The sequence below is a fragment of the Streptococcus sp. 79 genome (assembly GCF_013277425.1).
Taxonomy (GTDB): Bacteria; Bacillota; Bacilli; order Lactobacillales; family Streptococcaceae; genus Streptococcus; species Streptococcus pseudopneumoniae.
Map to the genome: position 1 here is coordinate 1 of NZ_VMMW01000057.1, position 44,753 is coordinate 44,753.

43 protein-coding genes and 2 pseudogenes are annotated in these 44,753 nt (G+C 42.0%); 5 read left to right on the top strand and 40 right to left on the bottom strand.

The features are described from left to right. Positions 1–275: 275 nt before the first annotated feature. The 11 genes from HT729_RS08255 to HT729_RS08305 form a co-directional block, all read right to left on the bottom strand. On the bottom strand, positions 276–770 hold the full coding sequence (locus tag HT729_RS08255; protein ID WP_000702440.1) for a GNAT family N-acetyltransferase: 495 nt from the start codon (positions 768–770) through the stop codon (positions 276–278). Continuing rightward, on the bottom strand, positions 767–1,228 hold the full coding sequence (locus HT729_RS08260) for a GNAT family N-acetyltransferase (protein WP_000405299.1): 462 nt from the start codon (positions 1,226–1,228) through the stop codon (positions 767–769). Before HT729_RS08260 ends, HT729_RS08255 begins: the two co-directional genes overlap by 4 nt. Before the next feature lie 9 nt (positions 1,229–1,237). Beyond that, on the bottom strand, positions 1,238–2,572 hold the full coding sequence (gene murC / locus HT729_RS08265) for a UDP-N-acetylmuramate--L-alanine ligase (protein WP_001127123.1): 1,335 nt from the start codon (positions 2,570–2,572) through the stop codon (positions 1,238–1,240). A 10-nt stretch (positions 2,573–2,582) separates the two neighbouring features. Then, positions 2,583–3,200, bottom strand: a complete 618-nt coding sequence (locus tag HT729_RS08270) for a cystathionine gamma-synthase (protein WP_172931894.1) — start codon at positions 3,198–3,200, stop codon at positions 2,583–2,585. Between the two features lie 47 nt (positions 3,201–3,247). After that, entirely contained in the window at positions 3,248–6,346 is a 3,099-nt protein-coding gene (locus HT729_RS08275; protein ID WP_172931895.1) for a DEAD/DEAH box helicase, read from the bottom strand. Between the two features lie 92 nt (positions 6,347–6,438). Continuing rightward, a complete protein-coding gene (locus tag HT729_RS08280) occupies positions 6,439–7,605 on the bottom strand; it encodes a MalY/PatB family protein (RefSeq protein ID WP_000521386.1) in 1,167 nt (388 codons plus the stop codon). A 7-nt stretch (positions 7,606–7,612) separates the two neighbouring features. Further along, complete coding sequence (locus HT729_RS08285; RefSeq protein ID WP_000031969.1) at positions 7,613–8,707, bottom strand: cystathionine gamma-synthase; 1,095 nt, start codon at positions 8,705–8,707, stop codon at positions 7,613–7,615. A 127-nt stretch (positions 8,708–8,834) separates the two neighbouring features. Next, positions 8,835–8,993 carry a hypothetical protein gene (locus tag HT729_RS12125; protein ID WP_050208363.1) on the bottom strand — a complete coding sequence of 53 codons (159 nt, stop codon included), beginning with the start codon at positions 8,991–8,993 and terminating at the stop codon, positions 8,835–8,837. A 74-nt stretch (positions 8,994–9,067) separates the two neighbouring features. Then, positions 9,068–9,523 carry a hypothetical protein gene (locus tag HT729_RS08295; RefSeq protein WP_000500945.1) on the bottom strand — a complete coding sequence of 152 codons (456 nt, stop codon included), beginning with the start codon at positions 9,521–9,523 and terminating at the stop codon, positions 9,068–9,070. Between the two features lie 313 nt (positions 9,524–9,836). Further along, positions 9,837–11,795: a peptide ABC transporter substrate-binding protein gene (locus tag HT729_RS08300; RefSeq protein ID WP_000748868.1), complete on the bottom strand. Its 1,959-nt coding sequence runs from the start codon at positions 11,793–11,795 to the stop codon at positions 9,837–9,839. Positions 11,796–12,000: 205 nt separating this feature from the next. Further along, on the bottom strand, positions 12,001–13,623 hold the full coding sequence (locus HT729_RS08305) for a polysaccharide biosynthesis protein (RefSeq protein WP_000017788.1): 1,623 nt from the start codon (positions 13,621–13,623) through the stop codon (positions 12,001–12,003). A 105-nt stretch (positions 13,624–13,728) separates the two neighbouring features. Between HT729_RS08305 and HT729_RS08310 the strand changes: the two genes are divergently transcribed. Then, positions 13,729–15,174, top strand: coding sequence for a UDP-N-acetylmuramoyl-L-alanyl-D-glutamate--L-lysine ligase (locus HT729_RS08310; RefSeq protein WP_000590270.1), 1,446 nt, complete (start codon positions 13,729–13,731; stop codon positions 15,172–15,174). A 44-nt stretch (positions 15,175–15,218) separates the two neighbouring features. Here the strand turns inward: HT729_RS08310 and HT729_RS08315 are convergent, their stop codons facing one another. The 16 genes and pseudogenes from HT729_RS08315 to HT729_RS08390 form a co-directional block, all read right to left on the bottom strand. Continuing rightward, positions 15,219–15,416, bottom strand: a complete 198-nt coding sequence (locus tag HT729_RS08315) for a CsbD family protein (RefSeq protein WP_000051199.1) — start codon at positions 15,414–15,416, stop codon at positions 15,219–15,221. 99 nt (positions 15,417–15,515) lie between these two features. Continuing rightward, a pseudogene (locus HT729_RS08320) lies at positions 15,516–16,165 on the bottom strand (DUF1803 domain-containing protein). Continuing rightward, a complete protein-coding gene (locus HT729_RS08325) occupies positions 16,149–16,661 on the bottom strand; it encodes a YiiX/YebB-like N1pC/P60 family cysteine hydrolase (RefSeq protein WP_000892241.1) in 513 nt (170 codons plus the stop codon). The pseudogene HT729_RS08320 and the gene HT729_RS08325 overlap by 17 nt, the downstream one beginning before the upstream one ends. 85 nt (positions 16,662–16,746) lie before the next feature. Then, positions 16,747–17,682, bottom strand: coding sequence for a manganese-dependent inorganic pyrophosphatase (locus tag HT729_RS08330; RefSeq protein WP_172924167.1), 936 nt, complete (start codon positions 17,680–17,682; stop codon positions 16,747–16,749). An 82-nt stretch (positions 17,683–17,764) separates the two neighbouring features. Beyond that, a complete protein-coding gene (locus HT729_RS08335) occupies positions 17,765–18,052 on the bottom strand; it encodes a GIY-YIG nuclease family protein (protein ID WP_000384642.1) in 288 nt (95 codons plus the stop codon). Beyond that, entirely contained in the window at positions 18,042–18,791 is a 750-nt protein-coding gene (locus HT729_RS08340) for a tRNA1(Val) (adenine(37)-N6)-methyltransferase (protein WP_000390770.1), read from the bottom strand. Before HT729_RS08340 ends, HT729_RS08335 begins: the two co-directional genes overlap by 11 nt. 53 nt (positions 18,792–18,844) lie before the next feature. Continuing rightward, positions 18,845–19,204, bottom strand: a complete 360-nt coding sequence (locus tag HT729_RS08345; protein ID WP_000689593.1) for a S1 RNA-binding domain-containing protein — start codon at positions 19,202–19,204, stop codon at positions 18,845–18,847. Position 19,205: 1 nt separating this feature from the next. After that, positions 19,206–20,606: a bifunctional Cof-type HAD-IIB family hydrolase/peptidylprolyl isomerase gene (locus HT729_RS08350; RefSeq protein ID WP_172931896.1), complete on the bottom strand. Its 1,401-nt coding sequence runs from the start codon at positions 20,604–20,606 to the stop codon at positions 19,206–19,208. An 81-nt stretch (positions 20,607–20,687) separates the two neighbouring features. Continuing rightward, positions 20,688–21,191, bottom strand: coding sequence for a GNAT family N-acetyltransferase (locus tag HT729_RS08355; protein ID WP_004244450.1), 504 nt, complete (start codon positions 21,189–21,191; stop codon positions 20,688–20,690). A gap of 273 nt (positions 21,192–21,464) precedes the next feature. Next, positions 21,465–21,704: a 30S ribosomal protein S18 gene (gene rpsR / locus HT729_RS08360; RefSeq protein ID WP_000068664.1), complete on the bottom strand. Its 240-nt coding sequence runs from the start codon at positions 21,702–21,704 to the stop codon at positions 21,465–21,467. Between the two features lie 31 nt (positions 21,705–21,735). Next, positions 21,736–22,206: a single-stranded DNA-binding protein SsbA gene (gene ssbA, locus HT729_RS08365; protein ID WP_000609599.1), complete on the bottom strand. Its 471-nt coding sequence runs from the start codon at positions 22,204–22,206 to the stop codon at positions 21,736–21,738. A gap of 11 nt (positions 22,207–22,217) precedes the next feature. Continuing rightward, complete coding sequence (rpsF, locus tag HT729_RS08370; RefSeq protein ID WP_001151777.1) at positions 22,218–22,508, bottom strand: 30S ribosomal protein S6; 291 nt, start codon at positions 22,506–22,508, stop codon at positions 22,218–22,220. Positions 22,509–22,660: 152 nt separating this feature from the next. Then, complete coding sequence (gene asnS / locus HT729_RS08375) at positions 22,661–24,007, bottom strand: asparagine--tRNA ligase (RefSeq protein WP_161802647.1); 1,347 nt, start codon at positions 24,005–24,007, stop codon at positions 22,661–22,663. Positions 24,008–24,023: 16 nt separating this feature from the next. Continuing rightward, complete coding sequence (locus HT729_RS08380) at positions 24,024–24,389, bottom strand: VOC family protein (protein ID WP_000565215.1); 366 nt, start codon at positions 24,387–24,389, stop codon at positions 24,024–24,026. Then, positions 24,382–25,569 carry a pyridoxal phosphate-dependent aminotransferase gene (locus HT729_RS08385; RefSeq protein ID WP_000777796.1) on the bottom strand — a complete coding sequence of 396 codons (1,188 nt, stop codon included), beginning with the start codon at positions 25,567–25,569 and terminating at the stop codon, positions 24,382–24,384. The genes HT729_RS08380 and HT729_RS08385 overlap by 8 nt, the downstream gene beginning before the upstream one ends. Beyond that, positions 25,566–26,054, bottom strand: coding sequence for a DUF5590 domain-containing protein (locus HT729_RS08390; RefSeq protein WP_000747177.1), 489 nt, complete (start codon positions 26,052–26,054; stop codon positions 25,566–25,568). Before HT729_RS08390 ends, HT729_RS08385 begins: the two co-directional genes overlap by 4 nt. A gap of 257 nt (positions 26,055–26,311) precedes the next feature. Between HT729_RS08390 and HT729_RS08395 the strand changes: the two genes are divergently transcribed. Further along, positions 26,312–26,860, top strand: coding sequence for an NADPH-dependent FMN reductase (locus HT729_RS08395; RefSeq protein ID WP_000039623.1), 549 nt, complete (start codon positions 26,312–26,314; stop codon positions 26,858–26,860). 126 nt (positions 26,861–26,986) lie between these two features. On the opposite strand, the gene yaaA is transcribed toward HT729_RS08395, so the two are convergent. The 3 genes and pseudogenes from yaaA to HT729_RS08410 all read right to left on the bottom strand — a co-directional run bounded on the left by yaaA (position 26,987) and on the right by HT729_RS08410 (position 29,897). Further along, positions 26,987–27,715, bottom strand: coding sequence for a peroxide stress protein YaaA (gene yaaA / locus HT729_RS08400; protein WP_023933180.1), 729 nt, complete (start codon positions 27,713–27,715; stop codon positions 26,987–26,989). A gap of 159 nt (positions 27,716–27,874) precedes the next feature. Further along, positions 27,875–29,470: a hypothetical protein gene (locus HT729_RS08405; RefSeq protein ID WP_000822846.1), complete on the bottom strand. Its 1,596-nt coding sequence runs from the start codon at positions 29,468–29,470 to the stop codon at positions 27,875–27,877. Between the two features lie 11 nt (positions 29,471–29,481). After that, positions 29,482–29,897, bottom strand: a pseudogene (locus HT729_RS08410) (peptide deformylase). A 128-nt stretch (positions 29,898–30,025) separates the two neighbouring features. Here HT729_RS08410 and HT729_RS12465 point away from each other — a divergent pair. After that, positions 30,026–30,148, top strand: a complete 123-nt coding sequence (locus HT729_RS12465) for a hypothetical protein (RefSeq protein ID WP_257379711.1) — start codon at positions 30,026–30,028, stop codon at positions 30,146–30,148. A gap of 8 nt (positions 30,149–30,156) precedes the next feature. Here the strand turns inward: HT729_RS12465 and yghU are convergent, their stop codons facing one another. Together yghU and HT729_RS08420 are read right to left on the bottom strand one after the other, a co-directional pair. Beyond that, entirely contained in the window at positions 30,157–30,954 is a 798-nt protein-coding gene (gene yghU, locus HT729_RS08415) for a glutathione-dependent disulfide-bond oxidoreductase (protein WP_001277397.1), read from the bottom strand. Between the two features lie 12 nt (positions 30,955–30,966). Beyond that, a complete protein-coding gene (locus tag HT729_RS08420; protein ID WP_000032388.1) occupies positions 30,967–33,663 on the bottom strand; it encodes a cation-translocating P-type ATPase in 2,697 nt (898 codons plus the stop codon). 307 nt (positions 33,664–33,970) lie between these two features. Between HT729_RS08420 and mntE the strand changes: the two genes are divergently transcribed. Further along, on the top strand, positions 33,971–35,155 hold the full coding sequence (mntE, locus tag HT729_RS08425) for a CDF family manganese efflux transporter MntE (protein ID WP_172931018.1): 1,185 nt from the start codon (positions 33,971–33,973) through the stop codon (positions 35,153–35,155). A gap of 37 nt (positions 35,156–35,192) precedes the next feature. On the opposite strand, the gene HT729_RS08430 is transcribed toward mntE, so the two are convergent. From HT729_RS08430 to cdaA, 8 genes are all read right to left on the bottom strand, one after another. Beyond that, complete coding sequence (locus HT729_RS08430) at positions 35,193–37,064, bottom strand: ABC-F family ATP-binding cassette domain-containing protein (RefSeq protein WP_172926243.1); 1,872 nt, start codon at positions 37,062–37,064, stop codon at positions 35,193–35,195. Beyond that, entirely contained in the window at positions 37,061–38,260 is a 1,200-nt protein-coding gene (locus tag HT729_RS08435) for a CCA tRNA nucleotidyltransferase (RefSeq protein ID WP_078374274.1), read from the bottom strand. Before HT729_RS08435 ends, HT729_RS08430 begins: the two co-directional genes overlap by 4 nt. Further along, on the bottom strand, positions 38,257–39,024 hold the full coding sequence (gene dapB / locus HT729_RS08440; protein WP_000027869.1) for a 4-hydroxy-tetrahydrodipicolinate reductase: 768 nt from the start codon (positions 39,022–39,024) through the stop codon (positions 38,257–38,259). Before dapB ends, HT729_RS08435 begins: the two co-directional genes overlap by 4 nt. A 276-nt stretch (positions 39,025–39,300) precedes the next feature. After that, the gene (locus tag HT729_RS08445) at positions 39,301–40,149 is read right to left on the bottom strand and encodes a DegV family protein (protein ID WP_172931897.1); all 849 of its coding nucleotides are present in this window, start codon (positions 40,147–40,149) and stop codon (positions 39,301–39,303) included. A 1-nt stretch (position 40,150) separates the two neighbouring features. Beyond that, the gene (locus tag HT729_RS08450; protein ID WP_001050094.1) at positions 40,151–40,525 is read right to left on the bottom strand and encodes a DUF1149 family protein; all 375 of its coding nucleotides are present in this window, start codon (positions 40,523–40,525) and stop codon (positions 40,151–40,153) included. A gap of 73 nt (positions 40,526–40,598) precedes the next feature. Beyond that, a complete protein-coding gene (gene glmM, locus HT729_RS08455; RefSeq protein WP_050207911.1) occupies positions 40,599–41,951 on the bottom strand; it encodes a phosphoglucosamine mutase in 1,353 nt (450 codons plus the stop codon). 25 nt (positions 41,952–41,976) lie between these two features. Next, positions 41,977–42,756 carry a CdaR family protein gene (locus tag HT729_RS08460; protein ID WP_000742288.1) on the bottom strand — a complete coding sequence of 260 codons (780 nt, stop codon included), beginning with the start codon at positions 42,754–42,756 and terminating at the stop codon, positions 41,977–41,979. Continuing rightward, on the bottom strand, positions 42,743–43,600 hold the full coding sequence (gene cdaA / locus HT729_RS08465; RefSeq protein WP_050251552.1) for a diadenylate cyclase CdaA: 858 nt from the start codon (positions 43,598–43,600) through the stop codon (positions 42,743–42,745). The genes HT729_RS08460 and cdaA overlap by 14 nt, the downstream gene beginning before the upstream one ends. Positions 43,601–43,735: 135 nt before the next feature. Between cdaA and HT729_RS08470 the strand changes: the two genes are divergently transcribed. After that, positions 43,736–44,704 carry an NAD(P)/FAD-dependent oxidoreductase gene (locus HT729_RS08470; protein ID WP_000080999.1) on the top strand — a complete coding sequence of 323 codons (969 nt, stop codon included), beginning with the start codon at positions 43,736–43,738 and terminating at the stop codon, positions 44,702–44,704. Positions 44,705–44,753: the final 49 nt, after the last annotated feature.

Consider the following 44,753-nt stretch of genomic DNA (forward strand, 5'->3'; position numbering starts at 1 on the left):
ACTAGGTTACAAGATAATTACTATAGACTACAAGAAAGTCCAGATATGCAGCTACTAAATAGATTATTAGGCATGGAATGGAACAAAGGGTTCGTGAAGTTTGAAGAACTCAAAAATTACGCCAAAGCTCCATATACAACACCTAAACGAGATTAAAGAACAGCGAAATCCCTTGTGGCGCAAGGGGTTAGCTGCCCTTTTGTATTTTTTAAGTGATAAAGTCGGGATTATATCTTAAAAGTCCAAGAAAAGCAACCTATGATACTTTTCCTAGCTTATTTTTTCGTTTCCCAAACCATATCATACCAGGTTTCCCCTGCAAAGGTTGACTGGGACAAGCCTTCATTGACAAATCCGTGCTTTTCATAGTAGGCGATGAGATAGTCATGACAGGTTAGGTTAATGCCATCTCTCTTATCTTCAAGAGCAACTTCTTTCAAGGCTATTAGTAATTTTTGTCCAAGTCCGAGGCCCTGTGCTTCTTTGGCAATAGAAAGACAGGTCACAGAGATATAACCACCAGGCTCATGACTATAGTCTTTTATTTCTTCTGTAAAGGACTGGTCTTGCAGATGGCGGTGTGGTCCAACTGGCCCTTCTATGTACCCCATGATTCTACCTACTTTTTCCGCAACCAGAAAAGAGGTCTGAATTTCTCGCAAATGCGATTCAAAAACAGATCGAGGAATAGCTTCTTCTACCGAGAAATTTTCTAGTTCAATCTCAACGATACGTTCTAAATCTTCTAATCTTGCTTGTCTGATCTTCATTGTACCTCCAGATAATAGGGATTAAACCAAATCATACTAAAACCCTGGCTAGTTTCATAAAGGGAAGTTTCTTCATCAATAAAACCGCTCATTTCAAAATAGGAAAGCAGCTCATCAGGACTCTTCAAACGAATCCCTTTGTAATCCAGCTCAACTGCCACCTCTTTCAAAGCCGCAAGAAGAAGTGTTCCCAATCCTTGTCTCTGATGGTCAGACTCAATGACTAAAGAATCTACTTTTAGACATTGCGGATTGTCTGACTGGGGACTTGATAGAATATAGCCTAAAAGTTGGTTTTCATCCCTAGCTAGAAGAAAGGTATCCGCACACTTACGGATACTTTCTTCTAAGATATGGGAAGGTTGCTGCTTTTCAGCCGGAAAAGACGAAGTTTGAAGTGCCTCTATCTCAGCCAAATCAGACTGACTTGCCTGAATGATCTTAATTGGAATTTCCATGAGAATAACCTATTGAACATTGCTTGTCAAGTTAGACAAGAGTCGTTCAAATGAATATTCATAGGTTTGGATATCTCCTGCTCCCATAAAGACATAGACAGCATTGTCATGGTCAAGGAGTGGTGAAACATTTTCAACAGTGATCACTTGGTGTTTCTTGTTGATTTTATTAGCTAGGTCTTCTACCTTGACATCTCCATGGTCTACCTCACGAGCTGACCCATAAATTTGCGCTAGGTAAACAGCATCTGCTTGGTTTAAAGCGTGGGCAAAGTCATCTAACAAGGCAATGGTTCTTGTAAAGGTATGCGGTTGGAAGACTGCTACAATTTCCTTGCTTGGGTATTTTTGACGAGCCGCATCCAAGGTCGCAATAATTTCTGTTGGATGGTGAGCAAAGTCATCGATAATCACTGTATCATTGACAATTTTCTCAGTGAAACGACGCTTAACACCAGCAAATGTTTTCAAGTGCTCACGCACCAAGTTCAAATCAAATCCTGCTGTGTAAAGAAGACCAATAACGGTTGTCGCATTCATGATATTGTGACGACCAAAGGTTGGGATGTGGAATTGCCCCAAGTCTTGTCCACGGAAATGAACGGTGAAGGTTGAACCAGTCGTAGAACGAAGAAGCTCACTAGCTACAAAGTCATTACCTTCTGCTTCAAAACCATAATAATAAATTGGTGCATCAGACGTAATTTTACGCAATTCTGCATCTTCACCATAGACAAAAAGACCCTTGGTAATTTGTTTAGCATAGTCGTTAAAAGCATTGAAAACATCCTCTAGACTTGTGAAATAGTCTGGATGGTCAAAGTCAATGTTGGTGATAATAGAGTATTCTGGGTGGTAAGGCATAAAGTGACGCTCATATTCGTCAGATTCAAAGACAAAATATTTGGCATTGGCCGAACCACGACCTGTCCCATCTCCAATCAAGAAGCTGGTGTCTGTGATGTGAGACAAGACGTGAGACAACATACCTGTCGTTGAAGTTTTTCCATGCGCTCCTGCTACTCCCATGCTAACAAAGTCACGCATAAAGCTACCTAGGAACTCATGGTAACGTTTGTAGCTGATACCATTTTGGTCTGCATAGGCAATTTCGACGTTGTTATCTGGACGAAAGGCATTTCCAGCGATAATTTCCATATCACCGTCTAGATTCTTTTCATCAAAAGGAAGAATAGTAATTCCTGCCTGCTCAAGACCACGTTGAGTAAAGTAGTACTTCTCAACATCTGATCCCTGTACCTTATGCCCCATTTGGTGCAACATCAAGGCCAAGGCACTCATCCCTGATCCCTTAATTCCGATAAAATGATATGTCTTTGGCATGTTTTCTCCCCTATTCTGTAATTCTGGTCAGATTCAACTCTTGGGCAACCCGACGTTCTTGTTCTGTTTGTTTACTTTTTTTATTGTAGATTTGGCTCTTCTTTAGAAAATCATAGTTGTTTTTCTTTGGAGCAGGTGCTGACACTTCTTCATTCTTGGTAGGGATAGAATGAACTTCTTCCGCCAAGATATAATGAGACTGGGTCAATTTTTGGCTATATTTGACAAATTCACCAGGATTTTCCTTTTGGAAAGGCGCTGTCGGTTGACTGCCCTGTCTAACAAGGCCTGATTTAGAATGACGTCTCGCACGGCTGAAATCCTGAGTTAGATAGTTAGCAGAGCGTTTCTTTTTCAAGTCTGCACGCGCTTCTTCACGCGCCACCTCCGCATAGCTCTTTCCTTCTTTTTTTACCCCTAAAGGAGCTTTTTTAGGTTTCTCGACTTGCTTTTCAATCGGTTTTACTGGCGCCTCTTCAGTAATAGGAGACCATTCTAAATAATTTTTATCTCGATACTCACCCTTGATATTACTGATCAGATCAGACTCATCGTACAAGTTCATGACTGGCATCTCAGTCAGCATGACCTCGTCATCTGACACCAATGGAAATCGTTCTTGTTTCATTTTCTATTTCCTTTCAACACTTCATTATAGCGTATTGTCTTGATTTTTCAAGTGCTGGCTTCAGAAATTCCCAAAATTTCTCTAATTTCTGCTAGGCTGAGACTGCCACGTGACTCTGTTCCATCCAATACTTGTGACACCAGATGTTTCTTTTGTTCTTGGAGTTCCTGAATTTTTTCTTCAATGGTTCCCCTGGTCACTAAGCGATAAACCTCAACCGTTTCTTCCTGACCCATCCGATGGGCACGGCCAATAGCTTGCGCTTCCACCGCAGGATTCCACCAAAGGTCAACCAAGATAACCGTATCAGCACCTGTCAGATTCAGACCGACACCACCAGCCTTGAGGGAAATCAGAAAGGCATCTCTTTCCCCTTGGTTAAAGGCCTTGGTCATGTCTTGTCTTTCCTTGGCTGGAGTTGAACCTGTAATTTTAAAGGAAGTCATGCCCAAGTCTGGCAGTTCTTGTTCTATTTTCTCCAACATTCCCTTGAACTGAGAGAAAATCAAGACACGGTGTCCACCGTCTGCCACCTGTACCAGCAGGTCTCGGAGACTATCCAGTTTGCCACTAGCTCCCTGATAATCCTCCATAAAGAGGGCAGGGGTGTCACAGATTTGGCGCAAGCGCATCAGACCAGACAAGATTTCCACACGACTTCGCTGAAATTCCTGATCTGATACTTGAGCCAATCTATCTCTCATCTGTTGCAACTGGGCTAGGTAGATAGCCTTTTGCTGGTCTTCCAGTTCATTCTTATAAACTACTTCTATTAAGTCTGGCAATTCGGTCAGAACTTCTTCTTTCTTGCGCCTCATCACGAAAGGCTTGATAAACTGAGCCACGCGTTCAGCTGGCAATTTCATAAATTCTTTCTTGCTTGGCAAAAGTCCTGGCATGACGATTTGGAAAATAGACCACAGCTCACCTAGATGGTTTTCAATCGGTGTCCCTGACAGAGCAAAAACTGACGGCACCACAAACTGTCTCAAGGTCTGGGCAATCTTGGTCTGGGCGTTCTTCATGACCTGAGCCTCATCTAAGAAAAGGAAGTCAAAGGCCATCCCCTGATAAAGCTCACTGTCCTGACGGAAGGTAGCATAGCTCGTCACATAGATTTGATGGCTTTCAGCAAGAATCTCCTCACGACTAGCTTTCAAACCATGAACAACAGCCACATCCAACTGTGGGGCAAATTTCTGAAACTCATCTGCCCAGTTGTAAATCAAACCTGACGGTGCTAAAATCAAGACTCGACTTTCTTTTGTCACTTGACTGGTCAAAAAAGCAATGGTCTGCAGGGTTTTACCAAGTCCCATATCGTCAGCCAAAATCCCACCAAAACCATAGTGATGGAGCATCTGTAGCCAGCTGATTCCCTTTTCCTGATAATCTCGTAAGTCAGCCTGAACCTGAGTTGCTTGTCTAGGGAAGTCCTCTGGATGCGTCAAATCGTGAGCCAGATTCTGGAATTCTTGTGAAAAAGAAACACGGTCACGTCCTTCAAAGAGATGAGCTAAACTATAAGCCAAGGATTTCCGAGCCTGCAAGGAGCCATCTTTTAATTCAAATTGCCCCAGCTCCTGTAGATTTTGACGAATTTTCTTGGTTTCTTCATCGAAAAAGTAGACTTTATTAGACGAATCAATATAAAAATCTCGATTATCAACCAAGGCCTGCATAGCTTGGTCAATTTCCTCTTGGGCTATATCTTGAAAATCAAATTGAATTTCCAAGAGACCTCCCTTGGAAGTAATCTGCACTTGAGGGCTTGCTAGACTATAAAACTCTTCTAACTTGTCTGATAAATCAACATTTCCAAGTTTTTCAAAGACTGGAATGATTTCATGGAAGAAATGATAGACAGACTCTGCTTTTAAGGCCTGACGCCAAGATTGAAAATCTGCTTCAAAGCCCGCAGCCAAACAGACTTGGAAAATTCTTTCTTCTAAGTCCGTGTCACTTGAAAATGGTAATTCTTCTAGCTCTTGTCGGCTAGATACCTGTCTATTTCCATAATCAAACTGAATTTCTAAACGAATCCGATTATCTTCTTCCCTGTCAAAGTAAAAAGAGGGCGCAAAAGTTTTGATTTGTAGACGTTCTGGAGCTGAAACGGTACCCATCTGGATAAAAAGAGTCAGACAGGAGGCCAATTTGTCTCGATCACTGCTATCAAATTGCAGGTATTTCTTTCCTTGTTGACCCACAGGTAACACTTTAATTTCCTTGAGAAGACGCATCTGCTGGTCTGTTAAAAAATAAACCTGACCTTTATGGAAAAGTACTGCTCCCTGATAAAAGACATTGACCCTAGGACTCTCACTGATTTCCATTTCAAAATAGTCCGAGTATTCTGTTACTGTAAAGGCAAATAGATTGGCATCAGCATGCATATCCTGAAAAAGCAGGGTTTGGTAGCTATCCACTTGATGGTCAAATTGAAAATGGGGCAAGGCCATCAGTAAATTCACACCCTGCTCAAAAAAGGTCAGAGGGAAAAAGAGGTGCCGACCTTGGTTTTGGAAAAAGAGGTCTGGAACCAGCCCTTCCTCCGTTAGTCCGTGCAAGAAAGTCAAAAGTTCTTGGCTGGCCTCATCAAAAGCTTCCCAAGAAAGAGACTCCTCATAAATCTTGCCAATCATATACGACTTTCTCTGCTCGACAATCCTTAAAAAAAGTGGAATATCCCGAATGACATAGTATTTTTGGCTATTGATTTGGCCGATTCTCAGAGTCCACAAGATATGATTGGTTCCTGCTTCCACCTGACCCACAGCTGATAACTCATAGGCGCATTCTGATTTTGGAGATAAAATTCGATCCAAAAACTTGCCACCCAAGGTCACCTTGGTTTCAACGGCCTCTTTTTCTTCATGACCTTCTTCCAGACTCCACAAGATTTCCTGACCACGCTCATCATTTTTCAGAAAATGCTCTAGCGCTGCCAAATGCACACAGTAGCCCCTCTTTTGAAAAAAATCACAGGCACAAAAAACCAAATCATCCTCTAAACTATAGCGCAGTTCTTCTTCTGCAACGCGAGCATAGAGCCGATTGTTCTTTTCCTTGATGATATCAACCTTACCAGTTTCATAAAGGGCAACACCTTCGATACGAACTTTCCCCGGAATCAATTTAGCCATATTTTCACCTTTACCTTATCTGTTTATTATACCATATTTTCGCCTATGAAAATAGCCTTCTAGGAAGACTTTTCTCCTAGAAGGATGGATTTTTAACGTTTGGCAAAAGTAGCCACAATCCGCTGACAGACTTCTTGCAACAGAGATTTGGGCATGGCTATATTGATGCGGGCATGGAGACTTCCTTCCTCTCCAAAATCCAAACCACGGTTAAGGATAACCTTGGCTTCATTTCTCAACAACTCTTGCAATGTTTCATCAGTCAGGTCATAGGCTGAAAAGTCAAGCCAAATCAAGTAGGTACCTTGCGGTTTCATGACCTTGATTTTAGTCTCTTTTCCAAATAGATCCACCACATAATTGATGTGATCTTCAAAGACTTGCTTGAGTTCCTCTAGCCAATCTTTACCGTATCGATAGGCAGCTTCTGTCGCCAAATAACCCAAGCCTGAAATTTCATGCTGATTATTGGCCAACAGGCGTTTCTGGAAAGCCAGTCTCAACTTAGGATTTTCAATGACTGCATAGGAATTTTTTGTCCCAGCAATATTAAATGTTTTAGTGGCACTGCTCAAGACGATAGCAAAATTTTTGAAGGCAGGATTGATGGTATTGAAAGACTGGTGTTTGTGACCAAAGAGGGTCAAATCTTGGTGAATCTCATCTGAAACTAACAAAACACCGTGTTTTTGGCAGAGTTGGCCAATCTTCTCCAACACTTCTTTTTCCCAAACACGTCCACCAGGATTGTGAGGGTTGCAAAGAATATAGAGTTTAACCTCCTCTTCCACCAAATCCTTTTCAAGTTGGTCAAAGTCAATCTCAAACAGACCATCCTTTTCCACCAAAGAATTGGTAATCAATCTGCGGTTGTTCAACTTGACACTGCGAGCAAAAGGTGGATAGACAGGCGTGTTAATCAAAACCGCTTCGCCTTCTTTTGTGAAAGCTTGAATAGCTGTTGAGATGGCAGGTACAACGCCCTCGATAAAGACAAGAGCCTCTTTGTCAAAGTGATAACCGTGTTGTGTGGCTTCCCACTTTTGAACTTCCTTAATTAACTCTTCACTGGCATAGGTATAGCCATAGACCAATTGATCAGCGTAAGTCTGCACAGCTTGGCGGATTTCAGGCAAGACTACAAAGTCCATATCTGCTATCCAAGCTGGTAGAACTTCACTATCCGTTTCTGTTTCTTTCCATTTATAGGTATGATGCCCTAAACGATTGGGCAGGCTTGTAAAATCATATTTTCCCATCTTTATCTTATCCTTCCAAGGCTTGGCGCAAATCTGCAATCAAATCTCTAGCATCCTCAATCCCAATCGACAAGCGCAAGAGGTCATCTGTCAAACCGTAAGAATGGCGCACTTCTGCTGGAATATCAGCGTGGGTTTGTGTCGTTGGATAAGTAATAAGACTTTCTACACCACCCAAACTTTCCGCAAAAGAGAAGACCTTAAGACTGTTCAAAATATGTGGAATGCGCGTTTCATCGGCTACTTTAAAGGAAATCATGCCCCCACGACCAGTGTAGAGAACTTCCTTAACTACTGGAGAATCCTTCAAAAAGGCAACCACTTCTTGGGCATTGGCTGTTGAGCGCTCCATACGAAGAGACAAGGTCTTGAGACCACGAAGCAACTGGTAGCTGTCAAATGGAGACAAGACTGCCCCTGTCGTATTGAGATTGTAAAAGAGCTTCTCGTATAGTTCTAAACTATTGGTTACAACCACTCCAGCCAAGACATCATTGTGGCCTGCTAGATACTTGGTTGCTGAATGGAGAACCATATCTGCTCCATCTTCAATCGGACGTTGGTAGATAGGGCTATAGAAGGTATTGTCCACCACCACTTTGGCACCCTTAGCATGAGCCAATTTTGCTAGTTTTTCGATATCAAATTCCAACATTAAGGGATTGGTTGGGGTTTCGATATAGAGAACATCCACATCCTTTTCTAACTCGGCAATCAACTCTTCTTCTGTATTGGCATAGGTAAAATGGAAACGACCTTCCTGCTCCACTTGGTTAAACCAGCGAAAAGAACCACCGTAAAGATCACGCACTGCCAAGACCTTACTTCCTACTGGAAAGACGCTAAAGGCCAGTACAATAGCTGACATCCCTGAGCTAGTCGCTAGGGCATAGTCTGCTGACTCAATAGCCGCCAAGACTTCCTCAGCCTTACTACGAGTTGGATTTTTAGTGCGCGTATAGTCAAACCCAGTAGATCGACCAAACTCTGGATGCTGATAGGTCGTTGAAAAATGGAGCGGTGTCACCAATGCACCTGTCGCTTCATCTGACTTAATGCCCGCCTGGGCCAAAATTGTGTTAATGTGTAATTCCTTGCTCATACAATACCTCCAAATCTATAGTAACTATTGTACCACTTATTTTCATCAACTCATTTTCTTCTTTTCAAGAGCTAGCTATAGTTTCAAACTATAGACTTATACTCTTCGAAAATCTCTTCAAACCACGTCAGCGTCGCCTTACCGTATATATGTTACTGACTTCGTCAGTTCTATCTGCAACCTCAAAACCGTGTTTTGAGCTGACTTCGTCAGTCTTATCTACAACCTCAAAACACTGTTTTGAGCAACCTGCGGCTAGCTTCCTAGTTTGCTCTTTGATTTTCATTGAGTACTAGCTAGTAAAACTAAAAAGAATCCAGAAAAGCTTCCAGATTCTTTTGTGAAAATCCTTGCTAGGGCTTACTTAGACTGAAAGAAATCCTGTTTGACTAAATAGTCATAATGCTCTTTGTTAAATTGATACTGACCTACATGCTGACTAATCTGACCAACATCCACAGAAAAAATATAGGCTTCATTTTGATAGTTCCAGTTCAGCCTAACTGTATTCAAGACTGGCTTATAAGTAAAATCTTGAACTTGATTCCAAGGCATCTCTACGACTTGATTAGAACGATTTTCAGTTATATCACTGATGTCCATCAAGAAAATCCCCTTAGGTGTGAATGCCAGAATTTTAGGCTTCACACTCGACTGAACATAGTAGGAACCACCTATAATGAAAAAATCAATAAAGGATTTCAACCATGTCTTTTTCTTGAAAGCCATCAGAAAATTCTTTTGCCCTTCAATGCGGCAAGTTGAGAGAAAGGATGCAATCTGTTTTTCTGTCGCAAATTCCATAATCGCGCCCATGATGATACCTTCATAAAAATCACTAAATAGGCAGATAAGAACTCTTCACATAAAAGAAGAACTTATCATTTGTTGCGTTTTATCTTACTTTTTCAGTAGACGGCATCCCTCCTATAACATTACCCTAGCATATGCATACTTCAATCAACATTGGGTAGATTTTCGAAAATAGCGTCTCACATTTATGTTATATTCATTATAACATAAACTCAAGAAACAAAGAAAAAAATGTGAGATTTTTCTTCCAAATTTACTATCATTCTATTAAAAAACGACAGCTTCCTTCGAAACCATCGTTTTTCTTGAAAAATCCTTATTTGACATGTTTTGCCAATTCTTCTTGGGCTTTTTTATTAGATTCTTCTTTTTCTTTCAACCATTTTTCTCTGGCTTTTGCATATTCGTCTGTTGTGACAATCTTATCTTGTACTTTGAGGTACTTAAATGATTCGACCCCTTTATTACCAGCCAATGAATAAGGTGCTGAGAAAGGAACTGTTTTTCTCAAGCCAGGTGTTCCACCCAATGAAACATTTGGAATCGCTAGAGAACTATCTATCAACCATGCTTGAATATCAGCATATTTTTCATAACGTTTGGCTGGGTCTTGCTCCTTATTAGCCTCTTCCAACATTTGAGTATAAGTGTCAAGTCCAACTGCCTTAGCCTTGTCGTTGGCTTCACCAGGCTCGAGTCCAAGATTTTGTAGAACCCCACCATTCTTGACACTAAAGATATCAAGATAGGTTGATGGATCTAAGTAGTCAGGACCCCAACCACCATTGTAAAGGTCATAATCTTTTTGAGCTGCTGTTTGAGCAAAGTAACTTGAGTTATGATAGTCCTCTGTTGATAACTGTTGGATATCAATAACGACGTTCTCCGTACCTAAAGCTGCTTCAATAGATTGCTTCATAGAGCTTACTTCTTGAATCCCCTTCTTAGAAGCTTGGTCAACTGTCGCATCCAAATGAATAGGGAATTGAACTCCCTTAGCTTCTAGCTCTTTCTTGGCCTCAGCAAATTTAGTCTTGGCTTTCTCAGGATTGTAATAAGGGTCTTGACCATCCGCAAAGTTGATACCTTGCCATTCCTTACCATAATTGACCATCTTAGAGGCTACTACTTCACCAAAGTCTTTTCCCTTGATACTTACAAAGGTTGGAGGAACAACCAAGTTACGCAAAATCTTAGTCGCTCCGTCTTCTCCCTGAGTTTGAGCCCCATAGGCTGTACGATCATAGGCAAAGTTAATAGCTTGACGGAAGTTTTTATTAAGAACTGCTTCCTGAGTTGATTTCTTTTCAATGTCGGTCGTCTTAGAAGTAAATTTATAAGCTTGTCTATCTAGGTTAAAATTCCAGTAATAAGACGTAGCAGTCTGCATACTGTAGATGATATCATCTTTGTATTTTTCTTTAATCCCTTCAAAACTTGAACTATTTGGATAGAGACGAGCGTAGCTATAGGCTCCGTCTGTAAAGTTACGAACAAGAGCATCTTGGTCACTACCATCATAGTAGGTCAATTTAACATCATCTACAAAGACATTCTTAGCATCCCAGTAGTTAGGATTTTTCTTGTATTCGATGACAGATTTTGAAACAAAAGCTTTCATCAAGAAAGGTCCACTGTACAAAATATTAGCAGGGTCTACCTTGCCAAAATCATCCCCTTTTGATTTTAGGAAATCCGCATTGACTGGGAAAAGAATGGTTGATGTCGTTTTTGAGTTCCAGTAAGGTTCTGGTCGAGCCAAGGTGTATTGAACCGTTTGGTCATCAAGAGCCTTGACACCGACAGTTGAAAAGTCGCTTGTTTTACCAGTGATATAGTCATCCAAACCTGCAACAGAGTCCTGCACTAGATACAAGGCTTCTGATTTTTTATCAGCCGCATATTGCAAACCTGTCACAAAATCTTGGGCAGTTACAGGAGCATATTCTTCTCCCTCAGAAGTAAACCACTTGGCATCCTTACGAAGTTTGTAGGTATAGGTCAAACCGTCCTTAGAAACACTCCAATCCTCTGCCAAGGATGGCACATAGTTCCCATATTGGTCATTTTCCATGAGACCATCTACCAGGTTGGTCACAATATCATTTGTTGTTGCGCGGTTTTCTGCTAGATAGTTCAAACTAGATGGATCACTTGAATAAACATAGTTATAGGTTTTTGATCCTGTGCTAGAATTTCCACACGCGCTCAATAAAATTCCTGTACCCAGGACAAGACCTGCCAAGGTTAGATATTTGCTCTTAGACTTTTTCATTTCCAGAACCTCCTGCTTTAAAGATTTGTTTTATTATACAACGTTTAGTTTGTTTAGTCAATGATTTTGTCCAAAAAAATCGAAAAAGGCCTCATCTTCTACTCTTAAAAGATAATTTTAGCTGTTTTGACGCTAAAAAAAGGAATAAGTTTCAAGTTCTCCTAAAAGATTGTTCAACTTATTCCTTTTATTTATAAATGCTATCTTAAGAAAACTTAAATTTTGCTCGCAACTGGGCAGCTTTGGCCTGTCCAATAACCTTATCTAAGAGACGAGTATAGAGACTCATGAATCCGTAGAGTCCACCCCCCATGGCACCGACAAGAGCTACATAAAAGAAGCTCCACAAACGTCCACTTGGTTGGAAAACAAATCCTAACAGCCACTGGATGGTTCCTATTAACAGAAACATGACTAGGGTCAGCAAACTGATTAAAATGATTCGCTTCACAATCACCTTGCGCTTAACACCCGTTACTTTACAAATATCCCGATACATCAAGACGTTAGGAATGATAAGAGCGATGGTTGTTGAAATCAAGGGACCATAACTGTGGAAAAGGGCGATGGTAGGCAGTTGCAAGACCAGCTTGGCAATAGAACCATAGATAAAATAGAGAACGGCCTTGCGGTTGCGGAACATGGCTTGAAGCATGGGGGACAAGACCATGTACAAGCCTAAAATAATAGACTGCAAAACTGCAAAGACAAATAAGCCCATGGACAAACTATCTGGCTTACCATAGAAGACCGTATAAAGAGGTTCTCCTACCATGACCACTCCAACCGTTGCTGGTAGCAGGAATACAAAAAGCATGGTAATGCTGTCCTGAACGAGACGAGAAGCTGCCTTCAAGTCCCCCTTAACATAGTTCTCCGTCAAAAGTGGCAAGCCTACACTCCCAATCGAAACCCCAACAGAAATCAAAATCATCGTGATTTTATTAGGATTGGCTGAGAAATAAGAAAACATGACAACCAAGTCCTCGTTGCTGTAGTTGGTAAACCAGCTCATACTATTGATAAAGGTCAGCTGATCCAAAATCTGGAAAAGCTGGATGGCAGACCCTGTCAGGATAAAAGGAATGGCTTCCTTAATGGTATCGACCAAAAGACGCTTGCTATTTATCTTATCTCCTGTTTCAAGGACTCTTTTGAGTAAACCTTCTTTGGCAAGGAAATAGATCAAGACTGCAAAACTGGCTACCATACCGACAAAGGCAGCAAAGGTGGATTGGGTAACCGCTACTAGGTAATCTCCTGAACCGAGCTTCATAATGATAAAGGTTGCTAGAAGCATCCAGATAACACGAATGACCTGCTCAGCAATTTGACTCATGGCATAAGGTTTGAGATTATTCATCCCTTGGAAAAATCCTCGGATAACACTCATAGATGGGAAAATCAAGACTCCCCAACCCAAGCTTTGCATGATTGGGATCAAGTCTTTGCCCACGCCAGACAAGTCTGCTAGCCAAGGAGCAAAGAGATACAAGACTAAAGCAAAAACCAGGCCAAGTCCCGTCATAAAGCCTAAAAAGCTCCGAATCAGGGCAAAGCTATGCTCCTCTTCTCGCATGGTATTATACTTGGCAACTTGCTTGGCCACCGCAACTGGAATCCCTGCTGTTGAAACCAGCAAGAACCAGGCATAGATATTGTATCCCATGGTAAAGAGTCCATTTGCTGTAGCCGCATAAGACCCCATCCAGATATACCAAGGGATAATATAGATGGCCCCAAGCAGGCGACTGATAAAGTTACTAGCCGTTAACCAAGCAGTCCCCCGTAACATCTGGGCCTGCTGGTGATTGTTTTCGTGCGACATAGATTCCTCATTCAATTTTGATAACTAGGAAAAACTCCTTATCTTCCATTATAAACTTTTCCTTGTTACTTGTAAATTTGCGACTTTCGGTTTACAATAGAAAGTATGATTAAGATTGAAACCGTATTAGATATATTAAAGAAAGATGGTCTCTTCCGTGAGATTATCGACCAAGAACACTATCACTACAACTACAGCCATGTCGTATTTGACACCATCTGCTATGACAGTCGCAAGGCTAAAGAAAAGAGCCTCTTTTTCGTCAAGGGTGCTGCCTTTAAGAAGGAATTTCTGCTTTCAGCTATCTCTCAAGGTCTCGATTGGTATGTGGCTGAAAAGGACTATGAGGTTGGTATTCCTGCCATTATCGTCAGCGATATCAAGAAAGCCATGAGTTTGATTGCCATGGAGTTTTATGGCAATCCACAGAAAAAACTCAAACTCCTTGCCTTTACTGGTACTAAGGGTAAGACAACAGCAGCCTATTTCGCCTATAACATCTTATCTCAAGGGCATCGACCTGCTATGCTCTCAACCATGAATACAACTCTAGATGGTAAGACTTTCTTTAAGTCTGCATTGACAACCCCTGAGAGCATCTACCTCTTTGATATGATGCATCAAGCTGTGCAAAATGACCGTACCCACCTCATCATGGAAGTCTCCAGTCAAGCCTATCTGGTCAAACGTGTCTATGGTCTAACCTTTGATGTGGGAGTTTTCCTCAATATCAGCCCAGACCATATCGGCCCGATTGAACACCCTAGCTTTGAAGACTACTTCTACCACAAACGTCTCTTGATGGAAAATAGCCGAGCAGTCATCATTAATAGTGACATGGATCACTTTTCTGTCTTGAAAGAACAAGTGGCAGATCAAGACCATGATTTCTATGGTAGCCAATCAAATAATCAAATCGAGAATTCCAAAGCCTTTAGCTTTTCAGCTAGTGGGAAACTGGCTGGTGATTATGATATCCAACTGATTGGTCACTTCAACCAAGAAAATGCCGTTGCTGCTGGGCTTGCTTGTCTTCGTCTCGGAGCAAGTCTTGAGGACATCAAAAAAGGAATCGCTGCAACCCGCGTTCCCGGCCGTATGGAAGTCCTCACTCAGAAAAATGGAGCCAAGGTCTTCATCGACTACGCCCACAACGGTGACAGTCTCAAAAAACTCATCAATGTGGTAGAAACTCATCAAACTGGAAAGATTGCTCTGGTCTTAGGTTCGACAGGAAATAAGGGAGAAAGTCGTCGTAAGGACTTTGGCCTTCTCCTCAATCAACATCCTGAGATTCAAGTCTTTTTGACTGCTGATGACCCCAATTATGAAGACCCAATGGCCATTGCAGATGAAATTAGTAGCTATATCAATCATCCTGTTGAAAAGATTGCGGATCGCCAAGAAGCCATCAAAGCGGCAATGGCCATCACAAATCACGAATTAGATGCAGTTATTATTGCTGGTAAGGGAGCCGATTGCTACCAAATCGTCCAGGGCAAGAAAGAAGCTTATCCAGGAGATGCAGTCGTAGCAGAAAATTATTTATAAGGATTGTAAAAAAATCAAGGGAAAATGAAACCCTTGATTTTTTCCTATTCTTTAGTAAAAACGTTTTTCAAACCTTCAACGGCACCTTCTACAGCACCTTTAGCATCTTCAACTACTTCTTTTGCCTTAGCAACTGTTTTTTCAACAGCTCCTTCAAGTTCTGTCTTGCTGTCTCCAGTAACTTTACCAAAACCTTCTTTGACAGCGCCTGTTGCTTGTTCCAATTTGTTTTCAAGTGACATATGATTGTCTCCTTTAGTTTTATTCCGATATGTGTTATCGGTTACATTAGTATAAACTTATCGATAGATAAAGTCAAACAATGTGCTCAGAAAAAGCAATCACACTAAATAGAAAGTTAATCTCTCCTTGTCAAAATCGACAGCCAACTCATACTTTCCATCTTCATTTTGGACTATATAACCCAGGACAACTAAACTGTCCACAAAGATATCACGGCGTTTCTGCATCAGTTGATCTTTTTTGAGAAATTTTAGCAAAAAAGTTGTCATGTATTTGAGGGCATACTCAGGATTAACATCTCCTAAAATGTCATAGAGTTCCTGCTGTTTTTCTGTCAAAGGATACTGATGTTTGACCTTGTAGAAATAATTGGACAGGGTCATTTTTGATCTTGCAAAGTCCGTCTTTTCAACTAAAATAGCTGCATTGGTTTGATTGCATAATTCCGTCTCAAAACGCTGCTCCAACAAGGCTTGATAGACCGGACTAGCTTCTCTGACAAAAATCTCTTGATCCAGTTCGAGACTATCAAGTGATTCAAGCATAGGAAAATTGAGGTAATAGCGCTTATTTTCACGTAGAATCAAGCCTGCCTTTATATACTCTTCCATGAGTTTATCAACTGCAATATCTGGAAATTGAGCCTTAATTTCCCGTAGAATCACATCCTCATACTGGTCCAGATAGTGGATCAATTCTCCAAAAATGGCTGTCTCGTCAAACGAGATGGATTAAAAATCTGAATCATGAAGATTCCTTTCTTTACATTCTAACAGAGGCGATGCTGCCAACTGACTGGGATTGGTTCCAGCTTGGTTAAGAGGCACAGGAAGTTCGAGTTTCCTATAATATTCTCTCCAAAAATCACTAATCTCCTGGTCCCCATTCCCAAATTTCATAGGTATGGTCTCAAAAATCGGTAGGATTTCTGCCATGTACTGGGAACAGTAAAAACCATGCCCATCTGGATAGAAAGAAGCATTGTAGGGTGCCCCTAGATGTTTGCAAGCTTTTTCCTTCGCCGACTGGATATCCATTTCTGGGTAAACATAGAGGTCGTATAAATGATTGGACTCAAAGAAGTCTGCTGGTTCCTGACAGATAACACCCACCTTTCCACTAGCATGGTAAATCATCCCATCCAAATAAATGGCAACATGGTTATAGTTGCCTGTGGAAGTCTGGATGGCCTGTCCCATATCTGACTCATCTCTCACAAAAATCAAATCGCCATTTTCTAACATGCTTCACTCCTAGAAAAAAGGAGCCGAAACTCCTTTCGATATAAGGCAAACTAGACTTTCCGATTTTGAACTGACACCCAAAATCTTAAGCATTAAAGCTTTCAGTCAATTGAGGTACCACTTGTTTCTTACGTGAAACGGCACCAGCAAGGAAGGCATGATTGTTTTCAAGTTTGAAGTTGAAAGCCGCTTCGACCTTGCCCATATTGGCACCAAGAGCCAAGATTTCTGAGTTTGAGTTGACGATATCTGTAATCATCAAGACAAAGTCAGAGTAGCCGTTTGCTTCGTTAGCAGCTTGCATTGCAGCTTCAATTTCTGCTTGACGTTCCAAGACTTCAGCGATGTCAACTGTGTTCACTTGGGCAACACGGACATTATTTCCGTTCAATTCAAAAGTTTTAGCATCGATGTCAATCAATTCGTCAGCAGATTTGCTAGCCAAGTTTGTACCAGCTTTCAACATAGCTAAACCATATTCCTCCAAGTTTACACCAGCCAATTCAGCCAATTCAGGAGCAATAGCCTTATCTGTTGGGTGTGTGGTTGGTGATTTCAAAAGAAGAGTATCTGAAATCAAACCTGAAAGCATCAAACCAGCAATCTCTTTAGGAACAGCTACACCATGTTCTTTGAACATACGATAAACGATTGAAGACGCTGAACCAACTGGCTCCAAACGCATGTAAAGTGGGCTTGCAGTTTCAAAATTAGCCACACGGTGGTGGTCCACCACACCATAAACTTCTACTTCAGCGATATCTGATACAGATTGTTGGAATTCATTGTGGTCAGTCAAGATAACTTGCTCTGCACCTTCTGCTTTGGCAGAAGTGATGACACGCGGTGCTTCCACACCAAAATAGTTCAAGACAAAGGCTGTTTCTTCATTTGGAGTTCCAAGAGCAACAGCTTCCGTATCCAAACCGTAAGCTTCTTTTGCAAGGTAGGCAAAGGCTACAGATGACCCAATGGCATCTGTGTCTGGATTTTGGTGACCAAATACTAGAATCTTAGACATGATAATACCTCATTTTGTTTATTCTCTTTATTGTAGCATTTTTTTCGCTTTTTGACAAAAGTAAGAGGAGTCAAAGGGCTCCTCACAATTCTTCAAAATAACTGACTAAATTTCTATCTTGATTTTCAGATAAAAATTGCTCCTTCTGTGGTCGTTTCTTACGCTTGAGAAGGGCTTCTGCCGACATGGCTTCTTCCTTACTGGCAAAACCTTGAGCATAGATGAGTTTGACTGGCAAGCGTGCTCGTGTGTATTTGGCTCCCTTCCCACTATTATGGACAGCGAGGCGTCTCTTCACATAAGTCGTATAGCCTGTATAGTAGGATCCGTCACGGCACTCCAGAACATACATATAAGCCTTATAATCCATAATAAATCTCTTCGAGTTCCGGCGTATAAGAGCCATCATCATTGTGAACAATGAGAGGTGGTAAGACCTTAAAGCCACTTGTTGAACCATCCTTGATAGCTTCAATCAAGAGCATATTGGCTTCCTTTTCCTTTTTTGGATAGACAAATTGCAGACGCTTAGGGGCTAGATTATGCCGTTGTAACGTATCCAAAATATCCAGAAGTCGATCAGGACGATGAACCATGGCCAAACGCCCATTAGATTTGAGAATACTCTGGGCACTACGACAGATTTCCTGCAAATTGGTCGTGATTTCATGTCGCGCCAAGAGATAATGTTCACTCTCGTTCAGGTTTGAATGAGGATCCACCTTGAAATAGGGCGGATTACACAAAATCATATCCACCTTACTTCCCTGGATATAAGCAGGCATATTTTTCAAATCATCACAGATGACCTCCATCTGCTCTTCCAAACCATTCAAACGGACAGAGCGCTCAGCCATATCCGCCAAACGCTCCTGAATCTCAACAGCCAAAATCTGTGCCTGAGTACGAGTGCTAGCAAATAGCCCCACTGCTCCATTCCCAGCGCAGAAATCCACTATCAAGCCCTTTTTAGGAAAACGTGGAAAGCGTGACAAGAGAACACTATCCACCGAATAGCTAAAAACCTCTCTATTTTGAATAATTTTGATATCTGTTGAGAAGAGCTGGTTAATGCGCTCCCCTGATTTTAATAATTGTTCTTCTTCCATGGTTCTATTATAGCAGATTCATATTAACATTACAAAAAATATAAAATTCTAAACTACTTCTTCTTTTTTAAATAGTGCAAGGCTTCTCTAGTCCAAATTGGCATCATTCGTTTAAGAGGCGCAAAGCCGTAGTTAAAACGGTCGCTTGAAAAGCGTCTCCGTCTCGGAAACTGGTGCTTTTCTTCCTCCAAAGTGCGGATAGAAAGACTTGCTTTCCCTGTAAATTCATCTAAATCCACTACTTGAACTTGAACCTCTTCATCAACTTTCAAGGCTTCATGGATATTTTCAATAAAGCCTGTCCGAATCTCTGAAATATGAATCAGCCCCGTATCACCTGTCTCTAGCTCAACAAAGGCACCGTAGGGCTGAATCCCTGTAATACGACCCTTTAGCTTATCACCGATTTTCATCTTAGTCCTCAATTTCAATTGTTTCAATCACAACATCTTCAACTGGCTTGTCCATAGCCCCTGTCTCAACAGAAGCAATGGCATCCAAGACAGCGTAAGAAGCTTCATCAGCTAGCTGACCAAAAACCGTGTGACGACGGTCTAGGTGAGGTGTCCCACCTTGGTTGGCATAAATTTCCGCAATCGGTTCTGGCCAACCACCACGAGCAATTTCTTTCTTAGAATAAGGCAGGTGTTGGTTTTGGACGATAAAGAACTGGCTGCCGTTGGTATTTGGACCAGCATTGGCCATAGAAAGGGCACCACGGATATTGTAAAGTTCTTCTGAGAATTCATCCTCAAAAGATTCGCCGTAGATGGACTCGCCACCCATACCAGTTCCAGTTGGGTCTCCACCTTGGATCATAAAGTCCTTGATAATACGGTGGAAAATGACACCATCATAGTAACCATCTTTTGCAAGAGCTACAAAGTTAGCTACTGTTTTAGGAGCATGTTCAGGGAAAAGTTTAATACGCAAGTCTCCGTGATTGGTCTTAATAGTCGCGATAGGACCTTCTACTGTTTCAATGTCTACTTGTGGGAAATGCAATTCTTTTTCTACCATACCAAATCCTTCTAAGGCATCAAAAATGCCATCTTCTTCTAGTGTTTTTGTAATATAATCTGCTTTTTCTTTGATCTTATCATGAGAAATTCCCATTGCAACGCTGATTCCAACATAATCAAAGAGTTCCAAGTCATTCAGCCCATCTCCAAAAACCATAACGTTGTCTGGTTTCAAGCCAAGGTGTTCCACAACCTTTTCCACCCCCGTCGCTTTGGAGCCTGAAATCGGAACAATATCAGACGAATGTTGGTGCCAACGAACCATGCGAAGTTTATCTGAGAGACTGTCAGGTAAGTGTAAGTCATCTCCCTTATCTTCAAAAGTCCACATCTGATAGATGTCTTCTTTCTCATGGAAATCTGGATCCACATCTAAATCAGGATAAATTGGATTGATAGCCTCACTAATCATATCTGTACGAATAGACAACTTGGCATCATGACTCCCAACCAAACCATACTCAATTCCCTCTTGCTTAGCCCAAGAGATATACTCCTCAACATCTGACTTCTCAATCTGATGTTGATAAATAACCTGACCTTTTTTATCTTCGATATAAGCCCCATTTAAGGTCACAAAAAAGTCAGGATTCAGTTCACGAATTTCTGACACGACACCAAAAATCCCTCGTCCAGAAGCAATACCTGTCAAAATTCCTTTCTCACGTAATTGCTTAAAAACAGCTGGGATTGAAGTCGGAATAAAACCTGTCTTGGAATTCCGCAATGTATCATCAATATCAAAAAAGACAATCTTGATCTTCTTTGCCTTATATCTTAATTTGGCATCCATCTCACTACCTCTTTCAATCTAACTCTTTCCATTATACCATAAAGTAGAGAAATCCCACATCCCCAATAAAATCCTTGTCTCTTATCCGAATTCTTTTACTAGATACAAAACCAAATCATCATTATTTTGGCTAGTTGCATTCATTTCCAAGGGTTGATTTCGATACCAGACACCTGTCCCATCTGGAATGTAGCCCCGTCTGATATACAATCTCTGGGCAGGGCCATAGCCTAAGTGCAAACCTACACCAAGAGTGACCTTACTCGAAACAAACTTGACTCGTTTTTCTGCTTCTTCTAGCAATTGATTCCCAATCCCTTGATTTCTAAAAGGCTCAAACACATTAAAATCTGATAATTCTGGATAGACTTCTGCAAAAGGACCATGTTTAGCAGAGGGCAAAATGGTAACGTAGCCCGCTACAGCACCATCAATCTCTGCAACTAAGACTTCTCTCTCCCCACTTTCCTGTTCCAGAAAATATCTAGCCAAAATTTCCTCTCTACCAGGCCAACCTTGATTCATAAAGCCATGAGATAAGGATTCAATATCAGACTTAATCATATTTCTAATCGTACAATTCATCTTTGACTTACCCACCTTTACTCTTTCTATTACCATTATAGCACGCCAAGGTCAGAAAAAAACTATCTCGTGAAAAAAAGATCCGTTGGGGTCTTAATTCGCATTCTTGTTTCCAAGCTCATGAAAAAGAGGTCCCCCTGACCTCAACTCGCTCTCTCATTTCAAGGCTCGTGAAAAAAAGACCCGTCGGGGTCTTAATTCGCTTTCTTGTTTTCAAGCTCATGAAAAAGAGGTCCACTGGACCTGAAAAAAAGACCCAACCGGGTCTTTTCTTTAATCTTCGTTTACGAAAGGCATCAAAGCCATTACGCGAGCGCGTTTGATAGCTGTTGTTACTTTACGTTGGTTTTTAGCTGAAGTTCCTGTTACACGACGAGGAAGGATTTTCCCACGTTCTGAAACGAAACGGCTAAGAAGCTCAGTATCTTTGTAATCAACATATTCAATTTTGTTTGCTGCGATGTAATCAACTTTTTTACGGCGTTTGAATCCGCCACGACGTTGTTGAGCCATGTTTTTTCTCCTTTATAATTTTAGTTGTCCATTAGAATGGTAAATCATCATCTGAAATATCCAATGGATTTGTTGTTCCAAATGGATTTTCATCACGTGAAAAGTCTGGTACTGAATTTGTAGGCGCTGAATAGTTTGCAGTTGGTGCAGAGTAAGCTCCACCTGTATGACCTTCACGCACACTACGGCTTTCTAACATTTGGAAATTCTCAGCCACGACCTCTGTCACGTAGATACGTTGTCCTTGCTGGTTATCGTAACTACGAGTCTGGATACGGCCTGTCACCCCGATAAGTGAGCCTTTTTTAGCCCAATTAGCAAGGTTCTCAGCCTGTTGACGCCACATAACGACATTGATAAAATCAGCCTCACGTTCGCCATTTTGACTCTTAAATGTACGGTTTACTGCAAGAGTAAAAGTCGCAACTGCTACATTTGATGGGGTATAACGCAACTCAGCGTCACGTGTCATGCGCCCTACAAGTACAACATTGTTAATCATAGTTTACCTTCTTACGCGTCAATTTTGACGATCATGTGACGAAGAATGTCAGCGTTAATTTTTGAAAGACGGTCAAACTCTTTAAGAGCTGCATCGTCGTTTGCTTCAACGTTAACGATGTGGTAAAGTCCTTCACGGAAATCTTTGATTTCGTATGCAAGACGGCGTTTTTCCCAAGATTTTGATTCAACAACAGTTGCACCGTTGTCAGTCAAAATAGAGTCAAAACGTGCTACCAAAGCGTTTTTAGCTTCTTCTTCAATGTTTGGACGAATGATATAAAGAATTTCGTATTTAGCCATTGATATGTTCCTCCTTTTGGTCTAATGACCCCAAGACTTTGCAAGGGGTAAGTGAGGTTCGCTCACAATAAACTATTATACTAGAAAAAATTTTTTTACGCAAGTAAAAACTCTGATATGCGAAAAAACGCCACATGGGCGTTTTCCTATTCTTACGGTTTAATACGGTGCAACATACGTGGGAATGGAATGGCTTCACGGATATGTTTTGTTCCTGCTGCGAAGGTTACCATACGCTCGATACCGATACCAAATCCACCGTGTGGAACTGTACCGTATTTACGAAGGTCAAGGTAGAATTCATACTCTGTACGATCCATGCCAAGTTCATCCATCTTAGCGACAAGGGCATCGTAGTCTTCCTCACGCATAGACCCACCGATAATTTCTCCATAGCCTTCTGGAGCAAGCAAGTCTGCACAAAGCACGCGCTCTGGATTTCCAGGAACTGGTTTCATATAGAAGGCCTTGATGGCTGCTGGGTAGTTCGTGACAAAAGTTGGCACACCAAAGTGGTTTGAAATCCAAGTTTCATGTGGTGAACCAAAGTCATCACCATGCTCAAGATGTTCGTAGTCAGCGTCTTCATCATTCTCATGTTCTTGCAAGAGGTCAATGGCTTGATCGTAAGTGATACGTTTGAATGGCTCTGCAATGTAGCGTTTCAAGAGCTCTGTATCACGTTCCAAGGTTTCCAAGGCTTGAGGCGCACGGTCAAGAACACCTTGTAGAAGAGCTTTCACATAAGCTTCTTGCAAGTCAAGCGACTCATCATGTGTCAAGTATGAGTACTCTGCATCCATCATCCAGAACTCGGTCAAGTGACGGCGCGTTTTTGATTTTTCAGCACGGAAAACTGGACCAAAGTCAAAGACACGACCAAGAGCCATAGCACCTGCTTCTAGGTAAAGCTGACCTGATTGGCTCAAGTAGGCTGGCGTTCCGAAGTAGTCCGTTTCAAAGAGTTCTGTTGAATCTTCTGCCGCATTTCCTGAAAGAATTGGGCTGTCAAATTTCATGAAACCGTTCTTGTCAAAGAACTCATAAGTTGCATGGATAATAGCGTTACGGATTTGCATCACGGCCACCTGCTTACGAGAACGGAGCCACAAGTGACGGTTGTCCATCAAAAAGTCTGTACCGTGTTCTTTTGGTGTGATTGGGTAGTCTTGAGATTCACCGATCACTTCGATGTCTGTGATGTCCAACTCATAGCCAAATTTAGAACGTTCGTCCTCTTTGACAATACCTGTCACATAAACAGACGTTTCTTGGCTCAAGCGTTTGATGACATCAAACTTCTCAAGTCCTACTTCTTCACCAAATTTTTCGACAAAGTTTGGTTTAAAAGCCACACCTTGGAAGAAGGCTGTTCCATCACGCAATTGCAAGAAGGCAATTTTCCCTTTTCCTGATTTGTTGGCAACCCAAGCGCCAATCGTCACTTCCTGACCAACATAGTCTTTTACATCAATAATCGTTACACGTTTTGTCATTATTTTTCCTTTTTCTTTTTTATTCTTTATGGCAAACCACTTCTATATTGTTCCCATCTGGGTCAATCACAAAAGCAGCGTAGTAAATCGGATGCTCACTGCGATAATCAGGAGCCCCATTGTCTCGCCCACCTGCCTCTAAACCAGCCTCATAACAAGCCTGAACTTCTTCCTTATTTTCTGCTAAAAAAGCAAAGTGAATAGGATCTTGTGTCCCCTGAGCCAGCCAAAAATCACCACCAGGATGAGGGCTGTTCGGGGCAAGAAAACTGATTAGAGAAGTAGTCTTAAAAGCCAATTTATAGCCCAAAGGAGCGAGAAAACTCTTATAAAATCCTTCTGAAATTTGTAAATCCTTTACCTTAATCTCAAAATGATCAATCATTCTCACTACCCATAAATGCTTTCAAGCGTTTAACTGCTTCTTTAAGCGTGTCTAGGTCTGTCGCATAGCTGAGGCGGACATTTTCTGGTGCTCCGAATCCTGCTCCTGTTACCAAGGCCACTTCGGCTTCTTCTAGGATAGCGGTTGTAAAATCTGTCACATCTGTATAGCCTTTCATCTCCATAGCTTTTTTGACATTTGGGAAGAGATAGAAAGCTCCTTGCGGTTTGAGCACTTCAAATCCTGGCACCTCAGCAAGAAGGGGATAGATGGTATTGAGACGTTCCTCAAAAGCCTGACGCATGCTTTCTACAGTATCTTGCTCACCTGATAGAGCCTCAACTGCTGCATACTGGGCTACTGCTGACGGATTCGAAGTTGTTTGACCTGCAATCTTGGACATGGCAGCAATAATGTTTGCTTCTCCAACGGCATAGCCAATCCGCCAACCTGTCATGGCATAGATTTTAGACACACCATTGATGACCACTGTTTGCTTGCGAATTGCCTCAGATAGGCTAGAAATCGGTGTGAACTCATGACCATTATAGACCAAGCGCCCATAGATATCATCTGCTAGAATGAGAATATCCTTTTCTACAGCCCAGTTTCCGATTGCCAAGAGTTCCTCACGGGTGTAAATCATACCTGTCGGATTGGATGGCGAATTCAGCACCAAAACCTTGGTCTTGTCTGTGCGAGCTGCTTCTAACTGCTCTACGGTCACCTTAAAGTGATTATCTTCCTTAGCAGGAACAAAGACTGGCACACCTTCTGCCATCTTGACCTGGTCTCCATAGCTTACCCAGTAGGGGGTTGGGATGATAACTTCATCACCTGGATTGACCACAGCCATAAAGAAGGTATAGAGAGAATATTTGGCTCCAGCAGCGACTGTCACTTGATTTGGCGCTACAGAATAGCCGTAAAAGCGTTCAAAGTAAGTATTGACCGCTGCCTTGAGCTCTGGCAGGCCTGAGGTTACTGTATAAAAAGAAGCACGCCCATCTCGAATCGATGCAATGGCGGCATCTTGGATATTTTTTGGAGTAGTGAAATCTGGCTCACCCAAGGTTAGAGACAGGATATCTCTTCCCTCAGACTTGAGTGCTTTGGCACGAGCTCCAGCAGCCAAGGTCACACTTTCTTCCATTTCTAAAACACGGTTGGATAGTTTCATAGGCCCTCCTTATTGACCAATACTCCTGTTTCAAAATCTACTAGATAAAAATCAGAGCCTGACTTGACTTCCCAGATTGGTTTGTCTTGATAACGGCCAAAGGTAATCTTGTCAATCTCGCCAGCTCCTTTTTCCTTCGAAACAGCTTCTGCTTTTTCTTGTGAAACACCTTGATTTAGCTGATAAACGTAAATATTGTGGTCATCTTTTCCAATCAGGACAGCAAGTGCTTCTTGTTTTTTATTACGGCCAAGAACGCTATAATAGGATTCCAAGCCATTGTATAAGTCAACCTGATCAGCCTGCTCTAATCCTGCATACTGCTGAGCTAATTTTTCTCCTTCACTTTTAGCTGTTTGATAAGGTTTCATACTCAGAAACACTAGATACAGAAAGGAAGCACTGATAACCACAAACAAAATCGTCATCCCTAGACCATACTGCCACAGTAGATTATTTTTTGCTTTTTTTTGTCTTTTTTTCACTCGTCTATTTTACCATCTATTGGGCTTTATTACAAGTGAATGCAAGAACAATCGCACTTTATTTCTTCCTTCAAACAAAACCGATTTTGAAAGTGAAACAGTTCTTACTTTTTCAGTCACAAATGACTAGAGTTTCCGAAATTTTACAATTTTCAAATAAACTCTGAGCAAATTTCTTGCAAGTTGTTTTGCTTTGTTGTAATATATTTTATAACAACGAGAAAATTCTCGTAAATTTAAGAAAAAGGAGACACATCATGTCTAAAAAAGTATTATTTATCGTCGGATCACTACGCCAAGGTTCTTTCAACCACCAAATGGCGCTCGAAGCTGAGAAAGCACTTGCTGGTAAAGCGGAAGTTAGCTACCTTGATTATTCAGCCCTTCCTCTCTTCAGCCAAGATTTGGAAGTTCCAACTCATCCAGCTGTAGCTACTGCTCGTGAAGCGGTTCTCGCTGCGGATGCTATCTGGATCTTCTCTCCAGTCTACAACTTCTCTATCCCTGGAACAGTAAAAAACTTGCTTGACTGGCTATCTCGCGCCCTTGACTTGTCTGATACACGTGGCGCTTCTGCCCTTCAAGACAAGTTTGTCACCGTATCATCTGTAGCCAATGCCGGTCACGATCAACTTTTCGCTATTTACAAAGACCTCTTGCCATTTATCCGTACACAAATCGTTGGTGATTTCACTGCTGCACGTGTCAATGACTCTGCTTGGGCAGACGGAAAATTGGTTCTTGAAGAAACAGTCCTAAACTCACTTGAAAAACAAGCGGAAGACTTGGTCAATGCGATCAAGTAACTAACATAATAAAAGCGAACAAGACTACTTTTCTGACACTCAGAAGACTAGCTTGTTCGCTTTTTTTCTCATTTATAAACTAAAATAGCTGATGATACATATTGCCAAATACAAAATATCTGATTTCTATACTTCCTTAACAAAAACCAATTCCTGTGGCTGGGACAGATCTTCTCGGTAGGTAAATCCTGCAAAGCTTAAGCGACGAGCTTCCTCCACCGTCTGTACTTGATTTTCTATCAGGGCTGTCAGGAAGGCACCACGCGCTTTCTTGGAAATGGTTGAGTGAATTTTCAGCTGACCGCCTCTATCCTCCATAAATTTGAAGATCACCATTTTTTCTCTGATTTCCTTAGAAAATACCGTCTCAAACTCGGACGACAAGAGGGAGAAAATCACTTCTTCCTGCTTCACAGCTTCATCATAGGCTGCCTTCCAATGACTCTTTAAAGTCTTACCAGCGACTTTTAACTTCATCAAAAAGTCCAAACGGTGAGGGGCCATAGATGACAAGGCTGGAACGACACCGTACAAAGCCGAAGTAATAAAGACATGATTTTCAAGATAGGCTTGTTCCGCCTCGGTCAACTTATCTCGCTTGATATGGCGGTACATAAGCCCATCAAAAAGTTTAAGAGCTGGGTAGTGTTGAGCAGTTTGCCTTTTCAAAGCTTGGATATTTTGACATTCTTCCGCAGCCTTCTCGGCTGATACCTTATAAAAACTCTCCAATTGACTAGCAGAATAGAGGGCCAAGGCATCCAGCACGGCCTGACTTTCTGGTATTAAAGGTGTTGCCTCGATACTCGGCAAGTCTGTGTTCATTTCTTTTGCTGTAGGGATTAAAATTTTCATATTGATAGTGTAGCATATTTTTTAGCCACAACCAAGAAATTCATCTGATACTCAATGAAAATCAAAGAGCAAACTAGGAAACTAGCCGCAGGTTGCTCAAAGCACAGCTTTGAGGTTGCAGATAAAGTTGACGTGGTTTGAAGAGATTTTCGCAGAGTATTACTGTACTTTAAAGGTCTTGAGATAGCTGTCTTTTCCTACTTGACCTTCGAAGGTTCTACCATTTTCAAGGTAAGGAAGGTCATCTGATACTGAGGCCTTAACCTTGTAAATCTTGCCATCAACTTTAAAGAAGTAGACGGTGTCGCCCTTGATAACAGCTGATTTGAGGTCTGCTACTACTCCCTTGATGCTTTCTGTCGTTGCATTGTCAATTTCAAGGTCGTTTTTATTGGCATACTTGCTGAGCATCTCTTCCACTGTAGTAGCTACGATAACATTTTGGTACTCGACTGCGTCTACTAGAGCATACTCTTTGACCAAGCCAGCATTGTCCTTCAAACCCATGATGTAGAAAGGCTTGTCATTGAGGTTGATGAGGATTGGGAAGGTTGCTTTGTAGGATTTCTCCTGAACAGCACCTTCTGCTGATTCACGGGCTGATTCTTCTGTCGCAGAAGCCAAGCTATACTTAGTAATTTCTCCTGTTCGCATATTTTCAAGGATGAAACCAAGATTACTCTCATCCGCATTAGCCGACGTCACACCTGTGTAGAGATAGATGTCATTACCGATAGACAAGTAATTATAGCCATTGGTAGTCTGGGTCACATTTTTCTTGGAAATCATGGCATTCAAGAAACCGTCCTTGTACTTGCCGTTGTAGTTGATTTGCTCAATGGTTTCCTCTGCTGGATAGATCCTATCCACCCATTCTGGAACATCTGATAAGCTGTATTCCTTGGTTTCTCCATTTGTAGCATCCAAGATAATGACTGAAGCAGGACGAGGAACCGCAAGTCCAAATTGCTTTTGGTAAACCGTTGCTACATAGAAAGGATTGCCCTCATCGTCCACCTCAAAAGATGGAGTTTTAAAGATTTTGGTCGGGTACTTCAAGCGCAGGTGACGTTTGACATCACGGTTAAAATACTCCGAGTCTGAATACTTGATTGGTGTCTTCAAGTCCACCAAATCCGCATTTCCAGTTACCATGTCCACCTTGATATACTCACCGATTCCCTTAGCTTGATTGTTAAACCACTTGATAGGGTCTGCGTATTCTAGTGGCGTCACTCGATAAGGTTTCCCATCAATTGTCAATTGGGTATAGGTATCTGCCGCTACGTACTGCGACACCTTATCTGTTAGGGAACCCAAGTAGCGGTCACCAATTTTTTCAGCAGTACTTCTATCTAAGATAGGAACCTTACTGGTGTCACTCTTAGGAAATTCAGTAAAGTCTTTTTCCGTAACCGTGACTACATTGGCATAATTTTTAGCCTGAAACATGCTGGAAGTTACCAAGGAAACCAAAGCTGCCAAGAGAAGAATTCCTCCAATCAAAGCTAACAGAATTTTCCCTAACCGATTGATTTTGAAACCCTCAAGATTTAAGGCAGCTTCCGCCTTACCGTGGCGCACATGAACCGTTTTGACCAGATTGATTCCCTTGCCAAAGCCAAATAAGATTGCTACAAGCAGCAAATGCCCACAGAGGAAAAAGAGAAATTCCCAGCTGGTCAGGTTAAGGGGCGGTAAAAAGATATACCAGGTCGTTGCGATAAAAATAAGTTCAAAGACTATTCGTTTCATTTGCTTTCCTCCTAAATGATTCGTCCTTCCAAGTGATCCAACTCATGCTGGCAAATCTGAGCTGGGAAGCCTGTCAAGGTAATGGTCTGTTCCTGCCACTTAATGTAATGTCTCGATAGGACACCGTTATGCTTTCATAACGCTTAGTTGATCTCACACCTACCAAGGACAAACAGCCTTCTTCTGCCTCATAGGATCCTTCAAAGGACAGAAGCACTGGGTTAAACATGACCACGGGAACCAAGCCAAGATTAAAGATAATCACGCGCTTTTGCACCCCAATCATATTGGCAGCTAGACCAATGCAGGTCTCACGATTTGCTAAGAGTGTATCCTGCAAATCTCTGGCAAGATAAAGGTCTTCCTGACTTGCCGGCTGAGATACCTGAGATAAAAACAAAATATCTTTTACAATTTTCTTTTCCACTTCCTCACACTCCTCTTGTTTTTTACTATATTATAACAATTATAGCACAAAAGCCGATAACTGCAAGCCCTTTCCCTCAACTGTAGCAAAAAGTCATCCGAAGATGACTTTTTTGCTACTTATACTCAATGAAAATCAAAAAGCAAACTAGGAAGCTAGCACAGGTTGCTCAAAACACTGTTTTGAGGTTGCAGATAGAACTGACGAAGTCAGTAACATATATACGGCAAGGCGACGCTGACGTGGTTTGAAGAGATTTTCAAAGAGTATTAATTTCTTTATAAATTACTTCCATCCCACGCTTAACAGCTGGACGATTGGCAATTTTTTCTGCCCATTTTACTAAATTCTGGTAACTTGAGGCATCCAAGAATTTTGCAGAACCTTGGTAAAGTTTTCCTTGAACTAACTGTCCATACCAAGACCAGATGGCAATATCTGCAATCGTATAGTCATTGCCTGCAATATAAGGTTTCTGAGTCAATTCCTTATCCAATAAATCCAACTGGCGTTTCACTTCCATCGTAAAACGGTTAATAGGATATTCCAATTTTTCAGGGGCATAATTAAAGAAATGTCCAAATCCCCCACCTAGAAAAGGTGCAGCCCCAGCTTGCCAGAATAGCCAATTCAAAACTTCTACCTTTTCCACAGGATTACTTGGTAGAAAGGCTCCAAATTTCTCAGCAAGATAAAGGAGAATATGAGCAGATTCAAAGACTCTTACTTCTTCAGTTCCTGACTGGTCCAACAAGGCTGGAATCTTGGAATTTGGATTGAGCTTTACGAAGTCTGAACCAAATTGATCCCCATCCATGATAGCAATCTTATACAAGTCGTAAGCCGTTTCCTTAAAACCAGCCTCTAGTAATTCTTCCAATAAGATAGTGACCTTCACACCATTTGGTGTTCCCAGTGAATAAAGCTGAAAAGCTTGTTCTCCTTTTGGCAAGTTTTGTTCGAAACGGGCACCTGCTGTTGGTTTATTTAAGCCCGTAAAGGCTCCTTGATTACTAGCTTCATCCTGCCATACGGTCGGTAATTGATATGCTGACATCCGAAACCTCCCTTAAATCGCATTCTTGTCAAAACCGAGTTTGCGTTGAATAAACTTAACGATTTCGACGATGATAATCATTGAGAAGCTTCCAGCCATAACAATTCCCCATTGTGACAAGTCTAGTTTGGTTACGTGGAAGATTCCTTCAAGCGGTTCTACAACGATTGTTGCCATGAGAAGGATAAAGGATACCAAGATGGACCAGTTAAAGGTCTTAGACTTGAATGGGCCAACTGTCAAGATGGATTGGTAGACAGACTTGACATTGTAGGCATGGAAGAGCTGAATCAAACCAAGGGTTGCAAAGGCCATCGTTAGGGCATCTGCATGAATAGCATGATTGTCACCCACATGAACTGGGTAAGCAATCGCAAGGCCATAAACACTCATAACAAGAGCTGCTTGGAGTACACCTTGATAAATGATAGAACTCAAAACACCACCTGAGAAGAAGCTTGCCTTGCGTCCACGTGGTTTATGATTCATGACACCAGGCTCCGCAGGTTCAACACCAAGAGCGATAGCTGGGAAGGTATCCGTTACCAAGTTGATCCACAAAAGATGAACCGGCTGTAAGACATCCCAACCAAACAAGGTTGATAGGAAGATGGTTAATACTTCAGCAGTATTGGCAGAAAGTAGGTACTGAATAGTCTTTTGAATGTTTGAGAAGACCTTACGTCCTTCTTCCACTGCGACGATAATAGTCGCAAAGTTATCATCTGCAAGAATCATATCAGAAGCCCCCTTAGAAACCTCTGTACCAGTGATTCCCATACCGATACCGATGTCTGCTGTTTTCAGAGCTGGGGCATCATTGACACCGTCACCTGTCATGGCAACGACCTTACCTTGTTTTTGCCAAGCCTTGACGATACGAACCTTGTGCTCTGGAGACACACGGGCATAAACAGAGTATTGACCAACAACTTTTTCAAAGTCTTCATCAGATAATTCGTTGAGCTCAGCACCAGTTAAAACGTGGTCTTCTGTATCGTTTGCATCAATGATTCCCAAACGTTTGGCAATAGCTTCTGCGGTGTCTTGGTGGTCACCTGTAATCATGATTGGACGAATTCCAGCTTCCTTAGCCACACGAACAGCCTCAGCGGCTTCAGGACGTTCAGGATCAATCATCCCAATCAAACCAGTGAAGATTAAATTATTTTCCAGCTCTTCAGAAGTGAGGTTTTCTGGAATGCTATCGATAATCTTATACGCACCTGCAAGGACACGCAAGGCTTGATGAGCCATTTCAGAGTTGTTTGTATGAATGAGGTTTGTGACCTTCTCATCAATCGGAGCAATATCCCCAGCCTTATCACGAAGAACACAACGTTTCAAGAGTTGGTCTGGGGCACCTTTAACTGCTACGAGGAAGCGTCCATCTGCAAGTGGATGAACCGTTGACATGAGTTTACGGTCAGAGTCAAATGGCAACTCAGCTACACGAGGATATTTCTCTAAAAATCCTTTGACATCGTATCCCTTATCCAAGGCATACTGGATAAAGGCTGTTTCGGTTGGATCACCAATGAGATTGCCTTCCACATCGATTTTCGTATCATTGGCCAAGACAACTGAACGAAGGAGGGGCATTTCAAGACCCAGTTCAATGTCATCAGCTGAGTCATGTAGGACTGCATCGTAGAAGATTTTTTCAACCGTCATCTTGTTCATGGTCAGCGTACCAGTCTTATCAGAAGCGATGATTTCAGTTGAACCAAGTGTTTCAACTGCTGGCAACTTACGAACGATGGAATGTCGTTTGGCTAAAACTTGAGTACCAAGGGAAAGAACGATGGTCACGATAGCAGGAAGTCCTTCTGGAATGGCTGCAACGGCAAGGGCAACAGAAGTCAACAACTCACCAAGTGGATCCTTCCCTTGAATAAAGACACCCACTACAAAAGTAACAAGGGCAATGACCAAGATTGCATAGGTCAAGACCTTAGAAAGGTTGTTCAAGTTTTGTTTGAGGGGTGTATCCGTCTCATCAGCGTCTTGAAGCATGCCCGCGATATGACCAACTTCCGTGTACATACCTGTATTGACAACAACTCCCATCCCACGACCGTAGGTTACGTTTGAGTTTTGGAAGGCCATATTGACACGGTCACCAATACCAGCATCTGTCGCAAGCTCGACTGTCAAGTCTTTTTCAACCGGTACAGACTCACCTGTCAGAGCAGCCTCTTCGATCTTAAGAGAGTTAGCTTCTAGCAAACGTAGGTCTGCTGGTACTACGTCACCAGCTTCAAGGGCAACGATATCTCCAGGTACCAATTCTTTAGAGTCAATCTCAGCCATGTGCCCATCACGCAGAACGCGGGCAGCTGGACTAGACATAGATTTGAGGGCTTCGATAGCTTCTTCTGCTTTTCCTTCTTGGTAAACACCAAAGGCAGCGTTAATGATAACCACGGCTAAAATGATAATGGCATCTGCGATATCTTCCCCACCAGAAGTCACGACTGACAAGATTGCTGCTGCAACTAGGATGATAATCATCAAATCCTTAAATTGCTCGATGAATTTGACCAGGATTGATCGTTTCTCGCCTTCTTCGAGTTCATTGTGGCCAAATTCGGCAAGGCGCTTTTCCGCCTCACTTGATGACAAACCTTGCTCGGTCGCATCCACAGCCTTCAAGACCTCTTCAGGACTCTGAGTGTAAAACGCTTGGCGTTCTTGTTCTTTTGACATGTGTCTCCTCCTTGACATTGTGTGCAAAACAGACTCTCTTTTCCCTCATCGCATCTTTTCACGACAAACAAAAAGAGACCTGTTAATCATAACAAGTCTCGCTGTTTAAGATAGGGCCGGAAAACATACTTTTCAGTATAAAATTCGGAATGACGACACTATCACAGGTTTCTGCCAGCTACTCCCTTGAGTAGTACTATTATACCAAATTTTGGGGAGTTTTAAAAGAGTAAAAACTACCTTATTTGAATTTTCCCTTGAAAACCAGTATAATGGTAGAATGCTATATGACTAGAAAGGAAGTTGAATGAAGCAATCTATCTCAAATCTCAAGTTAGCTGAACGTGGTGCCATTATCAGTATTTCAACCTACCTGCTCTTGTCTGCAGCGAAATTGGCTACTGGCCATCTTCTTCATTCATCCAGTTTGGTGGCCGATGGTTTCAACAACGTGTCGGACATCATTGGAAATGTGGCCCTCTTGATTGGAATCAGGATGGCACGCCAGCCTGCTGACCGAGACCACCGTTTTGGCCACTGGAAGATTGAGGATTTGGCTAGCTTAATCACTTCCATCATCATGTTCTATGTTGGCTTTGATGTTCTAAGGGATACCATTCAAAAGATTCTCAGTCGGGAAGAAACGGTCATTGATCCTCTGGGTGCAACTCTAGGAATTATGTCTGCAGCGATCATGTTTGTGGTCTATCTCTACAATACTCGCCTCAGTAAGAAATCCAACTCCAAGGCACTGAAGGCCGCAGCAAAGGACAATCTTTCTGATGCTGTCACCTCACTTGGAACCACCATTGCCATCCTAGCTAGTAGTTTCAATTATCCCATTGTGGATAAACTGGTTGCTATCATCATCACTTTCTTTATCTTGAAGACTGCCTATGATATCTTCATCGAGTCTTCCTTTAGCCTTTCGGATGGCTTTGACGACCGTCTGCTTGAGGATTATCAAAAGGCCATCATGGAAATTCCCAAAATCAGCAAGGTTAAGTCCCAAAGAGGTCGTACCTACGGTAGCAACATCTACCTGGATATTACGCTAGAGATGAACCCTGACCTGTCTGTTTTTGAGAGTCATGAAATCGCGGATCAGGTCGAGTCTATGCTGGAGGAACGTTTTGGGGTTTTTGATACCGATGTCCATATTGAGCCAGCGCCTATCCCTGAGGATGAAATTTTAGACAATGTCTATAAGAAATTGCTTATGCGTGAACAATTGATTGACCAAGGAAATCAACTGGAAGAACTATTGGCTGATGATTTTGTCTATATTCGCCAAGACGGAAAGCAGATGGATAAAGAGGCCTATAAAGCAGAAAAAGACTTGAATTCAGCTATCAAGGACATCCAAATCACTTCCATCAGTCAAAAGACCAAACTCATCAGCTATGAGTTAGATGGTATCATCCACACCAGTATCTGGCGTCGCCATGAAACTTGGCAAAATATCTTTCATCAAGAAACAAAAAAAGAATAGAAAAATCCTGTCCATGAGACAGGATTTTTCTATTCTTCTAGCTATCAAAGTCACTTAGATATTCATAGCGTTCGTATTTTTCAAGGAGTGCTTCGTTTTTCTCGTCCAATTCTTTTTGGAGAGTAGCCAGCTTACCAAAGTCAGAACCATTGGCCTGCATTTCCTCTTCAATAGCAACGATACGATTTTCCAAGGCTTCAATATCGCCTTCAATGCTTGCCCACTCCTGCTTTTCTTGGTAGGTCATGCGTTTCTTGTCTTCACGAACCTTGACCACTTTCTCCTTTTCGGCCTTTTGCACTTGATTGGCCATCTCTGTTTCAAAGGCTTTTTCATCAAGGTAATCAGTGTAATGACCAAAGAAAGGACGAATCTTACCATCTTCAAAAGCCAGAATCTTGGTCGCTACCTTATCCAAGAAATAGCGGTCATGGCTAACTGTCAAGACAGGCCCTGCAAAGCCTTGCAAGAAATTCTCCAAAACTGTAAGAGTAGCAATGTCCAGGTCATTGGTTGGCTCGTCCAAGAGGAGAACATTTGGTTTTTCCAAGAGCAATTTGAGGAGATAAAGACGCTTTTTCTCTCCACCTGACAATTTCTCAATCAAGGTTCCATGCGTTGAACGTGGGAAGAGGAACTGCTCCAGCAACTCTGCAATCGAAGTCGTAGAACCACCGCTGGTCTTGACTTCTTCTGCTACTTCCTGCAGGTAATTGATCACTCGCTTGCTCTCATCCAAGCCCTCAATTTGCTGAGAGAAATAGGCGATGCGAACAGTTTCCCCTATCACAACTTGACCTGCTGTCGGCTCAAGACTTCCTGCAATCAAGTTGAGGAGGGTTGATTTCCCAACACCGTTGTTCCCAACAATTCCAATACGATCTTTAGCCTGCACCAAGAGATTAAAATCTTGCAAAATAGGCTTGTTTTCATAGGCAAAGGAAACATCCTGAAACTCGATGACTTTCTTCCCAATCCGACTGGTTTCAAAGTTCATGGTCAAGTCTGTTTCAGCAACGCCACCTGAAACTTCTTTCTTCAAATCGTGGAAACGATTGATACGAGCCTGCTGCTTGGTCGCACGCGCCTGCGGTTGTCTACGCATCCAGGCCAATTCTTGCTTATAAAGTTGTTCCTTTTTGTGGAGAAGAGCCGCATCGCGCTCATCCTGTTCCGCCTTGAGGCGAACATAGTCCTGATAATTGCCCTGATACTCGGTCAAGCCTGCTCGATCCAACTCGAAAATACGTGTTGACAAAGCGTCTAGGAAATAACGGTCGTGGGTAATAAAAAGAACCGTCTTCTTAGAATTTTTCAAAAAGAGGGTCAGCCACTCAATAGTCGCAATGTCCAGATGGTTGGTCGGCTCATCCAGCAGCAAGAGGTCGTGGTTGCCAAGAAGAACTTGCGCCAACTGAACCCGTCTTCTTAGACCACCTGACAATTCCCCAACTGGAGTAGATAAATCCTGAATCCCCAGCTTGCTAAGAACCGTCTTGACCTGACTCTCGATTTCCCAAGCTTGGAGAGAGTCCATTTCTGCCATGATACGTTCCAAACGCGCCTGCTTGTCCTCACTATAGTTGAGCATGATCAACTCATACTCACGAATAAGCTGGATTTCCTTGAGGTCGCTGGAGAGAACCGTATCCAAAACTGTCTTTCTATCATCAAAATCAGGATCTTGGGTCAAGTAACCAATTTGGTAATCATTCTTAGCTGAAAAAGGACTAACATCCCCATCAAATCCAGAAACACCAGAAAGAACATCTAAAAGGGTGGTCTTACCAGTCCCATTGACACCAATCAGACCGATTCTGTCTAGGTCATGGATGATAAAGGAAATATCCTTAAAAACGGTCTTGTCACCGACGGATTTACTTAGTTTTTCAACGATAAAATCACTCATTTTTTCTCCCTCAGATAAGCATGGATGGCTTGACGGTCATTTTCCAATTCTCCATCGACAATGGCATACTCAATCTCTGTTAAAATCTCTCCCAAGTCTGGTCCCGGCTGATAACCATATTCCTTGATCAAAATGCCACCATTAATCTGAATTTCTTTCTTGTCATGAATGGTCAAACTCTGATAGGTTTCTGTTATGACTTGTGGGTTGACTGGTTTTCCCTGGGTCTGACGAAGATTTTCAGCCTGTAAAAGCAACTCCAAGTCAAAGCGATAACAATCGCGCTTGCTCAATTCTCCCTTTTCACGCAAGGCCAAAATAGTCAGCAAATCCTGAACTTGCTTGGCAAACTGACGTGAGGTCTTCCAAGCTTTCAAAAATGGCTGCGCATTTTCAATCTCCAAAGCCCACAGTAGAGCCGCCCAAGCTTGCTCTGAAGATTCAAAGGTGAAATCAGTCTCTAAATCAAACAGTCTGTTAAGTTTGTCTTGGCTAGATGCCAGATCAGGGAGATAGTCATAAGCTTGACTCTCAATCATGGAAGCCAAGCCCCTTCTCCAAAATGGAGCCAGCAAGAGTTTATCAAACTCAACGAAGATACGCTCCACAGAAATTTTCTCCAAAAGTGGCGTCAATGTCTTCATAGCTTTAAAGGTTTCTGGCTCAAGTTCAAAGCCAAGACTAGCCTGAAAACGGAAACCACGCATAATTCGTAGAGCATCTTCGTTGAAACGCTCACTAGCCACTCCAACCGCTCGTAAGACTTGCTTTTCCAAATCTTCTAAACCATGAAACAAGTCAATGATTTCCCCTGTCTCGTCCAAGGCAAAGGCATTGACTGTAAAATCACGGCGCTTAAGGTCTTCTTCTAGCGAGCGAACAAAAGAAACCGCACTGGGTCTGCGATAGTCCACATAGACATCCTCTGTCCGAAAGGTGGTTACCTCATACTCCTCATCCCCATCTAAGACCAAGACGGTTCCATGCTCGATTCCGATATCGGCTGTTCGCGGAAAAATCTGCTTGGTCTCTTCTGGATAAGAAGACGTCGCAATATCCACATCATGGATAGGGCGATTGAGAAGGGCATCTCGAACAGAACCTCCAACAAAATAGGCCTCAAAACCTGCTTCTTTAATTTTTTCTAATACTGGTAAAGCCTTCTGAAATTCAGAAGGCATTTGCGTTAATCTCATAATAAGTGTTCTAATCCATAGACAAGCTCATGACGCTTGACAACTTCTTTAATTCCCAAATTCACCCCTGTCATGAAGGAGCTGCGATCATAGGAGTCATGACGGAGCGTCAATCCTTCTCCCTGATTGCCAAAGATGACTTCCTGATGGGCTACCAAGCCTGGTAAACGAACTGAGTGAATCCGCATGCCATCAAAGTCAGCACCACGGGCACCTGCAATCAATTCTTCCTCATCAGGCGCACCTTGCTGAATAGACTCTCGAACTTCTGCCATTAACTCAGCCGTTTTAATAGCTGTTCCACTCGGAGCATCCTTTTTCTTGTCATGATGGAGCTCGATAATCTCCACATTGGGGAAATATTTAGCAGCCTGCCTTGCAAATTGCATAAGCAAGACAGCACCCAAGGCAAAATTTGGAGCGATCAAGCCACCCAAATCTTGGGCACGAGAAAATACTTTTAGCTCTGTAATTTCTTCACTCGTGAAACCAGTCGTTCCAACTACTGGAGCAAAGCCATTTTCAAGAGCAAAGCGTGTATTTTCATAGGCAACAGCTGGAGTTGTAAAATCTACCCAAACATCCGCTTCAAAGCCTGCTAAATCAGCCTTATCCTTGAAAACAGGAATTCCCTGCCATTCTGACTCAGACTCAAAAGGATCCAAAACTGCTACCAAGTCCAAGTCTGGATCAGCCAAGACCATCTGACAAGCAGCTTGACCCATCTTTCCCTTAAAACCAGCAATAATTACTCGAATACTCATCTCTACTCCTGTCTAAGATACAAGGCCTGTAAGAACACAAAGTGAAAATAGGAATTCTGATCAAGAAGTGTCTACTCCTTGGAAGAACTATCTTTTTCACACAGGGTCCCAGGCGTGTTCAATTATCAAGATACAAAGGACCTTAGCTGCCCATGAAAAATAGGGAATGACGCTGACTTGCCACGAAAGGCAAGACAGGCATCTTTTTTCAAGAGGCAGGTAGTCCGTGTTCAATTGCTAAGATACAAGGCATCTTAACTAGTCTAAAAGTGCCAACTAAATCACTGGAATATAACCTAGAGCAATACTTCCTGCTCCTAGGTGGGTTCCAATGACACTACCAAATGTAGCTAGTGAAATATCCGTACCCACTCCAGATTCAATCAAGTGGTGACGCAATTCTTCAGCCTTTTCAGGAGCATTCCCATGAATGACAATGACCCGATATTGGCCTGAAGCCGTTGTTTCCTTGATGATTTCAATCAAGTGCTTGGTTGCTTTCTTTTCCGTACGAACTTTTTCGTAAACTTCAATCACACCTTGATCGTTAAAATAAAGGATTGGCTTAATGCTAAGCAAATTGCCCAAAATGGCAGCCCCATTTGAAAGGCGCCCACCTTTTACCAAATGATCCAGGTCATCTACCATGATAAAAGCTGACGTACGGCTGATTTGAATAGCTAGCTTATCCTGAATGATAGCAAAATCATCGCCCTGATCTCGCCAGTTAAAGACGCTTTCAACCATGATGCCTAGGGGAGCGCTTGTAATCAAAGTGTCTGGGAAAGCAATGGTTAAACCTTCATAGTCATCCACCATATACTGAATATTTTGGTAAAAACCTGAAATTCCAGAAGATAGGAACAGCCCCAAGGCATGTGTATAACCTTGTTCTTTGAGCGAAGTTAAGATCTCATCTAACTTGGCAATACTTGGTTGACTGGTCTTAGGCAATTCAGAAGCCTGAGCCATTTTTGGGTAAAATTCCTCAGCAGTCAGATTGATGCCTTCGACATACTCCTCACCATCAATATTGACAGGAATATCCAAGACATACAAATCTTCTCTTTGCAAGGTCTCTGCACTGAGATAGGCAGAAGAATCTGTGATAACAGCTAGTTTCATATTAGAACTCCAAATTGATTCCTGGTAAGTCTAATGCAATTTCAGTTACTTCGTAAGTCAAACGGTTGAGCATATTCAAACATGGACGAGCCAAAGTTTCCACTTCTTCTTGGCTCAATTCACTTGGTTCATTGACAATACGGCCATCGATATGATTTACCTGTGAAATGGTTCCACTGATGACAAACTTATCAAATACAATCATAAATGTCAAGATGACAATCAAGGAAGTCACTTGATTTTCTTGATTATGTTGGAGCAATTGGAAGTTCACATCCACCTTAGTTTCAGGAGCTCCATTTTCATTTTCCCATTCAAAATTACGCGCATCAAAATGATACTGACTAACAAATTCTTGTTCACGTTTAAGATTCATATCTTTCTCCCTCGGCTACAATATTATAAGCTATTGTACCATAATTTTTTATTTTCATCTAGTTTTCTAAGTTTTAGTCCATCCCAATTTCAGCTCGAACTACGTCTGCGATGGTATCAACATAGTAGTCAACTTCTTCTGTGGTAGGCGCTTCTGCCATAACACGCAAGAGGGGCTCTGTTCCACTTGGGCGTACTAAGATACGACCATTCCCTGCCATTTCTTCTTCCATCTTCTCGATGATAGCCTTGATAGCTGGCACTTCCATAGCCTTTTCCTTCACGGCATTTTCCACTCGGATATTGACTAATTTTTGTGGATAGATGGTTACTTCTGCTGCCAACTCTGACAAGCTCTTACCAGTTTCCTTCATGATTTTTGTCAATTGGACAGCGGATAATTGACCATCACCTGTTGTATTGTAGTCCATCAAGATAACGTGCCCAGATTGTTCACCACCGAGGTTGTAGCCTGATTTTCGCATTTCTTCAACAACGTAGCGGTCGCCAACTGCAGTGACTACCTTGTTAATACCTTCGCGATCCAAGGCCTTGTGGAAACCAAGGTTAGACATAACAGTTGTCACAATTGTATTTTGAGCCAATTGTCCTTTTTCAGAAAGGTATTTCCCAATGATGTACATAATCTTGTCACCATCGACGATGTCGCCATTTTCATCAACAGCAATCAAACGGTCACTGTCTCCATCAAAGGCCAAACCAATAGCTGAGCCGCTTTCTTTGACCACTTCTTGAAGGGTTTCTAGGTGGGTTGAACCAACATTAAGGTTGATGTTAAGACCATCTGGTGTTTCCCCTATAACAGTCAACTGAGCACCAAGGTCTGCAAAGATTTGACGGGCACTTGTAGAAGCTGCACCATTAGCTGTATCCAAGGCAACCTTCATTCCTTCAAGAGAAGTTCCAGTTGAAACAAGGTAGCCTTCATACTTACGCAAGCCTTCTGGATAATCTACCAAAGTTCCCAAGCCTTCTGCACTTGGACGAGGAAGAGTGTCTTCCGCAGCATCTAGCAAGGCTTCAATTTCTGCTTCTTTTTCGTCATCTAGTTTGAAGCCATCACCGCCAAAGAACTTGATTCCATTATCAAGGGCTGGGTTGTGGCTAGCAGAAATCATGACACCGGCGCTTGCTCCCTCAGTTTTTACCAAGTAAGCTACTGCTGGTGTCGCCAGAACACCTAGTTTGTATACGTGAATTCCTACAGATAGAAGACCAGCTACCAAGGCAGATTCTAGCATTTCCCCTGAAATACGTGTGTCACGTCCTATAAAGACTTTCGGTGCTTCCGTTTCATGTTGACTAAGAACATAGCCTCCAAAACGTCCTAGCTTAAAAGCTAATTCTGGAGTAAGTTCTACATTAGCTTCTCCACGGACTCCATCAGTCCCAAAATATTTACCCATTTTTATAAAATCCTTTTTTCTATTTTTAATTCGTTTTTGAACTAGTTGCTTTCGTTGACGAAGATGTCTCCGATGAACTGCTTGTAGTTGAATTTGATGTGCTTGAACTTGGTGCTGCTGGTTTTGTAGTTACCTTCATTGTTGTATCAAAGGGAGTGATAACTGTCGGTAAGACAACACCATTGCGGTCGATTGCCTGCAAAGGTACTGAACCACTGTAATTACCTGTTATGTGTTCGCTAGTTGGCAAGACAGCGATAATCTTATCAATTCTATCCAATGTCTCTTGATCACTCGTAATCGACACTTCTTCATCTGACACCGTGACATTTTCAATCTGTACCCGACTATCAATTTGACTAGGGTCAATCTCTGGTACAACCTTTACCTTATCCTTCTGAGCCTTCTTCCCAATCTTGACTGTAATTTTTTGCGGAGTCGCCACAGCGGTCAGCCCATTGGGTAAATCTTCAATGCTCAAAGGAACTTCAATCGTTCCAACACTGGCATCTGTTAGGTCAGCAGTAACCTTGAATTTACGTGTGCTTTCTTGCATTTCACTAGCTAGCGATAGGCGATTTGCACCAGTCAAGACCACTGAGACTTCTGAAGCAAAACCGCTAATAAAATACTCATCACTATTATAGCGTATGTCAATAGGAACATTTGTTACTGTATTCGTATAGGTTTCCGTTTTTACCTGCCTAGCACTGGTACTGTTTTGAAAATTCGTCGCCGTAGCATAGACAAATAAGACACAAGCAAAAAAGAGTGAGGATATGATATATAAACTATTTTTTTTCATGTTTCCATCCTCCTAGCAATCGTTCTTTAAAACTAAGACCCGCTTCCTCTTTTGGAAGTAAGATTTCACGTAATTCTGTTTCAAATTCATCAAGTGTTAGGTTGTGCTTAAACCTTCCATTATAGGTTATCGAAATTCCTCCCGTTTCCTCTGATACGACAAAAGTCAAGGCATCTGAGACTTCTGATAAACCGATAGCCGCCCGGTGTCTGGTCCCAAATTCCTTGGAAATCCCTGTGTTTTTTGTCAAGGGCAGATAGGCAGACGTCACAGCGATACGTTCTTCTTTGATAATCACCGCACCATCATGTAGGGGAGTGTTGGGAATAAAAATGTTAATGAGAAGTTCTGCAGAAATCTTAGCATCCAAGGGAATTCCTGTCGAAATATACTCCTGCAAGGTACGTACACGCTGAATAGCAACCAAGGCCCCGATTTTACGAGGACTCATGTATTCAACAGACTTAACAAAGGCACGAATCATCTGTTCCTCAGCACTAATAGGGGCATTGGAAAAGAAATCTGTCGCTCTTCCCAAACGTTCCAAACCAGTCCGAATCTCTGGAGAGAAGATAACAACCGCCGCAATAACTCCATAAGTAATAATTTGATTGATTAACCAAGAAATCGTAGTCAAACCAATCATATTTGCAAGGATTTGAGCTAAAATAAACACCAAAACTCCACGTACCAAAATCATAATCTTGGTTCCTGCAATAGCTTTTGTAAAATGGTATAAAATATAAGCAACAATCAAAATATCAATCAGATTGATAGCTATCGTCCATGGACTTGCAAACAAACTGGTCCAATATTGCAGATTGGATAATTGTTGAAAATTCATCCCTGATATCCTCCCTATCAAAACACTTTCGTCCTATTATACCATTTTCTGGCATTTTTTTCCCTATCCTAGTCCATTTTACATTGAACAAAAATATGATAAAATAAACTGACTAGAAAAAACAAAGGAGAAACTATGTCTCAACTCTATGATATTACCATTGTGGGTGGTGGTCCTGTCGGGCTTTTTGCAGCCTTTTATGCCCACCTACGCCAAGCCAAGGTTCAAATCATCGACTCTCTTCCCCAGCTAGGTGGACAACCTGCTATTCTCTACCCTGAAAAGGAAATCCTAGACGTACCAGGCTTCCCAAACCTGACTGGAGAAGAGTTGACTAACCGCTTGATTGAACAGCTAAATGGATTTGATACCCCTATTCATCTCAATGAAACGGTTCTTGAGATTGACAAACAAGAAGAAGAATTTGCCATCACAACTTCTAAAGGAAGTCACCTGACTAAAACAGTTATCATCGCTATGGGTGGCGGTGCCTTCAAACCACGTCCGCTGGAACTTGAAGGGGTTGAGGGCTATGAAAATATCCACTACCACGTTTCTAACATTCAGCAATACGCTGGTAAGAAAGTGACGATTCTTGGTGGGGGAGACTCGGCTGTGGATTGGGCTTTGGCTTTTGAAAAAATCGCACCAACTACCCTTGTTCACCGCAGAGATAATTTCCGTGCCTTGGAACACAGTGTTCAAGCCTTGCAAGAATCATCTGTAACCATCAAGACACCATTCGCCCCTGGCCAACTCCTTGGAAATGGAAAAACACTTGATAAACTTGAAATCACAAAAGTCAAATCTGATGAAACTGAAACCATTGACCTAGACCACCTCTTTGTCAACTATGGTTTCAAATCTTCTGTCGGTAACCTTAAAAACTGGGGGCTCGACCTCAACCGTCACAAGATTATCGTCAACAGCAAACAAGAATCCAGCCAAGCAGGTATCTATGCTATCGGTGACTGCTGCTACTATGACGGAAAAATTGATCTGATTGCGACAGGCCTCGGAGAAGCTCCAACTGCTGTCAACAACGCTATCAACTACATTGACCCTGAACAAAAAGTACAACCAAAACACTCTACCAGTTTATAAAAAAGAACCACGAGTCACATAGGATTCGTGGTTTTATAATTCATCGGCT

Coding starts and splice junctions, on each gene's coding strand:
- HT729_RS08255 (WP_000702440.1), bottom strand. CDS start 770: ATGAAGATCAGACAAGCAAGATTAGAAGATTTAGAACGTATCGTTGAG.
- HT729_RS08260 (WP_000405299.1), bottom strand. CDS start 1,228: ATGGAAATTCCAATTAAGATCATTCAGGCAAGTCAGTCTGATTTGGCT.
- murC (WP_001127123.1), bottom strand. CDS start 2,572: ATGCCAAAGACATATCATTTTATCGGAATTAAGGGATCAGGGATGAGT.
- HT729_RS08270 (WP_172931894.1), bottom strand. CDS start 3,200: ATGAAACAAGAACGATTTCCATTGGTGTCAGATGACGAGGTCATGCTG.
- HT729_RS08275 (WP_172931895.1), bottom strand. CDS start 6,346: ATGGCTAAATTGATTCCGGGGAAAGTTCGTATCGAAGGTGTTGCCCTT.
- HT729_RS08280 (WP_000521386.1), bottom strand. CDS start 7,605: ATGGGAAAATATGATTTTACAAGCCTGCCCAATCGTTTAGGGCATCAT.
- HT729_RS08285 (WP_000031969.1), bottom strand. CDS start 8,707: ATGAGCAAGGAATTACACATTAACACAATTTTGGCCCAGGCGGGCATT.
- HT729_RS12125 (WP_050208363.1), bottom strand. CDS start 8,993: ATGAAAATCAAAGAGCAAACTAGGAAGCTAGCCGCAGGTTGCTCAAAA.
- HT729_RS08295 (WP_000500945.1), bottom strand. CDS start 9,523: ATGGGCGCGATTATGGAATTTGCGACAGAAAAACAGATTGCATCCTTT.
- HT729_RS08300 (WP_000748868.1), bottom strand. CDS start 11,795: ATGAAAAAGTCTAAGAGCAAATATCTAACCTTGGCAGGTCTTGTCCTG.
- HT729_RS08305 (WP_000017788.1), bottom strand. CDS start 13,623: ATGTCGCACGAAAACAATCACCAGCAGGCCCAGATGTTACGGGGGACT.
- HT729_RS08310 (WP_000590270.1), top strand. CDS start 13,729: ATGATTAAGATTGAAACCGTATTAGATATATTAAAGAAAGATGGTCTC.
- HT729_RS08315 (WP_000051199.1), bottom strand. CDS start 15,416: ATGTCACTTGAAAACAAATTGGAACAAGCAACAGGCGCTGTCAAAGAA.
- HT729_RS08325 (WP_000892241.1), bottom strand. CDS start 16,661: ATGTTAGAAAATGGCGATTTGATTTTTGTGAGAGATGAGTCAGATATG.
- HT729_RS08330 (WP_172924167.1), bottom strand. CDS start 17,682: ATGTCTAAGATTCTAGTATTTGGTCACCAAAATCCAGACACAGATGCC.
- HT729_RS08335 (WP_000384642.1), bottom strand. CDS start 18,052: ATGGATTATAAGGCTTATATGTATGTTCTGGAGTGCCGTGACGGATCC.
- HT729_RS08340 (WP_000390770.1), bottom strand. CDS start 18,791: ATGGAAGAAGAACAATTATTAAAATCAGGGGAGCGCATTAACCAGCTC.
- HT729_RS08345 (WP_000689593.1), bottom strand. CDS start 19,204: ATGAAAATCGGTGATAAGCTAAAGGGTCGTATTACAGGGATTCAGCCC.
- HT729_RS08350 (WP_172931896.1), bottom strand. CDS start 20,606: ATGGATGCCAAATTAAGATATAAGGCAAAGAAGATCAAGATTGTCTTT.
- HT729_RS08355 (WP_004244450.1), bottom strand. CDS start 21,191: ATGAATTGTACGATTAGAAATATGATTAAGTCTGATATTGAATCCTTA.
- rpsR (WP_000068664.1), bottom strand. CDS start 21,704: ATGGCTCAACAACGTCGTGGCGGATTCAAACGCCGTAAAAAAGTTGAT.
- ssbA (WP_000609599.1), bottom strand. CDS start 22,206: ATGATTAACAATGTTGTACTTGTAGGGCGCATGACACGTGACGCTGAG.
- rpsF (WP_001151777.1), bottom strand. CDS start 22,508: ATGGCTAAATACGAAATTCTTTATATCATTCGTCCAAACATTGAAGAA.
- HT729_RS08380 (WP_000565215.1), bottom strand. CDS start 24,389: ATGATTGATCATTTTGAGATTAAGGTAAAGGATTTACAAATTTCAGAA.
- HT729_RS08385 (WP_000777796.1), bottom strand. CDS start 25,569: ATGAAACTATCCAACCGTGTTTTAGAAATGGAAGAAAGTGTGACCTTG.
- HT729_RS08395 (WP_000039623.1), top strand. CDS start 26,312: ATGTCTAAAAAAGTATTATTTATCGTCGGATCACTACGCCAAGGTTCT.
- yaaA (WP_023933180.1), bottom strand. CDS start 27,715: ATGAAAATTTTAATCCCTACAGCAAAAGAAATGAACACAGACTTGCCG.
- HT729_RS08405 (WP_000822846.1), bottom strand. CDS start 29,470: ATGAAACGAATAGTCTTTGAACTTATTTTTATCGCAACGACCTGGTAT.
- HT729_RS12465 (WP_257379711.1), top strand. CDS start 30,026: ATGAAAATCAAAAAGCAAACTAGGAAGCTAGCACAGGTTGCTCAAAAC.
- yghU (WP_001277397.1), bottom strand. CDS start 30,954: ATGTCAGCATATCAATTACCGACCGTATGGCAGGATGAAGCTAGTAAT.
- HT729_RS08420 (WP_000032388.1), bottom strand. CDS start 33,663: ATGTCAAAAGAACAAGAACGCCAAGCGTTTTACACTCAGAGTCCTGAA.
- mntE (WP_172931018.1), top strand. CDS start 33,971: ATGAAGCAATCTATCTCAAATCTCAAGTTAGCTGAACGTGGTGCCATT.
- HT729_RS08430 (WP_172926243.1), bottom strand. CDS start 37,064: ATGAGTGATTTTATCGTTGAAAAACTAAGTAAATCCGTCGGTGACAAG.
- HT729_RS08435 (WP_078374274.1), bottom strand. CDS start 38,260: ATGAGATTAACGCAAATGCCTTCTGAATTTCAGAAGGCTTTACCAGTA.
- dapB (WP_000027869.1), bottom strand. CDS start 39,024: ATGAGTATTCGAGTAATTATTGCTGGTTTTAAGGGAAAGATGGGTCAA.
- HT729_RS08445 (WP_172931897.1), bottom strand. CDS start 40,149: ATGAAACTAGCTGTTATCACAGATTCTTCTGCCTATCTCAGTGCAGAG.
- HT729_RS08450 (WP_001050094.1), bottom strand. CDS start 40,525: ATGAATCTTAAACGTGAACAAGAATTTGTTAGTCAGTATCATTTTGAT.
- glmM (WP_050207911.1), bottom strand. CDS start 41,951: ATGGGTAAATATTTTGGGACTGATGGAGTCCGTGGAGAAGCTAATGTA.
- HT729_RS08460 (WP_000742288.1), bottom strand. CDS start 42,756: ATGAAAAAAAATAGTTTATATATCATATCCTCACTCTTTTTTGCTTGT.
- cdaA (WP_050251552.1), bottom strand. CDS start 43,600: ATGAATTTTCAACAATTATCCAATCTGCAATATTGGACCAGTTTGTTT.
- HT729_RS08470 (WP_000080999.1), top strand. CDS start 43,736: ATGTCTCAACTCTATGATATTACCATTGTGGGTGGTGGTCCTGTCGGG.